This window comes from Megasphaera hexanoica, assembly GCF_043520715.1.
Classification (GTDB): Bacteria; Bacillota; Negativicutes; order Veillonellales; family Megasphaeraceae; genus Megasphaera; species Megasphaera hexanoica.
Genome location: NZ_CP171361.1, coordinates 115,344 through 173,014, shown reverse-complemented (window position 1 = coordinate 173,014; position 57,671 = coordinate 115,344). Strand labels below are relative to the sequence as shown.

The window sequence follows — 57,671 nt, the reverse complement described above, 5'->3', positions numbered from 1 at the left end:
AAACGTGTTACTATAGCGGAAAATGAAACAAACATAATGGAAAATGGCACAGGAGGTAATTAAAATGGGCTCTTTATTACGATATAAAATAGCTTCTGTGACGGGTACTATTGTTTTAGGGATTGGTTCTTTTATGACTTGTTTGTCCCTGGATCACACCGTAATTTTAATGGGAGATTTGTTTCTTGTACTAGGTATTTTGTTTATGGGATATGGTTATTCTAAATGGCAACCATAAATTTTATATGAATTCGTATGTTCCTGTCTGGTATTTTCCCCCGCCTGGAGCTTTCCCGCTTTTGGGCGAAATGGCAGCCATGACAGACATATCACTGAAAGTCTGAAGGGGCGGAAAGAGGACTGTTATGGATAGGACATGTAAATTGTGGATTAACAACAGAGAAATTGAGGTTGATCCGGAACGGAAGCTGATGGATATTCTGCGCAATGATTTGCGGCTGAAATCGGTAAAAGATGGCTGCAGTGAAGGTGCCTGCGGCACGTGTACCGTCGTCATCGACGGGAAAGCGACGAAAACCTGCGTACAGAAAGCAGGCCGGATGGCCGGCAAACGTATCCTGACGGTGGAAGGACTGTCACAGCGGGAAAAAGATGTATTCGTCTATGCCTTTGGAGAAGCTGGCGCCGTGCAGTGCGGCTTCTGTATCCCGGGCATGGTCATGTGCGGCAAAGCGCTCATCGATGCCAATCCCCGGCCGAACAGGATAGAGATAGCCGCGGCTATCCGCAATAATATCTGCCGCTGCACGGGTTATAAAAAAATCATCGACGCCATCGCTCTGGCTGCGGATATGCTGGATAAGGGAACTCCCGTACCGGCAGAAGACGAATATCCCCAAGTCGGTTCAGCCTGCCACCGCATCGATGTCAAGGGAAAAGTACTAGGAACGGGACAGTATGTAGACGATATAGACGAAGTCGATCTGCCGGGCATGTGTTATGGCAGTGCCGTACGCAGCCAGTATCCCCGGGCCGTCGTCAAAGCCATCCATACGGAAAAGGCAAAGGCCCTGCCCGGTGTCATCTGTGTCCTGACGGCCGATGATATTCCCGGTTCTGTCAAAGTCGGACACCTGAAGACCGACTGGGATACTCTTATCGGCGTCGGAAAGACGACCCATTTCCTCGGTGATGCCATTGCCCTGGTGGCGGCGGAAACACCGGATATCCTGGCTGAAGCCAAAAAGCTCGTAGAGGTAGAATATGAAGAGTTACAGCCCGTTACATCGGCAGCTGAAGCACTGGCAGAGGGAGCTCCGCTGGTCCATCCGTCCCACGGGTCCAATATCCTCGTCCACGAACATCTGGTGCGCGGCGATGCCGACGCGGTCATTGCGGCCTCTAAGTATAAAGTGACCCGCCATTATGAAACGCCCTGGACGGAACATGCTTTCCTGGAACCGGAATGTGCCGTAGCCATGCCCTTTGACGATGGCGTCTATATCTATTCGACCGATCAGAGCCCCTATGACACGCGGCGGGAAACGGCGCTCCTCCTGGGACTTCCCCAGGAAAAAGTCATCGTTGAGAACAAGCTCGTCGGCGGTGGCTTCGGCGGGAAGGAAGATGTGACGGTCCAGCATCTGGCAGCGCTCATTGCCTACAAGACGAAGCGGATTGTCAAATGCAAACTGACCCGGCAGGAAAGCATCCTCATCCATCCCAAACGCCATCAATTCAGCATGGACCTGACAACAGCCTGTGATGAACAGGGCAGACTGACGGCCATGAAACTGGTAGCCGTGACCGACAATGGTGCCTATGCTTCTCTGGGTGGTCCGGTATTGCAGCGGGCCTGCACCCATGCGGCCGGCCCGTATAACTACCAGATTATCGATATCGACGGGACCGCCGTATATACCAATAACCCGCCGGCAGGAGCGTTCCGCGGTTTTGGTGTGACCCAGACGATTTTTGCAACGGAACGTAATCTCGACCTTTTGGCGGAAATGGTAGGAATTGATCCCTGGGAAATCCGCTACCGCAATGCCATCCGTCCCGGCCAGGTGCTGCCGAACGGGCAGATTGCCGATCCGGCGACGGGACTGGCAGAGACACTGGAAGCCGTAAAGGACACGTATTATCACAGCGGTCCCTATGTGGGCATAGCCTGTGCCCTCAAAAACGCCGGCGTCGGCGTAGGATTGCCCGATTATGGCCGCTGCCGTCTCGTCGTGGAAGGTGGTAAGATCCATATACATGCCGGTGCTTCCTGTATTGGACAGGGTGTCGGTACGGTCCTGACACAGATCGTGTCCCAGGCGGCCGGCGCTCCGGTCAGCCACATTTGCTGGCATAATCCCAGCACGGCAACGGCACCTGATGCGGGAACGACTTCCGGATCGCGGCAGACGACTCTCACGGGAGAAGCGGGCCGCCGGGCTGCCAAGGCCTTGCGCCGGGCTTTGTTTGCCCGAAAAGGGCTGACCTATGCAGCAAGCCGTACGCCCAGTGCCTATCTGGAAGATGTCATGGTCGAAGAAGAATCGCCGGAAACAGCAGCTGTACGCTTTACGGCAGAAGACCTGGCATTATTGGACGGGACGGAATACTATGGCGAATACTATGGTAAAACCGACGCCATGGGGACGTCCGGCAAGGAACATCCCGTATCCCACGTCGCCTACGGTTATGCGACTCACGTATGTATCCTCAATGAAGATGGCACGATTAAAAAGATGGTAGCCTGTCATGACGTAGGAAAAGTAGTCAATCCCCGGAGTCTGGAAGGGCAGATTGAAGGCGGTACCGTCATGGGCTGTGGCTATGCCCTGACAGAGCAGTATCCTCTTGATCACGGCAGGCCGACGGCTAAGTACGGGACACTGGGATTATTCCGTGCCGACAAGGCACCTGTCGTAGAAGCGATTCCCCTGGAAAAGAAAGGGGTAGACGTATCGTACGGTGCTATCGGCGTCGGTGAAATCACATCTATCCCGACGGCACCAGCTGTAGCAGGGGCGTACTACCGCTGGAATGGTGAGTTTCAGACGGAACTTCCCCTGAAAGGCACGCCCTATGCCAGAAAACAGGCAAAAAAATAAACCGGCCGTACTTTTCAGATGGGATGCTATCGCTTATAATAAAAAAATAAAAAGAAACCGGCAGTTCCAGCAAGCCGGTTTTCTTTCTCCCTGCGTTATTCGCACATAAACATATCGCCTGAAAGGAGCAGACCGTCATGAACAGAGATCAGGATAAGAGACTGCGGTGCAAGGTCACGGTCCGCATGATGACCGATGAAAAAGCCTTTGGTCCCGGTGTAGCCGAATTGCTTTCCGGTGTGCGGCGCACCGGGTCGCTGCAGGGGGCTGCCCAGGCCATGCACATGTCTTACAGCAAAGCCTGGACGGTCGTGCGGGCGGCCGAAGAAATCTGGGGATTTCCTCTGACGGAACGACAGGCCGGCGGCAGCCATGGAGGGCACAGCCGTCTGACGAAGGCTGCGGAAATTCTTCTCCAGCGGTATGAAAAATTGGAGGAGAAAGTAAACGAAACGGCGAGACAGGAGTTTGAGCGTTCATTTAATCCCGGTGAAATTACCCGGTTAAAGGAGTTAGGTCATGAAACAACATAATTGTATTATCGTCCGTGGGGGAGGGGATCTGGCCACTGGTGTCATACAAGCGTTATGGCGGGCCGGTTTCCCCGTAGTATCCCTGGAAGTGGCCGCGCCGTCAGCCATCCGTCGTCAGGTAGCCTTGTCAGAGGCCGTGTATGATGGCCGCTGTACGGTAGAAGATATGACGGCTGTCCGCTGCCATACCTATGAAGACGTGCAGCAGGCCTGGGAAAAAAATCAGATTCCCCTTATGATTGATCCGGAAGGAAAGGCGATTGCCGATCTTAAGCCGGCTGTCGTCGTCGATGCAATCCTCGCTAAAAAGAACCTGGGCACGACGCGGGACATGGCACCCTGTGTCATCGGACTCGGTCCGGGATTTACGGCTGGGTGCGATGTGGACTACATCATTGAAACGAAGCGGGGTCATAATCTGGGGCGGATCATCACCGATGGAACGGCTGCTGCCAATACGGGAATTCCCGGCATCATTGCCGGATATGGGAAAGAACGGGTAATGCACAGCCCGGCCGCAGGATATGTGTATGGACTGGTGCGGATTGGCGATATGGTGGAACAGGGCGATCCCGTAGCCATCATCACCGGGACCCCACAGGATACCGTTTCTATCTGTACGGAAGGGACGCTCATCCGGGCCAGCCTGACCGGTCTGGTACGGGGGCTGATCCGGGACGGGTATCCCGTTACGCCAGGGTTTAAGACTGCCGATATCGATCCCCGGAAGGAAGAACTGAAAAACTGCTTCACCATTTCAGATAAAGCCCGGTGCCTGGGCGGTGCCGTACTGACGGCTGTCCTGATGGATCAGAAGAAAAAAGGAGTGCAGAAACGATGAAAAAAATGCGTACCGTCGATGCCGTTGGGCAGGTGCTCTGTCATGATATTACACAGATCATCCGTGGCGTGAGCAAGGGTCCCGTATTCCGCAAGGGGCATATTATCCAGCCGGAAGACATTCCCGTTCTGCTGTCGGTGGGAAAAGAACAGATTTATATCTGGGAAAATAATGAACATATGCTTCATGAAAATGATGCGGCAATCATCCTGCGGGATATCTGTCAGGGCCGTCATATTGCGGCTGGAGAACCTAAGGAAGGCAAAATAGAACTGACGGCGGACTGTGACGGTCTGTTTCTCGTCGATACGCAGGGCCTGTACCGGGTCAATGCCCTGGGTCAGATGATGATTGCCACCCGGCATGGCGGATTTGCCGTCAGAAAAGGAGACCGTCTGGCCGGGACGCGGATCATTCCGCTGGTCATTGAAAAAGAAAAGATGGAGGCGGCAAAACAGGCAGCCGGCTCCCAACCACTGATGCAGGTCGTCCCCTTCCGGAACATCCGCTATGGCGTCGTGACGACAGGAAGTGAAGTGTTCCACGGCCGTATCAAAGATACGTTTACCGATGTCATCGTTTCCAAAATGGCAGAATTCGGGGCGGTGATGGCAGCCCACGACATTCTCGATGACGATCCGGCGGCTATTACCCGGGCTATCAACGGCATGCTGGAACAGCACCTGGACATGGTTCTCTGCACGGGTGGGATGAGTGTCGATCCTGATGATCAGACGCCGCTGGCCATCAAAAACACGGGAGCCCGCATCGTATCTTACGGGGCGCCGGTCCTGCCAGGAGCGATGTTCCTCCTGTCCTATATGACCGACGGCCGGCCTGTCGTGGGATTGCCGGGATGTGTCATGTATGCCCGGCGGACTATTTTTGACCTCGTCCTGCCATCCCTTATTGCCGGCGTCCCCATTACGGCAGACCGGCTGGCATCTCTGGGAGAAGGCGGATACTGCCTGAACTGCCCGGTCTGTACCTTCCCGAACTGTGGATTTGGCAAATAGGAGGAAAGAATGGAACAGTTTTCTCATATTGATGAAGCAGGGAATGCCCGCATGGTAGACGTGGGCCAGAAGGAGATAACGGCACGGGAAGCCGTAGCCGTTGGGCGGATTTATATGAGCGATACCTGCTTTTCCATGGTACAGGCCGGTACTATGAAAAAAGGCGATGTACTTACGGTGGCCCAGATTGCCGGCATCATGGGTGCAAAAAGAACGAGTGATCTCGTTCCCCTGTGCCATATCCTGGCACTGACCAAGTGTGCCGTAACCTTTTCTCCCGTACCGGAAGACCGTGCCATCGAGGCCCGCTGTCTGGTACGCTGCCAGGGCCGGACAGGTGTCGAAATGGAAGCGCTTACAGGTGTTTCTATTGCCCTGCTTACCGTGTATGACATGTGCAAAGCCGTCGATAAAAATATGCACATCGAACAGGTTCATCTGGTAGAGAAGAAAGGTGGCAAAAGCGGCCATTTTATCTATGGGAAAGGAGACGACCCACATGCGTGATACCTGGGGCCGTACTATCGATTATCTGCGTATTTCCCTGACGGACCGCTGCAATCTGCGCTGCCGCTATTGCATGCCCTCTGACGTGCCGTCTGTCGGGCACGATGAAATCCTGCGTTATGAAGAAATATTGGAAATTTGTAACGCTGCTGTTTCACTGGGCATCAATCGTTTTAAAGTGACCGGCGGCGAACCGCTCGTGCGAAAGGGAGCCCTTTCCTTTATATCAAAACTCACGGCGCTGCCGGGCGTCTGTGATGTGACACTGACCACTAATGGTCAGCTCCTGAATAAGGCCCTTCCTGTTCTCTGTCAGGCCGGAGTGAGCAGTATCAATATCAGTCTGGATACGCTTTCGGCCAGCCAGTATGCGAACCTGACCGGCGGCGGGAAGCTCGATGTGGTTCTATCCGCTCTCCGGCAGGCACTGACACGGCCAGTCAGAATTAAGGTGAATGCGGTGTTATTGGAGGAAACGGTGTCCCAGATCCTGCCTCTGGCGGAACTGGCCCGTGACTGGCCGCTGGACGTACGGTTCATTGAGCTCATGCCAATCGGCTGTGGCCGGCAGATGAAGGGGGTCCCTGTTGGCGAAGCTTTTTCCCGGCTGAAACAGGTCTGGCCCGATCTGTCCCCCTGCCGCCACCATGGCAACGGGCCGGCCGTCTATTATGGCAGTACTTCTCTTACGGGACATATCGGCTTTATCGGAGCCAATACGCACCAGTTCTGTCATAGCTGCAACAGGCTGCGTCTGACCAGTACGGGCGTATTGAAACCTTGTCTGTGCTATGAACAGGGCATATCTGTCAGAGACATTATCCGGAGCGGACTTCCCGACCGGCAGGAGCGGTTGCGGCAGGCCGTGACCAGAGCCATAATGGCAAAACCGGAACAGCACCAGTTTTCCGATGCCAGCCGGATTACAGAACATAAAACGATGAATCAGATTGGAGGATAAGATGGGACGCATAGAAGCCATATGTATCAGTACAGTACGGGGAACGCAGAAACAGCCCGTAGAGTCGGCAGAATTGGTCGCTGACTGGGGAATCCGGGGAGATGCCCATGCCGGCCATTGGCACCGTCAGGTCAGCCTGCTTTCGGCAGACCGGATCGACGCATTCCGTGCCCGTGGGGCCGATGTGCAGAGCGGGGCCTTCGGGGAAAATCTCGTCGTCCGCGGCTTTGACTTTTCCGCTCTTCCCGTAGGGACGCTGTTTACAAGCGGCGATGTCCTGCTTGAGCTGACACAGGTGGGCAAGGAATGCCATCAGCACTGTGCGATTTATCAGGCCGTAGGTGATTGTATCATGCCCCGGGAGGGCGTGTTTGCCCGGGTCGTCCGTGGAGGCATCCTGCGGACCGGTGACGAGCTGGTCATAGCAGAGCGCCGGGAGCGGCGTCCCTATCAGGCGGCGGTCATTACCCTGTCCGATAAAGGGAGTCGGGGAAAACGCCAGGATACGAGCGGGCCGGCCATTGTGGCCAGATTGAAGGAATCAGGATATGATGTCGTGGAAACGCTGCTTCTTCCCGATGAAGCAGCACCCCTCAGGCAGCAGCTTTGCCGGCTGGCAGACCAGCGCCAGGTAGATCTCATTCTGACGACGGGCGGTACGGGATTTTCCCTCCGCGATGTCACGCCGGAAGCGACGGCAGCCGTCGCCGACCGCATGGTGCCGGGGATTGCCGAAGCTATGCGGGCGGCCTCACTGAAGATTACGCCACGGGCCATGCTGTCCCGGGCAGTCAGCGTTATCCGCAAACGGACGTTGATCATCAACCTGCCGGGTAGTGAAAAAGCCTGTCAGGAATGTATGGATGTCTTTCTGGATACGATTCCCCACGGCCTCAATCTGCTGCGCGGCGAAGGCGGGGATTGTGCCCGGACATGACCCTGTGATTACCGATGAAAAAGGAGATAAGACACCGTATGTGGAAAAAAATAATGGCAGCGATTATGGCAGGAACGTTGGTATTTGCCCTGGCCGGATGCGGAACCGGGCAGAAAGAAACGGCGTCGGGAGAAAAGGATAAGGTTCATCTTACGGTGTTTGCCGCGGCGAGCATGACGGAAACGATGAATCAGATTGCCCAAGAGTACGAACAGGAACATCCCGATGTGGACATTTCCTTTAATTTTGATTCATCAGGTACCCTGAAGACGCAGATTCAGAATGGGGCAGACTGCGATTTGTTCATCTCGGCTGCCCAGAAGCAGATGAACCAGCTCGATGGTTCCCGGGATAAAAAAGCCAATCCCGATGGGCTCGATTACGTCAAGAGCGACAGCCGGGTCGATCTTCTGGAAAACAAAGTTGTCCTGGTTACGCCCGAAGGGAACCCTGGTGGCGTTCAGAACTTCCATGACATGGCGGCTAAATTGAAAGAAGGCTCTATCCGTCTGGTCATGGGCAACAGTGATGTGCCCGTCGGCCAGTATACGCAAAAGATTCTGACATTCTATGGCCTCGATGAAACGGTCATTGCCCGTGCCGGCCACATCACGTATGGTTCCAATGTCAAGGAAGTGACGACCCAGGTCAGGGAAGGCAGTGCCGACTGTGGCGTCATTTATGCGACCGATGCTTTTAGTGCCCGCCTGAAACCGGTCGATGAAGCGACGAAAGACATGTGCGGACAGGTCATTTATCCGGCAGCAGTTATGAAACACAGCCAGCATCAACAGGAAGCCCGGGCCTTCCTGGACTATCTGAAAGGGGATGGGGCCATGCGGATTTTTAAGAGCGTCGGCTTTAGTCCCGTCTCGTAAGGAAGCGGTATGATGGACTGGTATCCTCTGTGGAACAGCCTGCGCATTGCCGGCATTTCCTGCATCCTCGTCTTTTTCAGCGGCATCTGCCTGGCCTATTACGTTGCCCGCCTGCCCCGCATATTAAAAGGAATCCTCGATGTCGTCCTCACGCTGCCACTGGTCCTGCCGCCGACGGTCTGCGGCTGGCTGCTCCTCCTCGTCTTCGGCCTGAAGCATCCTGTCGGCATGTTTCTCAACGATGTGGGTATCCGCTTTGTCATGACCTGGTACGGCGGTGTCCTCGCTTCGTCAGTAGTGGCCTTTCCCCTCATGTACCGCACGGCCCGCGGGGCCTTTGAAAGTTTTGATGAGACACTGGCCTGGAGCGGCCGGACACTGGGCCTGTCCGATACGTATATTTTCTGGCACATCCGTATGCCCTGCTGCCGTCAGGGTATCATCGCCGGGACGGTGCTGGCCTTTGCCAGGGCACTGGGAGAATATGGGGCAACGACCATGCTCATCGGATACATCCCTCACAATACAGCGACGATTTCTACGACGGTCTATCAGCTCTGGCGTACCAATGATGAATACCACGCATTTATCTGGGTCCTCATCAATATCGCTATCAGTGCGGTCGTGCTGCTCACTATCAACGTATATGAAAAAAGAGGCCGTGAAAGGAGACGCCTTCTATGAGCCTGTCTGTCCATATAGAAAAGAAGCTGGGCGCCTTTACCCTGTCTGTCCATTTTGAAACAAGGGGCGGTGTCCTCGGCATCCTCGGCGCTTCCGGAAGCGGCAAGAGCAAGACCCTGCAGTGCATTGCCGGTATCGAAAGACCCGATGCCGGGCGGATCGTGCTCAACGGCCGCGTCCTGTTCGATTCCCGTTCTCGCACGGATATGCGCGTTCAGGACCGTCATGTAGGCTATCTGTTCCAGAATTACGCCCTGTTTCCCCATATGACGGTAGAGGAAAATATCTATAGTGGTATCCGCTATCTCAAGGATAAACGGGAGCGACAGCGGCGGGTCGATGATATGATCGGACGGATGCACCTGACCGGCCTTTCGGACCGTAAGCCGGGACAGCTTTCGGGAGGGCAGCAGCAGCGGACGGCCCTGGCGCGCTGCCTCATCAATGAACCGGATATCCTCCTTCTCGATGAACCGTTCAGCGCCCTCGATACATGGCTCAGGGAGCAGCTGCTGGCCGAATTGAAGCAGCTGCTGACGTACTATGACAAAGATGTCCTGATCGTCACCCATAACCGGGACGAAGCCTATCAGTTATGCCGGCATATAATCGTTCTGGAAGATGGCCGCGTCGATTCGTCCGGGAAGGTACAGGACATCTTTTCCGCGCCGCCTACCAGGGCGGCGGCTATCCTGACGGGGTGCCGGAATATTGCGCCGGCCCGCCTTCTGGAAAATGAAGTAGTCGTGCCGGACTGGAATCTCCGTTTTCACCCGGAACGCCCTGTCCCGCCGGGCCTGTGTGCCGTAGCCATAGGAGAACGGTCGTTTGTGCCGGGCCGGGAAGAAAACGGTCAGACTGTTACGGTAGAGACGATTCTGGAACGGCCCTTTTCCTGGCTGGTACAATTCCGCTACCGGAATCAGAAAGAGAATACGCCGTCTCTCTGGTGGCAGGTAGATAAAACAAGTCATGAACCGCCACAGGTATTGTCTCTGGGCGTATCTTCCCGTGATATACTGCTTCTGCATACATAAAGAAAGGAACCCTGTATACGATGAAATCTCTTTTTTCCAAACTATTCGAAGAACTTTCTTCCGGGCGCAGTGCCGTATTACTGACAATTATTGATACGGTGGGTTCGACTCCCCGCGGCGCTGGCAGCCACCAGCTGATCCTGGAAGACGGATCGGCGCCGGGAACGGTCGGCGGGGGCTATCAGGAACACCTGGCCTGTGAAGCAGGCAGGAAGGCTCTGAAAGAAAAAAAGTCATTCATACTGCCACTGGTCCTGCACAAGGATCCTGTAGCAGATATCGGGGCCGTATGCGGCGGCGAACTGCGCGTATTCTGCCAGTATTTTGATCCGGCTGTCCCGTCCCTGATGCCCCTGCTGGCCCGGGCGGTGCAGTGCCTGTCCGGTCAGCATGCCTGCCGGCTCTTCTTGGATCTGACTGATCCGGCGCATTGGGGCATGGCCCTTTTGACAGATGATGGACCGGTATATTGTGGTCATGACCGCTATTTGCAGCAATTTCATGAAGAACCGGGTCAGGAAAGGTCTGTACCGGGCATAGTATCCCTTCCAGGCCATCTCTTGTATAAAGAAATACTGGCTTATCCCCGGCGGGTCATCGTTTTCGGGGGCGGTCATGTAGCCAAAGCACTGGTTCCACTCTTGACAGGGCTGGGATTTTCCTGTACTGTTGTCGAAGACCGGGGCGAATTTGTATCTGCCAGCCGTTTTCCTGATGCGGCCGTGCGGATTACAGCCGATTTCCATCACCTGGCAGACTATGTCCCGGTATCAGGCGACGATTATGTCTGCATTATGACCCGTGGCCATCTGGGGGACTATGACGCACAAAAATATGCCCTTTCCTGTCATCCCGGTTACATCGGGGTCATCGGCAGCCGGGCAAAGTTAGCTTTCGTCCGTTCCAAACTATTAGCTGACGGATTTCCTGCAGATACCATCGACGCCTGCCACGCGCCTATAGGCCTGCCCATTTCGGCGGCGACACCGGAAGAAATCGCCGTCAGTATCGCTGCCGAACTCATTGCTGTCCGGGCCCGCCGTGAAGGCCGTGAAAAAGAGGATGCCAAAGTCTGGAGAGCGTATAGGAATGAACATTGTCGTATATAAAAAAGATTCGGATGAACATGTATCCACCCTGTGGGAGGGCATAGGCCGTATCCTGCCGGAACTGGCACGGACTGATGTCCCGGTCGTACTGGCCGTTACCGGTGCCGGCGGCAAAACGACCTGTATTGCCGCTCTGGCACGAGAATTGATGGACAGAGGCAAACGCGTCCTCGTCGTGACGACGACCCATATGTATCAGCCCGAACAGTATGGCGTGCTGACCGATGATGCCGCCGCAATCGTCCGGCAGATGCGGGAAACGGGTATTGCCGTGGCGGGGCTTCCCTGTGATGGCGGCAAGATTTCGTATATCGGTGATGCGGCCTATCATACAGCGGCGCGCCATGCCGATGTCGTCCTCGTCGAAGCCGATGGATCGCGGCGCCTTCCTTTTAAAGTGCCGGGGGCGAACGAGCCGGTCCTTCCCGCCCGGTGTGACGCCGTACTGTCCATTGCCGGCCTGTCGGCACTGGGACGGTCCTTGCAGGCTGTCTGCTTCCGCTGGAATGAGGCGGCTGATGCGGCACGGCGGTTTGGACGGACCTTTCCGCAGGAAGCGGCTGACGGGACCGTACCGCTGTCTATCAGCTTGTTTGCCCGGCTCTGGCAGAACTGCTGCCTTTCCGGCATGGCATGGGATATCCCGGTCCTTCCCGTACTGAATCAGGCCGACACGCCACAGCATCGCATCGCTGCCAGCCTGATTTTCCAGGAAATGGATCTTCCTGCAGGGCTCATCACGTCCTTTGCCGGAAAGGAAGGGATTCCGTGCATATAAGCCTGGTATATATGGCTTCCGGGCAGGGGCGCCGGTTTGGAAGAAATAAACTGCTTACTCCTTTTGCCGGAAGACCTCTGTATCAGTATGGGTTTCTCCAGCTCCGGGAGGGGATGGAATCTGTGCGGCAGGAGAACATAGGGTGTGATATCGTTGTCGTTTCACCCTATGAAGAATTGCGCCACTGGTGTCGGGTACGGGGAGCACAGGTGTATCCCAACGATGCCAGTCAAGAGGGCATAGCCGCCTCGATCCGCATTGGTACCGCCACTCGTGACAGCGATGCCTATGGTTTTTTTGTGGCTGACCGGCCTCTGCTGCAGGCACAGACCATAGCCAGTTTTTTGACGGGATATGTCCGTTCAGGACAGCCGGTTGGCGCCATGCGGGCCTCGGGTATTATAGGAAATCCGGCCGTTTTCAGAAGTACGTTCCGGCAGGAACTTATGTCCCTCCGCGGTGACTGCGGCGCCGGCGTTCTATTGAAAAAATACGGGAAGCAATGCTGGGTATATGATGCATCAGAAACGGAGCTCTCCGATATCGATACAGTGGCAGATGCCCGGGTTTTGTTGCCCCTCATGAATAAAAAATAAAATATCTATTATATATGTGCAGAGTATGTTGTTGGAAACAGCATACTCTATATTTTTTTATTTCCGTAAAAATGGGACTTTTTATGTGAAAAAAAGAATATAGTTGTATGCAGGATACACGGAAGATGTTGCATTTTTAGTCTTGACATTCAGAGAATTTCATGTAGAATAAATGCATGGTTCGTAATAACGACCAAGTTAGTATATACGAAAAAGCTACTGTGCAGAAGGGATTGGGATATACATGAAAAAAGCAGAATATTTAACGCCTGTCGTCACTATTTTTGACCGCGTGGGCAATATAGACCAGAAAGGCAATGAAATGGTCTATGATTTCCTCATCAAAGGCGGTGTAGACGGCATCGTCGTTATGGGCAGCACGGGTGAATTTTTTGCCATGTCTATGGAACAGAAGAAACGCCTTATCGACATTGCCGTGCCCTATATCAAAGGGAAAGTAAAATGCATGATCGGTACGGGCTGCATGAGCGTCCGCGATACGGTAGAACTTTCCAACTATGCCTGCGATGCCGGCGCTGACGCCGTCATGATTGTCTGCCCCTATTATTTCCCGCTCAGCGCAGAAGATATTGAAGCCTATTATGATACAGTTCTTCCCCAGGTCCGGGGCAAGGTCTTCATTTACAACTATCCCGGCGCAACGGGCGATGACGTGACACCGGAAATCACTCTTAATCTGCTCCGCAAACATAAAAACCTCGTCGGCTATAAAGATACGATTGAACTCTTTTCCCATACGCGTAAACTGATTGAAGTCACGAAAGATGAATTCCCTGACTTCATCGTTTACTCCGGCTATGATGAAAACCTCGTCCACATCATGCTCAGCGGCGGCAACGGCTGTATCGGCGGCCTGTCCAACTTTGCTCCGAAACTCTGCTCCGAATGGTGCCGGGCCATTAATGAAAAGAACTGGGAATACATGTTTGACTGTCAGGAAAAAGTCAATGGACTGATGTACATCTATTCGTCCAAGACGCCGTTCCCGCAGGTTGCCAAGAAGGCTCTCAACCTCCAGGGGGTTCCCGTCAGCGAATACTGCATGCATTTCTCCAAGAGACCGCCGACGGTGAAAAAACTCCAGGCCTTCATCGATGGCATCGATCTGGAAAACCTCATGAAACGCAACAACAAACAGGCTATCAAGAAAGAAACAAAATAATATAAGGTACGCTCCTGCCGTCTGATTCATAGCAGCAATGAATCAGACGGCTTTTTCATGCAAAATATGCATAATTGAAGCGGAATACACCTATAATTGCAAGCTCTGATTCATTGACAGAGGCGGATTTTTACGTTACTATGAACGTACATTCACCAGGTTTTAATTTGGTTTTTGTCAATCTAAACTGGTATACTACAGTTCCAGGTTGGTTTTTATATTTAAAGAATTATCTAGTGGATGTTTTGTAAGAAAAGGAGAGATTTAAATGTCAGTAAAAGAATTGTATGCTAACGATGCATCAGACTTAATTCTCCGTTCGCGCACACATGCAGATGGCCCAGATGGCGTATTGCCTTTGACTCCGGAAACACTGCGTAATTCCCCGAGCGGCAATATTTTTGGCATGACCATTGATGCCGGCATGGGCTGGGACCCCAAGACACTGGCCAATGGCGATGTTATGATGATCAGCACCTATGGCGGTCTCAAAAAAGACGATGGCACGACCGTTGCCGTCGGTCTCCATCCCGGTCACTTCGAACTGGACGGCCTCTTAAAAGAAGCGGCTAATACATTAAAAGATATGGGCTATGTACCGACGGCTGCCTTTGTCACCGACCCCTGCGATGGCCGTACACAGGGCACGACGGGCATGTTCGATTCCCTGCCGTACCGTAATGACGCTTCTATGGTCATGCGCCGCCTCATCCGGTCCCTCCCGACCCGCAAAGCCGTCATCGGTGTCGCTTCCTGCGATAAAGGCCTGCCGGCCATGATGATGGCCCTGGCCAACATGCATGACCTGCCGACGATCCTGATCCCCGGCGGCGCTACCCTTATGCCAAATGACGGGGAAGACCTCGGTACCGTACAGACTATCAGCGTACGCTATGCCAATAAAGAACTGTCCTTCGACCGTGCCTGCCGTCTGGGCTGCATCGCCTGTGCCAGTGGTGGCGGCGGCTGTCAGTTCCTCGGTACAGCCGGCACGAGCCAGGTCGTAGCCGAAGGCCTTGGTTTCTGCCTGCCTCACGCTGCCCTGTCCCCGTCGGGCGAACCCATCTGGTACGACATGGCGAAAAAATCGGCCGTTGCCGCTATGGATCTTTATAAAGCCGGCATTACGACGAAAGATATCATTACCGATAAAGCCATCGAAAACGCCATGGTTATCCATGCCGCTTTCGGTGGTTCGACCAACCTCCTGCTCCATCTCCCGGCTATTGCTTTCATGGCTGGCTGCCACGTACCGACCGTTCATGACTGGGCACGAATCAACAAAGAAGTTCCCCGTCTGGTCAGCGTTCTGCCTATGGGCCCGATCAACTATCCGACCGTTGACGTATTCATGGCTGGCGGTGTTCCGGAAGTCATGCTCCACCTGCGCAAGATGGGCCTGCTCCACGAAGATGTCATGACCGTTACGGGCAGCACCCTCGGTGAAAACCTCGACTGGTGGGAACAGTCCCAGCGCCGTGTATCCTGCCAGAAGCGCCTGAAAGAACTGGATAACCTCAACGTTGACGACGTTATCTTCAGCCCGGAACAGGCAAAAGCCAAAGGTATCGGTTCGACCATTACCTTCCCGACCGGCAATATCGCTCCCGAAGGCTCGGTCGTCAAATCGACAGCTATCGATCCGTCCGTCATCGACGACGATCACGTATACCGTCATACCGCTCCGGTCAAATGCTATCCGTCTGAAAAAGCTGCCATTACAGCTCTTAAGAACGGCGGCGTAGAAGCTGGCGACATCATGGTAGTCATGGCTGGCGGCCCGATGGGTACCGGCATGGAAGAAACATATCAGCTGACTTCCGCACTGAAACACCTGTCCTTCGGCAAACACGTAGCCCTCATCACCGATGCCCGTTTCTCCGGCGTATCGACAGGTGCATGCTTCGGTCACGTAGGTCCGGAAGCACTGGCTGGTGGTCCTATCGGCAAACTCCGTGACGGTGATGTCGTAGAAATCATCGTCGATACGGTAAACCTCAAAGGCAGCCTGAACTTCATCGGCACGAAAGACCACAAGCTGACCTATGAAGAAGGCGCCAAAGTACTGGCTGAACGGGAAACGAACCCGGCCATCCACGAAGACGACGATCTGCCTGATGATACCCGTCTCTGGGCAGCCCTGCAGGATGTCAGCGGCGGCACATGGAAAGGTACTGTCTACGATGTCGATAAGATCATTGAAACACTGAAAGCCGGTAAAGAAGCACTGGCCAAGAAAAATAAATAAGCCACAGGCACAGCCTGACGTATAAAGAAAAGGCGCTGCATGAAGCATTTCCGCTAGCATGCAGCGCCTTTTTCGTACCGTGGATGCCGGCTGACTGCCGCTTTTACGACACCGGCTTATGACAACAGGCCCTATCGGTGCAGGATGTGGCTGCTGTGCTTCCTGACGATGATGACGACGCCGGCGAGGATGAGAATCATGCCCAGGGCGATGTTCCAGGTGAGCATTTCTCCCAGGAAGAGGATGCCGCTCAGTACACCGATAGCCGGGACGACGAGGATGGCCGTGCCGGCTTTGGACGCTTCCATATGCTGCAGGATGTAGTTCCAGAGGAAGAATCCGGCGGCACCGGCCAGAAGTACGTTATATAAGAGTGCCGATACACTGGTCAGGTTCCAGATGACGGTGGTCTGACCGCTCCCGGTTGCCCAGAAGACGAGTACTATGCCGCCCAGGGCCATCTGCCAGGCCGTGCAGGTTATCATATCGCAGCCGCCGAGTTTCAGCTTGAGGATAACGCCCGATACAGCCCATCCCAGAGCACCGCCGAGGACGATGAGCATGGCGCCGATGTGATTGTCGAAATGGATATTCATGAGCAGGCAGAGCCCGGCCATGGAGAGGAAAATGCCAAAGCATTTGCGCTTCGTCAGGCGTTCATTCAGAAAGAAATGGGCCAGGATGGCCATGAATACGGGCATGGTGTAATTGAGTACGGCCACGAGCCCCGCCGAAAGAGTGACGATGCCAATCTGCATAGCCGCATTATTCAGGACAATCTGGGAAACTCCCGTGAGAAATATCCAGGGCCAGTATTTTCGCTCTGGCCAGAACGTGTGGCGGAACGCGCAGACCAGAAGCAGCACGGCAGCTGCCATCAGGGCCCGGCAGGCAACGAACAGGACGGGCGGGAAATAGGCCGTCGATACTTTCATGACGACCCAGTTGTAGCCCCAGATTATATATAGGAGAATCAATGCTTTAATCATACGTACCGGCTCCTTTGTTAGGATGCATTCATTATAACACGAACGGGACAGGGGCTGTAAGAAAATCCTTTCATACCGTTTTAGCGGCGTACCATAATGTAGTATAATATATATGTTAGTCCGAAGAGGAGGATGATATAAATGAAATGTGTCGTATTACTCAGTGGCGGCGTAGACTCGACGACGTGTCTGGCTATGGCCGTAGAAAAATATAAAAAAGAAAATGTACTGGCCCTGACGGCGTATTATGGACAGCGCCATGAAAAGGAACTACAGGCGGCCCGCAAAGTGGCAGCCTATTATGGCGTACAGCAGGAAGAAATCAATCTGGCCCAGGCTTTCGTGCACAGTGACTGCCCGCTCCTGGAACGCAATAACGATAAGGAGATTGCCCATATGTCCTATGCCGAACAGCTGGCCCAGGCTGGCGGGGAAGGTACGGTAGAAACATACGTCCCCTTCCGCAACGGCCTGTTCCTTTCCTTTGCCGCCGCCGTTGCGGTCAGTGTCCATGCCGAAGTCATCTACTACGGCGCCCATGCCGACGATGCTGCCGGCCGGGCCTATCCGGACTGCACTCCGGAATTTGAACAGGCCATGAATACGGCAATTTATGAAGGGTCCGGCCACACCTGCCATCTGGAAGCGCCGCTCCTTGCGTGGAATAAGGCCGGCGTCGTCAAAGAAGGACTGCGCCTCGGAGCTCCCTACGAACTGACCTGGAGCTGCTATGAAGGGGGAGATATGCCCTGCGGCGTCTGCGGGACCTGCCGTGACCGGGCGGCTGCCTTTGCGGCCAATGGTGTACCCGACCCGGCACTGAAGAAATAATCCGGCATACGACGAAAGGAGACGTGCGACGTGATAGCAAAGAAAACAGCCGCCTTATGCGCCGCTCTGGCCCTGACGGCCGTACTGGGAATCTTTTCTTCCCCGGCGGTTGTCCTGGCAGCCAGTGAAAAAGACGATTTTTATCAGGCGGTCAATGAAAAGACGCTGAGAGAAAAACAGATCAAGCCGACGGAAGCCTCGTGGTCCTGGTTCCACGAACGGAATCTGGAAAATAAGGAATTCCTGACTAAGGAAATAGAAGATATTGCCAGCCATCAGGGAACCTATGCCAAGGGTACGCCGGAACAGAAAATCGCCGACCTGTACCAGTGCATTACCGACCAGGAAACGCGCAATGCCACAGCCCGGCAGCACATCCGGGATATATTGGCTCCTGTCAAAGCAGCTAAGACACCACAGGAACTGACGGAGGCAGTAGGAGAACTCCATCAGAAATATGGCATCAACGTGCTCATGAGCATGGACGAACAGCGCCTGCCCGACAGCCGGCGCTATGTGGCCCGCTTTGAACCCAATAATCCTTTCCTGTCGCGCTACGACCTGGAAAAGGAGCCCCAGCCGGGTGCATGGAAACGTCATACGGAATATATATCCCGGCTGCTCCAGGAAGATGGGTCGGCCAAAGACAAAGCCGATACGATGGCAGAAGCTATCCTGGCCTATGAAAAGTCCCTGGCACCGCATATGCTGACCAGCGAGGAAAAAAATGATATTATGGTGATGAACCAGATGGTAACGCGCAAGGAATTCCTGGAAATGACGCCTCACCTGGATGGGAAACGCCTGCTGAAAGACTGGGGCCTTTCCCGGGAAAAAGTCTTTTTCCTTTCCAATCCGGATTATCTCTGTCAGATTGATGCAGCCTATACAGAAGAGAACCTGGAACTGATGCGGAATTATTTCATTGCCCGCACTTACGACATGCTGGCGCCTTTTGCCGACATCCCCCTGCGCGACATAACGAAAGCCTATTATAACCAGCGCTATGGCATCAAACAGAACCGGACGGAACGGGAACGTGCTTCTTATCTGCTGCAGGACATGCTGCCCTACGAATTAGGACAGATTTACCTGAAAAAACGCTGCACCCCTCATATGGTGCAGGACGTGCGGGCCATGATCGATGAAGTGCGGAAGGTCTATCGCTCCCGTCTGGCAGCCAATACCTGGATGAGTCCCCGTACGAGAGCACAGGCCATAGCAAAGCTCGATGCCCTGCGCGTCTTCGTCGGAGGTCCGGCAGCCGATGACAAACCGACCATTGAAGATATGCACGTCGTCATCCCCGAATCTGGAGGAGGTGACCTGCTCAGCAATATCTTGGCCAGCAATGCCTGGGCCGCCCGGGAGGAAGAGAAACTGATAGGTACGGATTTCAACCCCGATAAGTGGTACGCCTTCGATCCGCAGGATGTCAATGCAGCGTATATTTCTGACAATAACAGCATCACCATCCCCGCAGGGATCCTCCAGCCCCCATTCTACGATGACCGTGCTTCGCGGGGGGCGAATCTGGGAGGTATTGGCGTCGTCATCGGCCATGAAATATCCCATGCTTTTGACCCCAATGGCAGTCATACCGATAAAGACGGGAATGTCCGTGATTGGTGGACGAAAGCCGACTATGACGCCTTCCAGAAGCGGGCTGCCGCCTTTGCCCCTTATTACAGCCGCTATGAGCTGGCATCGGGGCAGTATGAAAACGGCAAGCTCGTCATGAATGAGGCCATCGCCGATTGCGGCGGCCTTTCAGCCGCGACGGAAATTGCCGCAGGCGACAAGACGGTCCTCCAGGACCTGTATCGTAATTTCGCGTCTATTTTCGCCTCCAAGTATACAGATCAGCTTCTCCATCAGCTGCTTATGCTCGATCCCCATCCGGAAGGGCGGGCCCGGGTCAATGGTGCCCTGTCGTCTACGGACGGGTTTTACGGTGCCTATGGCATTACTGACGGAGACGGCATGTATATTGCCGAAAAAGACCGGGTAAAACTTTGGTAAAATACCCTGTCCACATAGATAATGCAGGGGAAAGACATCGTTTTCCCTTGCATTATCGCAGGTGATACGATACAATCACAGGAGAAGAGCATGCCATAGATTTTATGGTATGTTCCCCAAGTGGGACAAATTTTGTACCACTGGGAACAAAAATGCAACAGCACTTACGCAGACACAGTATGGAGTTTATACAAGGAGGTATTTTATGCGAACCTACATTGCACTCATCGCTCATGATGCCAAGAAAGATGCCATTGTCAAACTGGCAACACAGTTTAAAAACGTATTATCCCGGTATCCCCTCGTAGGAACCGGTGAAACGGGACGGCGCATTGAAAACGAAACGGGACTTACAGTGAAACAGATGCAGCCCGGCCCGATGGGCGGCGACCAGCAGATCGGTGGCATGATCGCTTCCGATGAAGTACTCGGCGTCGTCTTTCTGCGCGATCCCCTGACAGCCCAGCCTCATGAACCGGATGTGTCGGCGTTCCTGCGCCTCTGCGATGTCCATTCTGTGCCTGTTGCTACCAATGTGACCAGTGCCCGTATCCTGCTTTCGGCACTGGATGAAAAGCCTGATTTGTTTAACCTGTAAAAGGAGCATAACTGATGAAACGAACAAAAATCGTATGTACCCTGGGTCCCAGTTCAAATACGCCGGACATCCTGGAAGGCATGGTCCGTGCCGGCATGAATGTAGCCCGGTTCAATTTCTCTCATGGCAGCCATGAAGAACATAAAAAACGCATTGAAATGGTCCGTGCCGTTTCCCGGAAATTAGGCACGCCCATTGCCCTTCTGCTCGATACAAAAGGTCCGGAAATCCGTCTGGGCAAGTTTAAAAATGGCTCTATCATGATGGAAGCCGGTCATGACTTTACCCTGACGGCCCGTGACGTAGAAGGTGATGAAACTATCGCCTCTATGAACTATAAAGAATTGCCCCAGGATGTCAAACCCGGTGACCATATCCTCCTGTCGGACGGCCTGGTCAATCTGGAAGTCACGTCCGTTGAAGGCGAAGACATCCACACGAAAATCCTCAACAGCGGCAAGATGAGTGACCGCAAGCGCGTTGCCGTACCGGGGATTCCCATCAATCTGCCGGCCGTATCGGAAAGTGATGCAGCCGATATCGAATTTGGCATCCACATGAATATGGACTGGATTGCCGCTTCTTTCATCCAGCGTGGCAAAGACGTGCTGACCATTCGTAAGATTCTGGAAAATCACGACAGCCATATGAAGATTATTTCCAAAATCGAATGCAAGGCTGCGGTCAACAATATCGATGAAATCATCAGCATGAGCGATGGCATCATGGTAGCCCGCGGCGATCTGGGTGTGGAAGTACCAGCGGAAGAAGTGCCGACGCTGCAGAAACTCCTGATCCGCAAATGCCAGGCGGCCGGCAAACCGGTCATTACGGCAACGCAGATGTTGGAATCCATGTGCAACAATCCCCGTCCGACCCGGGCCGAAACGAGTGACGTAGCCAATGCCATCCTCGACGGGACCGATGCAGTCATGCTCAGCGGTGAAACGGCAGGCGGCCTGTATCCCGTAGAAGCCGTCCAGACCATGGCCCGGGTGGCAGTCTTCACGGAAAGTCAGTTCCCACCGCAGGCTCATCAGGAAGGAAATAAAGCCCCGGCGACGACGACCGAATCCATCGGCAAGGCGACGGTTAAAATTGCCGAAGACCTTCATGCGGCGGCCATCATCGCCTCGACCGAACGGGGCGGCACGGCCCAGATGGTAGCCAAGTACCGTCCGGCATGCCCAATTATTGCCGTCTCCCCGCATGAAAATATTGTCCGCCGCCTGCAGATGAACTGGGGTGTCCAGGCTATCCTGGGGAAAGAAAGCAATACGACCGATGAAGTCGTCGATAACGCCATTTACGCCGCTCTTGATGCCGGCCTCATCAATGCCGGCGACCTCGTCGTCCTCACAGCAGGTGTTCCTGTGGCCAAAGCCGGATCGACCAACATGGTGCGCGTCCAGGTCGTAGGAGATGTCCTTCTCCGCGGTACCGGCATCGGCCGCAATTCGGCTATAGGCCCCGTATGCGTAGCCGGGAGTCTCGATGATTTGAAGGCTCATTTCACCGACGGCGCTATCCTGGTCATGCGTTCGGCCAGTGCGGAATACGTAGACTATATGAAACGGGCCAGCGCTATCGTATCGGAAGAAGCGGGCCTTACGAGTGAATCGGCTATCGTAGCCATCACCTTCGGCATCCCCACCATTGTCGGGGCAGAACATGCTGCCGATGTCCTGGAAAATGGAGAAGTCGTGACCGTCGATGCCAGCCGCGGTACGATTTTCCGTGGCAAAGCCAATGCCCGGTAATGTGAACTGATAATACAGACAGAGGATATTCCATTACGCCCCAAATGCGTAATGGGATATCCTCTGTTTTAAGATGGGCATTTTAAAGGGACTGCCGTAGCAGAATCTTTTTTTGATTCTGCTGCAGCAGTCCCTTTTTGTATACAATCTGCGTGGCAGACCGGTCAGGATATAGTTAGTACGGCGAATGACTCCGATGTGTCATAGCAGAGGGATTCGGTAAAAAGCCGGTTTGTCTGCCGCAGGGATTATCGGGCTTTGAGAGCCTGGATTTCCGCTTTCAGGGCTTCGACTTCGGCCCTGAGTTCTTCTACGTCGCTGGAAGTCTGGGATGGAGATTGGGAAGCACCGGGGCCGACGCGGAAGGTAACGCCGAAATTGCCGGCGGCCTTGCGGTCATTGCCGAAGGTACTGGAGGCACCGAGAGAGAACATGACGTCGCGGTTTACATGATAGAAACCACCGAGAGCGACAGCCTGCTTGCCATCATAGGTACCGGCCGCAGCGCTGATCTGGAAACGGGAACCGCTGCCATCGTAATCGATGGGATGAAGACCGGCCAGAGCGGCAGATAAGGCGCCGACACTGTCGATTTCCTGACCGAGGCTGCGTACGTGCGTATTCAGTGACGTAATGGCGTTGCTGTTTTGCTGGATAGCACTGGTATTTTCCTGGATGGCAGTGCTGTTCTGCTGAATTGATGCCGTATTAGTATTGATACCTTCCGTGAGGTCAGCCGAACCATTGGAAAGGTTCGCCGAGCCAATTTTTTTCTCATTGGCGGTTACGGCTGCATTGCTCTTTTCTGTGGCTTTGGCAAGCTGGCCGACCGTGGCGGCATCGCTGTCGTTGACACCGTCGGCAACGTGGATGATGCGTCGTTCGGCATTGCCGGTGCCGAGGGATACAACGCCGTTCTTGTCCGTAGATTTCAAATCAGAGTTATATACGGTACTGCCAGCACCGATGGCAACGGAGTTATTAGCCCCATCACCGACGTTTGCTCCTGTACCGATGGCCGTTGACTTAGTAGCTTTAGCGTGACTGCCTTCGCCGAATGCAGCAGCATCTTCAGCTTCGGCAGAACTCTGTTCACCCATAGCCGTTCCCTTAGCGCCTGTTACCTTGCTACTGTAGCCGACGGCCGTGCCCTGCATAGCGGAGACGCTGGCTGCCGTACCGATAGCCGTCGCATTGGCAGAATTGAAGTCATTCTTGCTGGATGAGACATCGACAGAAGCCCCGGCACCGACAGCAACGCTGTTCTGGCCCCGTACGGAAGCCGGCGTACTCATGGAACCGACCTGCCCACCGCCCATAGCGACGGAATTCGTATCGCCAGCTGCTCCTTCTTTCCATCCGTCAGCGTCTGCATAAACATGACCCGGCGTGATACCAGATGCCGTGAGTCCCCGTGTGTCGCCTTTTACAGAAATATTGACTTCACTAGCTGTGACAGGACCGGCGGCCAGGGCCGTGAATGGTGCGGCAGCTGTACAGAGTGCGGTGACAGCCATGAGTACGGCTGCGTGGTTTTTCCAGGTTCGTGGATGATGTATTTTCATGTTGAACATGCCTCCTGTAAGGTAACGACAGTTACCAAAATTGATTTCTGTCATAACCTTACCTCTGGGTTGTAAACAAACCGTTACGCACGGGTAATAAAACAGTAAAATGTAATTTGTCTTTTAATACGATACAAAAGCAGTAGGGCGAAGGCCGTGTAAAAGTTTGGGATGGAAAGAGAAAAATATGGGTAAGCACTCTGTAAAAAGACTAGATAAGTGGCGTATTTATGCGGATTATAGGTGTTTTGACAAGGAGGAAACATTTCCTCTATACTAGCGGTGCAGGCGGATATCCGTCTGCGCGGGACTGCTGTGAGAGCGCGAAATGTAGATTCAGAGAGGAAACGAGGAAAACTCGCCTGAGTCATGCGTGCCTCTCCCGGGCAATGATCCTGCCTGTTGTTTTTGGGAAAGAGAGGAATCTATCATGATGAAATCTAAAATTGCCGCTGCCTTTGCAGCCGTTCTAACACTGGGCGCAGCCAGCGCCTTTGCCGCCAATCCCTTTGTCGATGTACCGACTGATAGTTGGGCTTATAAGTCGGTTGTCGAACTGGCCGATGCCGGCGTTATCCAGGGTGTCGATGGCTCGTATTTCCAGGGGGAACGCAATATTACCCGGTACGAAGCAGCTGAAATGACTGCCAAAGCTATGGCTCACATGGACAAAGCCTCGGTCGAACAGCGTGCCCTCATCAATAAACTGGCTGACGAATATGCCGATGAACTCAACAGCCTCGGCGTCCGCGTTTCCAATTTGGAAAAGAAAGTGGGCAACGTCAAACTGACTGGTGATGCCCGTGTCCGTTACCGTTATCAGCAGGGCAGTAAGGAAAATGATGATTCCTGGGATTATCGTGTACGACTCCGCGCAACGGCCAAAGTCAATGACAAAACGACGGTCAAATACGGCCTCAGCACGGACTCCATTGCTTTCTCGGATAATGAAACGGCCAGCAGTGACAATGGTGACGTTTATACCGACCGGGCAGAAGTAGAAACGAAACTGGGGAATTTCAAAATCAACGCCGGCCGTACGGATAAATATGTCATGGGTAATGCTTATGGCCTCAACTACGGCGATGTCTTCGACCGTGCTCAGTTACAATACAAGAACGACAATTTTGCCGTCACTGCCGGCTATGGTAAATTTAAAATCAACGGCTCGGATAAGACCTTTGCTGGTGATGATGATAAGGGAATCGATGGCGTAAAGACCGGCTATGGCGAAATCGAAGGCTTCTTCGGCAATGGTTCCAAAGTCGGCGTATACTACAACGACTTTAGCCGTGCCGGTGGTAAAAATAGAGGTGATTCCTTCATGGGCGATGACCTCTGGGGCGCTTACGTATCCTACAATTTCGGAAGTAAATGGAATCTCCTCGTCAACTATGAAAAGGTCAACCTGACAAACGGATACAAGACCATCAATAATGACGACAATGGCAACCTCTGGATTGCCCAGCTGACCTATGGTAAAGCCATCAAATCCCAGCCGGGGACCTGGAGTGCCTGGGTAGAATACCTCAACGTTGAAGACGGTGCGTACCTCGGCGGCTCGACGAACAGCTGGCGCTTTGATAAAAAAGCTTTGGGAAACATCGAATCGTGGGGTGTCGGCGGCAGCTATGTCGTAGCCAAAAATGCCCAGTTCAACGTATATCAGACCTTCGCTTCCAAGTGGAAAGACAACAAGAAGAATGCTGCCGATCCGGAAGAACAGACACGGGCCGAATTCGTATTCGCCTTCTGATGCCAGGCCTGCGGTAAACTGAAATTTTCAAACACAAAAAGGACTGCCTGGGGGGCAGTCCTTTTCGTATATAGGAGAGGTGGATTGTTTCGGGTAGGGGAGATTATCCTAAGATTTTCTTCAAATCTTCTTCCGGCGTGCTGGTCGGAGAAATCTGGAAATTTTCTACGAGGTAGTTGAGGACATTCTTGGAGACGAATGCCGGCAGTGTCGGTCCGAGGTAGATGTTCTTGATGCCCAGGGAGAGAAGCGTCAGAAGGATGCAGACGGCTTTCTGTTCGTACCAGGAGAGGACCATGGACAAAGGCAGGTCATTGACGCCGCAATCGAAGGCTTTTGCCAAAGCGACAGCTACCTGGATAGCGCTGTAAGCGTCATTGCACTGGCCCATATCCATGATGCGCGGCAAGCCGCCGATGGTGCCGAGGTCGAGGTCATTGAAGCGGTATTTGCCGCAGGCCAGGGTGAGGACGACCGTATCAGCCGGGGTCTGTTTGACGAATTCCGTGTAGTAGTTACGGCCGGGGCGGGCACCGTCGCAGCCGCCGACGAGGAAGAAGTGTTTGATAGCGCCAGCTTTGACAGCGTCGATGACTTTATCGGCTACGGAGAGGACTGTTCCATGACCGAAACCAGTCGTTACAGTGCTGCCACCATTAATGCCGGTGAAGTGCTGGTCTTCGCTGTAGCCGCCGAGTGCCAGAGCTTTTTCGATGACCGGCGTGAAGTCTTTGTCTTCGCCGATGTGAGTTACGCCGTCAAAGGAAACGACTTCTGTCGTGAAGACGCGGTCGATGTAGGATTTGCGGGGCGGCATGAGGCAGTTTGTCGTGAACAGGAATGCGCCGGGAACGCCGTCGAATTCTTTCTGCTGATTCTGCCAGGCCGTACCGAAGTTGCCTTTGAGGTGTTTGTATTTTTTTAGTTCCGGATATGCATGGGCCGGGAGCATTTCACCGTGAGTGTAAATGTTGATGCCTTTGCCTTCGGTCTGTTTGAGGAGGAGTTCCAGGTCTTTCAGGTCGTGGCCGGTGACGACGATGAACGGGCCTTTTTCTACGGTCAGGGGAACTGTTGTCGGAACCGGTGTGCCATAAGTCGTCGTGTTGGCTTCGTCGAGGAGGGCCATGCAGGTCAGGTTGACTTTACCTGTTTCCATGACAATCGGAAGGAGTTCGTCCATGCCCCAGTCTTCGCCGATGGCCGACAAGCCTTTGACGAAGAAGGAATCGACTTCTTCACTCGATTTGCCGAGCATGAGAGCGTGGTAAGCATAAGCAGCCATGCCGCGCATGCCGAACAGGATGAGGGATTTGAGGGAACGGATATCTTCATCGGCGTTCCACATCTGGTTCATGTCGTAGTCAGCTGCGGGAGTAGACGAAAGGGCAGCGGCTTCCGCATGGATTTTATCAATCATGGCCTGGGTCGTCGTCGTGTTGAAGTTGACGTTAGTGATCGTCGTGAACAGGCCTTCGAGAATGGCACGGTACGTCTTGGCTGTAGGAGCGGCAGTCTGACAGGTACGTGCCAGACCGACGAGAGCGCCCGTCAGAGCATCCTGCAGACCCGCTTCGGCAGCGGATTTACCACAGACACCAGCACAACCGGTACATCCCGTACCCCGCGCCGTTTGTTCACATTGAAAGCAAAACATCTGATTTTCCATTATCATTACCTCCTGAGTATCTATTCAAATACAATACTAAATTAAAATCTTGATTGCGGCAGTTCCTGACTGCTCTTATAGTATAAGTGAAAAAACAAAAAAATGTCGTTGTATATGCAACGGAACGGGAAAAAAATATTTTTTATACTAAAACTGCGGGAACATGTGGAATGATTGGCCGGTATTCCGGAAAAAATATGATATCCTATATTATATAGAATATAGAATGCACAGGAGGAACCCATCATGACAAGAACCGTGAGTGAAGAAAAAAAGGCTCTCAGACGGCAGGTAAAAGAACGGGTGGTACAACTACCAAAAGACTATTGCCAGAAATCTGATGCCGCTATCCGCCAGTATGTACTGTCTCTGCCGGAATACGGACAGGCCCGGCGCATTTTCTGTTATGCCGGTACGCCATCAGAAATCCAGACACTGCCGCTGATTGCGCAGATGCTCTCCGACGGAAAAGAAGTCGGCGTACCCTATTGTATTTCCTTGGGAAAGATGGAAGTCCGGCAGATCCGCTCTCTGTCCGACCTGAAGCCCGGGCGCTATGGCATACTGGCACCGGATACGACCTGTCCTGTCATGGCCGCCCATACAATCGACCTGGGCCTTATCCCCTGCTGCACATGCAATGAAAAAGGCCAGCGTCTGGGCTATGGCGGAGGTTTCTATGATATCTATCTTCATGACAGCCATTTCGCCCGGGCTGTCTTATGCCGTCATCAGGTAATGACCGGTCAGATTCCCATGGAGGATCACGATGAACGGATGGACTTGGTCATTTCAGAAAAAGGTGTTATCCGGATTTCCCGGCAGGAATGATGCCGTTTGTACTAGTTTTCCATCATAGCTAATATAAGATAATTATTATTAGCAAAAATGAACTATTGATGATATAGTATAGGTATCAGTACACGTTGGTGCTGGTGAAAAAACATCTGACTACACGGGGAGGGATTTCCTATGAACTATCAAGTATTGCTGTCACCGGGAACCATTGGTCCACTGCGTCTCAAAAACCGGGCCGTCATGGTCCCCATGGCAACCGATCTGGCTGACCGCCATGGCGTCGTCACCGACCGGCAGATCCGCTATTATCAGGAACGGGCCAAAGGCGGCGTGGGGATGATCATCGAAGAGTATACGGGGGTCGATGATATAGACAGTATCCCATCGATTCATAACCTGAGAATAGCCCGGGAGTATCATGTCCCGGAAATGGAAAAACTGACCGATGCCGTCCATATGTATGACTGTAAAATCGCAGCCCAGCTCCATCACGCTGGTGCTACGTCCAATCCGGCACTGACGGGCCGGCCCAATCTGGCTCCCAGTGCCGTACCGATTGCGCCGGGGAAACCCGTACCGCAGGAGATGACCAAAGATGATATCCACCGGATCCAGCAGAAATTCATTGATGCGGCAGTGCGCTGCAAAAAAGCAGGCTATGATGCGGTCGAACTCCACGGGGCACACGGCTACCTCATCGCCCAGTTTTTCAGCAAGTACTATAACCGCCGCCACGACGAATACGGCGGTACGGTGGAAAACCGCTGTCGGTTCATCAGCGAAATCATCCAGGGCATCCGGCAGAAACTGGGCCGCTTTCCCATTATGGTGCGCATGTGTGGCGATGAAATGACGCCCGTAGAAGGGTTCCTTACACTGGAAGACGGGCTGGAAATTGCCCGCTATCTGGAATCTTGCGGTATCGATGCCATCAATATCAGTAATGGCAGTGCCCGCAATGCCGATGCCAATTGTGAACCCTATTCGTACCGTCCGGGCTGGAAAAAGCATGTGGCAAAGGCATATAAAGAAGCGCTCCACATCCCGGTCATCGCGACGAATACTATTAAAAACCCAGAATTTGCCGAAGAACTCCTCGAAGAAGGCGTTTGTGATTTTGTCGGACTGGGCCGGTCCCAGCTGGCCGATCCGTATTTTGTCGAAAAGGCCCGCACAGGCCGCAGTGATGAAATCCGGCAGTGTATCGGCTGTCTCTATTGCCGGGAACGGGTCTTGGGAAATGGCATGCCTATCCGCTGTGCCATCAATGCCCGTACGGCCCGGGAAATCGAATTTGACGATCTGCAGAAAAATGGCGATGGAAGGACCGTCGTCGTCATAGGCGGCGGCCCGGCCGGGATGGAAGCCGCCCGCGTGCTGGCTCTGCGTCAATTCCACGTAGTCCTGTTGGAACGGGAAGCGTCTCTGGGCGGCATGCTTAACGTTGCCGACAAACCACCGCTAAAAGAACAGATTACCAGACTGGTGCATACCATGACGTGCCAGCTGCAGTGCCTGAACGTAGACATCCGCTGCCGGGCTGCGGGAACGGTGGAGGAAACGGCCTCCTTCCATCCGGCAGCCGTCGTCGTCTCCTGCGGGGCCAGACCGCGGATCCTGCCCCTGCCGGGATTCGACCTTCCCCATGTCGTCACGGCAGAAGCCGTATTACAGGGAAAAGCTGCCGTACAGGGCCGGTCTGTCATTATCGGATCGGGCCTTACGGGACTGGAAACGGCCGCCGTGCTTTTGAAGGACCACCATCCGGTCAGTCTGGTTGAAATGATGCCTGTCATCGGCGGCGCTATTTTCCCGGCCGTCCTGAATGATGAAATGAGCCGAATTACACCGTACCATCCGGATATTTACACGGGTCACAGCATCCGTTCTGTTCAGGAACATACGGTGACATTGGAACGGCTGAGCGATCATGAGCAGGTCATCCTTCCGGCCGATACGGTCATTTTGTCTATGGGGCTTGTACCGCGGCAGGATACGGTCGATGCCTTCCGGACAGCGTTTGATACAGTACGCGTCATCGGCGATGCGGCCGGCGGGGGACGGATTGCCACGGCGGTTCAGCAGGGCTATGAGGCCGGGTTCACGCTCCTTCGCAACGAAAACATGTAAGATGAAATAAAATATGTAAAACAGAACAAAAATATTATTATTTAAAATAATACGATAAAAATAATTAAAAATATACAATAAAGATATTGACATGATAAAAAATAAATGGTATAGTATGACCATCTCATTCATCGTTTTGATGGCGGGATGAAAACTTATATGCCGGGCAATGAGGCCTTCTGCAATGTAAAACTGCAGGAGGCCTTTTTTGTACCGTAAAAGGGGGAATATGTATGTTTATCATCGAGAGTATCATAAGTGGCATGATGGCCATTGCTGATGTCATCTGGGGCTGGCCTATCCTGATACTGACATCATTCGTTGCGGTTTACATGACGGTCCGGCTCCGGTTCTTCCAGTTCCGCCATTTCGGGCTCATCATGAAAGAAACCTTCGGTAAAGTCTTTGATAAAGGCTCTGGCGAAGGCAATATCAATCCCTTCAAGGCAGCCTGCACGGCCCTGGCGTCTACCCTGGGCGTAGGCAATATTGCCGGCGTATCCGTCGCTATCGCTACCGGCGGTCCCGGTGCGGTATTCTGGATGTGGTTCATCGCCATGCTGGGCCTCATCGTCAAATTCTCGGAAGTCACCCTGGCCGTGGCTTACCGGGAAAAAGACCCCGATACGGGCGAATGGCACGGCGGATTTCCCTGGTTTGTCAAAAACGGTCTGGGAAAGAAATGGAAATGGCTGTCCCTCATCTGGACGATTACTCTGGGCCTGGGCATGATGGTCGGACCGGCTGTACAGTCTAACGCTATTGCCCAGTCGCTGAGCGGTTCCTTCGGTATCTCGCCTTTATATATCGGTATTGCCGTCGCCGTTCTCATGGGACTGGTCCTGGTCGGCGGTCTGAAGAGCCTTTCTAATTTTGCCAATGCCGTCGTTCCCTTTATGGCTGTTATCTATATCGCCGTTTCTGTCGTCGTCATGATTGCCAATGCGCCGGCTATCCCGGCAGCCTTTGCTATGATTTTCCACGATGCCTTTACCGGTACGGCTGCATCGGGAGGCTTCCTCGGCTCATCGGTCATGCTGGGGATCCGCTGGGGCCTGGCACGGGGCATTTTCTCCAACGAAGCGGGTACGGGCACGGCACCGCTGGTCCATTCGTCGGCATCGGTCAATCACCCGGTCAAACAGGGCCTGTGGGGTGTTTTTGAAGTGTTCTTCGATACGATCGTCGTCTGCACCATGACGGCTATGGTCGTCATGACCTCCGGCGTCTGGGACAGCGGCGTTACCGGGGCGGCTCTTACGGCAGCGGCCTTTGGGGAAGGCTTTGGCGGCAACGTGGCAGCAGCCGGTATGTTCATTGCCGTCGTCATCGCTTTCTTCGGGTTTACAACGGCCGTGGTCAATGCCTATTATGGCGGTATCTGCCTCAATGCCCTGGGCTTTAAAGGCGCGCCGGTCAAGGTGTTTTATGTACTGGCCAGTGTTTTCGGCATCGTCGGTGCCATCGGGGCGCTCAACACAGTATGGGCTACCTTCGATTTCTTCTTCGGCGTCTGTGTCCTTTGCAATCTGGTCATCATCTTCGTCATGCGTGATAAAATCGTCCTCCTCGTACGGGATTATGAAGAACGTCTGCTCACCCAGTCCTGGGATGCTACGGCTGCTGATGCGGTCGAACGCCTGGGCCTTATGGAAAAACCGGAAGATGCATCGTCTCTGCGGGAAGGCGTCAAAATTTCATAACCTTTCTCCCTGCTGGATATCCCCATATTCCCAGAAAAAAACTGTAGTGCCCTCTATGAGAGCCTGCAGTTTTTTTCTGTGCTGCTGGCAAAAGAGCAGATAAAAATTCTTTTGTCATTTGTGTTTGTGTAGTATACTTATGTATGTAAAAGAGAGAAAAGGGGATGTTTGATATGACACAATTTTCAAAACGCTGGTCGGATCCGGCCCTGGTGGCGACCTGTGATGTCATGGACCGCTTATTCCAGCCTATGACGGCGGCAGACGGTATTGCATTCAGCATTGGTTCGCCTGCTGTAGAAGCACTTCCTGTCGATGCGCTGCGGGAGATTTCCCAGGATGTGTTCCGCCGGGATGGCCGCGGCATCGAAGCACTGGCCTATGGCACTAAAATGGGAATCCGCGACCTGCGGGAAATCATTGCCAGTGAGCTTCTGGCACCGAAGGGCGTGCATACTTCGGCTGATAATATTCTCATCACTGCCGGCGGGTTGGAAACGATGAAGCTCCTGTGCGATATATTCCTCGATCCAGGCGATGTCATTCTTGTCGAATCGCCGACGTTCGTGCACTGCGTCATGATATTCCAGATTTTCAACGCCGTCTGCATTCCCTGCCAGATGGACAATGACGGTCTTATCATGGAAGACGTAGAAGCTAAAATCCAGAAATATCATCCCAAGATGATCTATACCGTGCCGACCTTCCAGAATCCGACCGGTGTGACTCTGTCCCAGGACCGCCGGCAGAAACTGGCAGAACTGGCGGCCAAATACGATGTCATCGTCATCGAAGACGATCCCTACCGGGACATCCGTTTCCAGGGGAAAGACCTGCTGCCCATCAAGACCTTTGATGAAGCCGGCAAAGTCGTCCTGGCCAACAGCTTTTCCAAAATTTTTTCACCGGGCAGCCGTCTCGGCTACGTCGTAGCGCCCGATGATATCATGGATAAAATCGCCTATGCCAAGGTGGCGACCAATTCCCATTCCAGTAAGATTTCCGAAGTCCTGGCAGCGGAATTCTTCAAGCGCGGCTATTTCCCCGATCACCTGAAAAGAATCTGCGCCATTTACCGCGAACGGTGCGCAGCCATGATGGAAGCCCTGGATGCGTATTTCCCGGAAGGGACGAAACATACGTATCCCGATGGCGGTCTCTTTACCTGGGCCGAGCTTCCCGGCGACATCGATACGACGGAACTCTTAAAAGAAACGATGGACAAACTCCATATTTCCTTCGTCGCCGGCCGGGGCTTTTACGTCGAAGGCGGCGATGCCGGCAAGAACTGCATGCGCATCAGTTTCGGTGCCGTACCGCCGGATAAAATCTACACGGGCATCAAGCGGTTGGGCGATTATATCAAGACAAAATTATAACAAAATTAAAAAGTTAAACAACGAGCTGTAAGATTTAACGTTTAACTCATATAACATTTAAATAAACACCGAAAATTGTAATGTGATAAGACATATGTTACAGAGATAAAAAGAAAAAAGAGAGAGCATTTGTTACAATAGGTTTAGCCAAAAACCAAAAAAGTAACAAGGAGGCTCCCTCTATGACTCATAGTATAACCGAAGAAATGAGATTTCGCCAGAGGTTATGTGAATATGCCAAGAAATACGGCGTTACCAAGGCGGCGAGGAAATACCAGACAAACAGGCAGTTCACCTATCGGCAGTTGAGCCGGTATGACGGAACGGTTCAAAGCCTGGCCCTGCGGTCGAGACGTCCACACAACAGTCCCAAGGCTCACACCGAAAAAGAACTGGATTTAATTAAACGGATGTTGAAAAGGAATGGAATCTACGGCTATGCAGAAGTCTATGTGCGATGCCGGAATCGAGGGTATACACGAAGTTTTGGCAGCATGTGCCGCCAGATACGCAAGAACGGATACAGACGACCGAGGATAAGGCGCAAGAGTTATGCCCGGTATGAGCGTCTGGACGGAAAATACCCTGGAGACAAAGTGCAGATCGATCTCAAGTACATTCCGAACGAGTGCATCAAATTTCCCCGCTATGGATACAGATACTACCAGATAACGGCGATAGACGAGTACAGCAGGAAACGGGTTCTTTCGGTCGTGAAGGAAAAGAGCACCTATGAGACGGTGAAGTTTCTGCACGTGCTGGAAGGACGGATGGGATTTAAAATCAAGACGATCCAGGTAGACAATGGCACGGAATTCGTCAACGACCATGAACAGACAGAACGGGAGAGCCCGTTCGAAAAGGCAGTCAGGGAACAGGGGATGAAGCTGTGGAGGACGCGGCCCTACTCGCCATGGCAGAACGGCAAGGTAGAGAGAAGCCACCGGGAAGACGGGAAGATTCTGTACGGCCGCAGGGTCTTCACAAGCGAGAAAGAGCTCAAGGAGCAAGTGGCAAAGCACGAAAAGCGCTATAACAGCACGGCCAAGACATCCCTTGCATTCAAAAGCCCGAACCAAGTTGTAACAGAGTATTTCTCACATTCTGGTGTGTAACATATGTCTTGACAATCAAGAATAACATTTAAATAAACACCGAAAATGCTCTTGACAGGGGCCTGTCTATTGCGTACAATATGCCCATACCTCGCAACCATAGCGAAGTGGAATAAATAGTCATGCATAATGAAAATCTGATGACGGGAGAAAGTAGTGTGTCTGGTCCCATGACAGAGAGCCGGCGGGTGGTGTGAGCCGGTATGAGCCGGCAGACGAAGGTCCTCCCCGAAGAGCGGTGCTGAATCAGATTAGGCGCCTACGGCTGTTCCCCGTTACAGGAAACGCGTATGTTGGTACGTTGTAGAGAGCCCGGATGCAGTAATGCTCCGGGAATCAGGGTGGTATCGCGGATTATACTCCGTCCCTTGCAGAAGGGGCGGAGTTTTTTTGTTACCCTTTTGGCAGCTCTACATTCCAACAAGATTATTTTTTTATGGTAAAGGAGAGATGTAGAATGGCAAAAGTATTTTATGATCAGGATGTCAATTGGGAAGCTATGGAAGGAAAGAAAGTCGCTATCATCGGCTACGGCAGCCAGGGCCACGCCCATGCGCTCAACCTCCGCGACAGCGGGATTGATGTCACCATCGGCCTCTATAAAGGAAGTAAATCGGCAGAAAAAGCCCGCAAAGCCGGTCTTACCGTCCAGACCGTCGCCGAAGCCGTCGCCGGTGCGGACATCACCATGGTCCTTATTCCCGATGAAAAACAGGCCGACGTATATAAAACCGAAATCCGGGATAACCTCAGACCAGGCAGTGCCCTGGCCTTTGCCCACGGCTTCAATATCCACTTCAAGCAGATCATCCCGCCGGACGACGTCGATGTCTTCATGGTAGCCCCCAAAGGCCCGGGTCATATCGTACGCCGCCAGTTCGTCGAAGGCAGCGGCGTCCCCGACGTTTTTGCCGTCGAACAGGACGCTTCCGGTCAGGCTTTTGACATCGCCCTGGCCTATGCCCGCGGCATCGGCGGCACCCGGGCCGGCGTCATCCAGACGACGTTCCAGGAAGAAACGGAAACGGACCTCTTCGGCGAACAGGCCGTCCTCTGCGGGGGTATCTGCCAGCTCATCACCAACGGATTCGAAACGCTGTGCGAAGCAGGCTATCAGCCGGAAATCGCCTATTTTGAAACGTTTCACGAAATGAAGATGATCGTAGACCTCATGTACGAAGGCGGCATGGCCAAGATGCGCTATTCCATCAGCGATACGGCAGAATACGGCGATTACACGGCTGGTCCGCGGGTCATCAGCGACGCATCGAAACAGGCAATGAAAGACGTACTGCACGATATCCAGGACGGGACCTTTGCCAAAGACTGGCTCCTGGAAAACAAGGCTGCCGGCCGGGCCCATTTCCTGGCGATGCGCCGCCAGCACGCCGAACATCCTATTGAAGAAGTCGGTGCCAAACTGCGCAAGATGATGTCCTGGCTCCACAACAACGACCAGAATGACTAATTAAAATCCGTTTATCGCAGGCCGTTCGTCGTTCATCGAAAGGCGGTGGATGGCTGCTTCGCTGAACGATACTAAGAGGTGATGATGATGAAAATGACAGGCGCACAGGCTGTGTTAGCCTGCTTGAAGAAAGAGGGTGTCCCCGTCGTATTCGGCTATCCCGGCGGAGCTATCCTTCCCCTGTATGATGCCATGTACCAGGACGGGTTCCGCCATATCCTGACCAGTCACGAACAAGGAGCTGTCCATGCTGCCGACGGCTATGCCCGGGTGACAGGCCGGCCCGGTGTCTGCATCGCTACGTCCGGGCCGGGTATCTGCAACATGGTCACGGGTATTGCGACGGCCAATATGGATTCCATTCCGATGGTCATCATCAGCGGACAGGTATCGGCCAGTCTCATTGGCCGCGATGCCTTTCAGGAGGCCGATATATCGGGCATTACGTCACCCATTACCAAACACAATTACCTCGTCAAGGACGGCCGGCAGATTCCCCGCGTCCTGAAAGAAGCTTTTTATATAGCTTCTACAGGCCGGCCGGGTCCGGTTCTGGTCGACATTACTAAAGATGCCCTGGAGGAAGAAATCGATTTCATCTATCCTGAACGGGTGTCGCTGCCAGGGTACCGGCTGGAACCGGCCGGACAGGCTTATGACATCGACCGGGCTGTCAGCGCTATCCAGCAGAGTAAACGGCCCCTGCTGCTCATCGGCGGCGGTGTCATTTTGTCGGGGACGACCGATGCGCTGCGGCAGTTCATCGGGGAAACGCAGATACCGGTCGTGACAACCCTCATGGGAAAGGGTGCTGTGCCGGACAGCTATGACCTTCATCTCGGCATGGGCGGCATGCATGGATCGTATGCATCCAACATGGCCATCACCGGATGCGACCTGCTTATCGCCATGGGTGTGCGCTTTGACGAACGGTTGACCAGCCGGGCTGATACCTTTGCTCCGGGAGCACAAATCATCCAGTTCGACATCGACGACGTGGAAATCGGCAAAATCATCGACGTCGATCTGGCCGTAAAAGGGGACCTGCGCTGGTCTTTGCCTCTTGTGGCAGAAAAGATCAGGGAGTCGTCCTTTGATTATCAGGCCGCCTATGCTCCCTGGCGGGATCACGTCCGGTCGATGAAACAGGCTCATCCCTTTGCCGTGGCGCCGAGACCGGACTATATTTCTCCCCAGGCTATCTTTGAAACCGTCCGGGCACTGACACGGCCGGAGGATACGATTGCCGTTACCGACGTGGGGCAGCATCAGATGTGGGCAGCCCAGTTTTTTGATACGGAGCAGCCCCGCCATTTCCTTTCGTCAGGCGGACTGGGTACGATGGGATACGGACTGCCGGCGGCCATGGGAGCCAAAGTCGCCTGTCCGGACAAGACGGTCCTCGTCTTTTCCGGCGATGGGAGCATCCTCATGAACTGCCAGGAACTGGCTACCTTGTCCCAGTATGGCATTGCCGTCAAAGTCATCGTGCTCCACAATGATACCCTGGGCATGATCGTCCAGCTCCAGGATTTCTTTTACGACAAGCATTATACACAGTGCACGCTGAACAGCCGCAAGAATCTGTCCATGCTGGCCGAATCGATGGGCGTCCGGGGCTATCACATCGAACGGGAAGATGACCTCTTTCCCGTGCTCCGGGAGGCCCTTGCCTATGAAGGGACGGCTCTCATCGACATTGCGATATCCAAAGAGGAACGGGTCTATCCGACCGTTCCCGGCGGCAAAGCGCTCTGTGACATGATACTGGGAGGTGAAGCAGGGTGAGGACACAGCATCTTGCTATACTATGCGATAATAAACCGGGCGTCCTGACCCATATTGCCGGACTGATCAGCCGCAAGGCCATCAATATCGAATCCCTGACGGCGGGGTACACGGAAGAACGGGATGTGACCCGCTTCAATATCGTCATCAGCATCGAAGACGATAAAGAATTGAAGCAGACCATGAGCCAGCTGGCAAAACTCATCGACATCATCAAAATCGTCAACCTCGATGAGGAACCCTTTATCAGCTATGAACTGGCGATGATCAAAGTGCGCTACGATTCTCCCAAGACGAGGGAAGAACTGTCGGGACTGGCCGATTTGTTTCACGCCAAAGTCGTCGATGTCAACCTGAATTCCCTCATTCTCCGCGTGACCGGCCGGGAAGATCACGTCGATGCCCTCATCAAGGTGCTTTCGCCGTACAATGTACTGGAAATTGTGCGCACCGGGACGATTTCCCTGTCCCGGGGGCTCGTGCCGGTCAAGGAGATGTAGGGCGCAGGATATCTTCATCGCGCAGACCGGTTGCATCGTATAGAGACAGACGGAGCTGCCACCTATGAGAGACTATTCATGGGTGGCAGCTCCGTTTATTTTTATCCTGTTTTTCCGTATCAGCGGTACATGTCGGGACGGCGCAGCTTGAGGAAGGGCCGTTCTTCCTTGGCCTTACGGGCCAGACTCAGGTCGAGATCGCAGGCGATGAGCCGTTCCTGGTCGTCCCCTTTTGCCAGCAGATTGCCCCAGGGATCGATGATGAGGGACTGGCCGGCAAAGTCCATGTCCCCTTCTTTGCCGACGCGGTTGCACATGGCGACGAAGGTCTGGTTCTGATAGGCCTGGACGCGCATTTCCCATTCAAACATTTCCAGCGGTTCGGCTTTCGTATTGGCTGTCGGCACGATGACCAGATCGGCGCCCTGGGCGGCACAGGAGCGGATGCTTTCCGGCAGATGGCGGTCAAAGCAGATGACGATGCCGATTTTGCCGAAATCCGTCGTAAAGACCTGGAACCCTTCTTCTGACGGCGTGTAATAATCACATTCATAGAACTGGGGCGCCTGGAAAATGTGGACCATCTTGGAAATGCCGGCGATGCGGCCCTGACGGTCGAGGAACAGGTTGGCATCATAGGGCTTTCCCTGTTGTTTCAAGTAGAAATTGGGCGAAATATACATGTCGTGTTCCCGGCATTTTTCCTGGATAGCCTGCACTTTCTGATCCGTATCTTCCATTAGATACCCGGTGGCATCCTGGTTTTCATACTGGGCAAAAAATGGAGAGAACTGTACTTCCGGAAAAAACAGCAGATTGCAGCCCGCCGCCTTATCGCAGAAATCCAGTGTTTTTGTGAAATTTTCTTCCATATCCTTCGACATGGACATCTGAGCCATTCCTAATCGCATGACCTTCATCCCCCTCTGATATACAATAACTGAATCTAATTCTAGTATACCATAGAACAGAAGGGAAACATATACTTTTTAAAGGGCAGGATGGTTTGCAGTTTGCAGAATATATAGTATATAATAGAAGAAAAAATAAAAGAAACATTTCAGGAGGATCAGTATTATGGCAGATAAAAAAATGTATGCATTGTTTAAGACCAACCGCGGGGAATTCACCGTAGAATTATTTCCCGACAAGGCCCCGATTACAGTCGCCAATTTCAAGAAGCTGGCCGACAGCAAGTTCTATGACGGCACCATATTCCATCGCATCATCGCCGATTTCATGATCCAGGGCGGCGATCCCCAGGGAACGGGATTTGGCGGTTCCGATGAAATGATTCCCGATGAATTCGGCCCGGGCCTCGACTTCAGCGAACCGGGTGTCCTGGCCATGGCCAATGCCGGCCCCAATACGGGCAGTTCCCAGTTCTTTGTGACCGTCGTTCCGACACCGTGGCTCCAGAATCATCACTCCATTTTTGGCAAAGTAGTAGAAAACTACGATGTCGTAGAAGCCATCAGCAAGACGGCGACCGATTTCCGGGATAAACCCTTGGAAGACGTCGTCCTCGACACCATTGAAATCGTTGAAAAATAATCAGACAGACCGGGCCTATTATACCTATGTCGTACGCTGTGCTGACGGGTCGTACTATACAGGATGGACCTGTGACATCCAGCGCCGGGTCGCCGCCCACAACAGCCGGGGCGGGGCAAAATACACCCGCAGCCGCCGGCCGGTGACCCTCGTCTGGAGCCAGGCCTTTGCATCGCAGCATGCGGCCATGCACTGGGAATGGGAAATCAAACAATGGCCACGCGCGAAGAAAATAGACCTGATTCAGACGCAGCAGAGACTGCCGGAAGAAGAATAGGGGATGGATTCGTGTGAAACGATGGAAAAAATGGATAACCACACTGGTACTGGGGACGTCACTGGTGACGCTGCCCGTTGGGATGGCGGCAGCTGCGTCTGCCGTGGAAACGGTACTCTATGGCGCCGCCGCAGCGGCCCTCATCAAGCAGCAGCTCGTCAAGATGGATACGCAGATGCAGCCGCAGATGCTGGCCCAGACCCAGGCCAAGACCGGTGTGGCAGATAATTATGAATATGAGCAGCGGCTGGACCGGATTGCCGACAACCTCGTCCGGACGGGGATGATCAAACGCAATTACGATGTCTATGCCAATCCCAGCAAGGATCTGAACGCCTTTGAAACGGTGGGCGGCGTCATTTCTGTCAATCAGGGCATGATGGATACGCTCAACGATGATGAACTGGCTTTCACCCTGTGCCATGAAATGCAGCACGGCGAACGCCATCACGCCATCAACGGCGTCATGAAGAGCATCGGCGTTTCCGTTGCCGTAGACCTTGCCTTTGGCGGCCATGCGGAAATGCTCGACGTACTCCTCGGCGGCATTGTGATCAATTACATCGACAATGAAATGGTAACCATGAATCAGGAAAAAGAAGCCGATGCCTATGGCTTTGAGGTCATGAAGAATACGCCCTACAACGTCGGCGGTGCCCCGTCGTCGATGCAGTTTGTCTATGAAAAATACGGCGACCTCTATCAGGAAGGGTTCAAACGGGTCATCAGCCCCAATAACCACCCACAGATGACGAAGCGCATTGAAAAGCTGGGCCGCCGCATGACGCGCTGGTCGGGCAATCACGTCCAGGTAGGGGGAGACATGGTCTACGTCAATGCCCAGCCCGTGGTCAGTCCCGCTCCGTACGGTGACTATTCGCGGCGCCGCCGTGCTTTCCTCGTTGCCGGGAACCTGTCACGCGTGACCCACACCATCTATGGGGAAGCGCAGGATGACAAGAAAATCCGGACGACTCCCGTTGCCTCTGGCAAGGTCAAAGGCATGGACCTGACAGGCAACGACTGGCAGATCCTCCAGAATGGCAACGAAATTTCCGTCCAGGGACAGCACATCATGGATTGTGCTCCCGGCGATGACGGCGCGGCCATTGTCCATAACCTGAATCAGGCGCTGCGGGCCAAACCGGCCATGCTTTCCGACAAAGAAATCCAGAAACTGGACAAGAAATGGAAGAGCCAGTACGGTTACAAAGCGCCGGCTAAAAAGGATAAGGCCAGGACAGAGAAAACAGAAGGACATAGCTGATTTATCCGATAGGGGTGAATTTTTTCAGGGACGCCGTATCATTGCGGCGCCTCTTTTTCTCCCTGTCCGGCCGTGTGTTGTAAGATAGATAGAAATGGTATATAATAAGTAATGATTAGCGATATCATTAAAAGGAGGCGGGATGATGCGTCATAAAAGTATGCTGATTTTACTATTACTCTTATCGTTTACCCTGGGCTACGGCGTCCTGGCTACGACAGCCCGGCAGAATGCGCATCACGGGCTCATCGTGTCGCCGCCTCTGGAAAAAGCACAGAAAATATACGGTTCGTCCGGAGACCGGACCGATAGGGAAAAACCGGTTCTCCTGCGCCATTATTCGGAAGGAGCGCCGGCTCCGGTCCACCCAATCCTGCGCTGGACCCGTGTAGATGGAGCTGTCATGTACGATGTGCAGGTCCTGCGGCAGATGGAACCGGATGAAAAAACGGGAGACATCGCCTACGAACCGGTCATGCCGGAACAGCGGGCCTATACCAACGGCATCGAACTGGCCCTGCCGGATGATTTCCAGGATGACTGTTTCTACTATCGCGTCTATGGGCTGGATATGGAGGGACGCCGGGTCAGTGACTATTCATCAATTGAAAAAGTTCCCCTGGACCGGATGGCTCCCTTTGTAGAAAAGCCGGAGCTGTTGTCTGCGTATAATACGGGAAAGGGGTCAGTCCTGCTTTATCCCGTCTACGACTGGTTCCCCGTACCCGGAGCCAGCCAGTATGAAGTGGAAGTACTGGATTCAGCGCCGGAAAATCCCGGAGGCATAGAACCGTCACAGCACCGCATCGACGTGTACCGGACCGATTCGGCTCAGAAATACGATCCCCGGCCGCGCTATGGGAATCATCCCTTTTACTGGCGGGTCCGGGCCCTCGATGAGCAGGGGGGCCCCATCGGCGTCTGGTCCGATGCCCAGCCGTTTTTGACCGATCCGGATACGCCCTATACGGTGGCCGTCCTGGGCGACAGCATCAGCCACGGTGGTGGCAGCGTCTCCTATTCGCCGGCTGACTGGGATTTCAGCTATCTGTCGTACCTCGATTTTCCTGCGGTCAACCTGGCCCAGAGCGGCGATACGAGTACCATGACCAAAGACCGGTTCGACGCCGATGTCCTGCCATTCAGGCCGAAATATCTCCTGATCCTCATGGGATCGAACAGCCTGCGCAACGGCCTGGGGGCGGATGTCGTCATTTCCGATATGGAAGAGGTGCGAAAAAAATCCCTGGAACACGGTATCCGTCCGGTATTCCTGACCGTGCCGCCTGTCAATCCCGACAATATCAAACGGACTTTTGACGATGAAACGGCGCCGGACTGGCAGTGGCAGATCGGCCGCGTCAACCGTTATATCCGTTCCCAGGTCCATATCGACATTACGCCGGGCATGTACGATAGCCAGGGGATGCTCCGGACGGAACTGGCCTTCGACGGCCTCCACCTGGATCCGGCAGGAAAGAAGCTCATGGCACAGGCAATCAACGCGGCCTGGCCGGACATCGAAAATCTGCCGGACAGTGCCTGGGATGAATGAGGGGAACGATTTGTGATGCTTCCCGTGCTTATGGTATAATACGGAATGTGAGCTGAAAGAGTGATTCTGACAGCAAACATGATATCTATATGTCGTTCTTCACTGTAAAGGTGTCTGCACAGCAAAGGCGGAGTACATGTATGACAAGGGACCTCTGTGCTTTCGGCATGGAGGTTTTTTTCAGGTAATGCCATGAAACGAATACTAACGAAGATATTGACAATCTGCGCTCTGCCCCTGCTTCTGATAGCCTGCTGGCAGCTGGGAAGCATGGGGCACTGGTGGGGCTCATATATCGTCCCGCCGCCGGAACGGGTCTGGTCCAGCTGGCTGCAGCTGGCCGCGTCGGGGCAGCTGGCCCGCCATATCGGGGCGAGCCTGATGCGGGTCATGACGGGCTTTGCCATCGCAGCGGCCCTGGCCCTTCCCAGCGGAATCTGGCTGGGCCTGCATCCGGCGGCCCTCCGTGTCTGCCATTCCCTCCTGGAATTTCTGCGGAACGTGCCGCCCCTGGCCCTGCTGCCCATGCTCATCCTCTGGTTCGGCATTGGCGAGGCCAGTAAAATCATCATCGTCGTCCTGGCGACCTTTTTCCCCATATTCCTCAATACCCTCGACGGCATGTCCCACCCCGATGAACAGCTGCTGGAAATGGGCCGCGTCTATGGCCTGTCTTCCCGGGCTGTTTTCTGGCATATCCGCCTGCCTCAGGCCTTGCCTGCCATGTACACGGGACTGCGCATCGGCCTGGGCTACAGCTGGCGCTCCCTCATCGGGGCGGAAATGATTGCCGCCGCGGCAGGCCTGGGATATCTCATCCTCGATGGGGAAGAAATGGCCCGGCCTGATATCGTCGTGGCCGGCATCCTGACCCTGGGCGTCCTGGGAATCGCCGCTGATGCCCTCATGAGAGCCATAGGCCAGCGCTATCTCTGGACAGAAAGGAAGGAGCATCATGAGTGATATCCGCATGGAAGACCTGTCCCGCTTCTATACCCTGCCTGACGGCAAACGGGTAGCTGCCCTGAAAGGGTGCAGTCTGTCCATCCGGGACGGCTCGTTTACGGTCATCGTCGGAAAGAGCGGCTGCGGCAAGACGACACTCCTGCGCCTTCTGGCCGGACTGGAACGGCCGGACGAAGGGACCCTCGATTTTGGCGGCTCCCGCCCGCGGACCGGTGTCATGTTCCAGACGCCGCGCCTGCTCCCCTGGCTGACCGTAGAAGACAATGTGTGCATCTGGCGGCATGGCATGGGCGGATCGGCCGAGCTGGCCGGCCAGTATCTGAAGGCCTTCGGCCTCGATTCCTTCCGCAAAGCCTACCCGGATCAACTGTCCGGCGGCATGGCCCAGCGGGCTGCCCTGGTGCGTACCCTGTCGTGTCAGCCCCGGTTGCTCCTCATGGATGAACCCTTCGCGGCCCTGGACTATTTTACCCGGGAAAAACTGCAGGACGAGCTCATGGCCCAGTATGTGCGGCAGCCCATGACTATCGTATTCATCACTCATGACCTCGATGAAGCGGTGCGGCTGGGGCAGGACATCCTGGTCATGCACAAAGGCTGCTGTGGCGGACGCGTCACCAACGAAGAACCCTATCCCCGGCCATCTGTTGCCGGACGGATGGCACTGAAAACCGATATATTGCATATTCTTGAAGAAGAAAAGGAGACTCCCCTATGAAACGAAGCGTACAACTCGTACTGGCAGGCCTGGCTATTGTCGTAGCCATGGCAGGCCTTGCCGGCTGCGGCCAGGAAAAATCGGCCAATGCGGCAAAGAAACCGGAAACAATCAACATGACCTATGTCAAATCGCCCCTCAATATCCCGTCTATCATAGAAAAGAAAGATCAGGTATTTGAAAAAGCATTCAAGGACGACGGCATTACCATTACCTATTCCGACCTCGATGCCGGCCCGAAACAGACGGAAGCCCTGGCTGCCGGCAAAATCGACGTCTGCCATGCTCTGGGCGGAACCAGTGCCATCCTGGCCAGGGCCAACGGCATCGACCTGACGGTCGTCGGCGTCTACAGCCGGGCACCGGAAGCCTTTATGATCATGACCAAAGACCCGTCCATCCAGTCGGTCAAAGACCTGAAAGGCAAAAAAATTGCCGGCCCGAAGGGTACTATCCTGCACCAGCTCCTCCTGGCGGCCCTAGCTAAAGAAGGAATGAGCGCCGATGACGTCCAGTTCGTATCCATGGGCATCCCCCAGGCAGCGGCAGCCCTCAGCGGCGGCAGTGCCGATGCAGCCTTGCTGGCAGGTCCGGCGACACTGAAAATGAAAAACGACGGCGCCCGCATCCTGACGACGGGCAAAGGCCTCCTCGATGCCACCATCGTCATTGCCATGCGCAGCGACTTTATCAAACAGTACCCCGAAGTGGCAAAGAAATTCATGCAGACCCATGAAAAAGTCGTCAAAGACTACCTGGCAGATCCGCAGAAATACTACGGCACAGCCGCCGCAGAAACGGGCCTCACGGAAGACCAGGTACAGGCTATGGCTGGCTGGTACGATTTCAACCCGGCCATCACCGATGCTGACATAGAAGACCTTACGAAGACCCAGGACTTCCTCGTCGAAACAGGCATGCTGGAAAAAGACCGCAAGATAGATATCAAAGCTCTCTGCCAGTCTGTTCAGTAAAGAAAATTTATCTACAGCCTCGTTCATCAACTACGATAAAGTTGATGAACGAGGCTGCTTATATTATGTAAAAAAAAGTAGTGTAAATAAAATGAATAAACCGAATTATTGATAGCATTTCTGGAGCACAATTACGTCCAATCCGGCGCTGACGGGCCGTCCCAATCTGGCTCCCAGTGCTGTGCCGATTGCGCCGGGAAAACCGCTGTCGGTTTATCAGCGAAATCATCCAGGGTATCCGGCAGAAACTGGGCCGCTTTCCCATTATGGTGCGCATGTGTGGTGATGAAATGACGCCCGTAGAAGGGTTCCTCACACTGGAAGACGGGCTGGAAATTGCCCGTTACCTGGAATCCTGCGGTATCGATGCCATCAATATCAACAATGGCAGTGCCCGCAATGCCGATGCCAATTGTGAAACTTATTCGTACCGTCCGGGCTGGAAAAAGCATGTGGCAAAGGCGTATAAAGAAGCGCTCCACATCCCGGTCATCGCGACGAACACTATCAAGAATCCGGCATTTGCCGAAGAACTCCTCGAAGAAGGCGTTTGTGATTTTGTCGGACTGGGCCGGTCCCAGCTGGCCGATCCGGATTTTATCGAAAAGGCCCGCACAGGCCGCAGTGATAAAATCCGGCAGTGCATCGGCTGTCTTTATTGCCAGGAACGGGTCCTGGGAAACATCCGGCAGCCGTCGTCGTTTCCTGTGGGGCCAGATCACGGATCCTGCCTCTGCCGGGATTCGACCTTCCCCATGTCGTTACGGCAGAAGCCGTATTACAGGGAAAGGCTGCCGTACAAGGATAATCTGTTATTATCGGATCAGGCCTTACGTGACTGGAAACGGCAGCTGTGCTTTTGAAGGACCATCACCCGGTCAGTCTGGTTGAAATGATGCCTGTCATCGGCGGAGCTATTTTCCCGGCTGTCCTGAATGATGAAATGAGCCGCATTACGCAGTATCATCCGGATATTTACACGGGTCACAGCATTCGTTCAGTTCAGGAACATACGGTGACATTGGAACGGCTGAGCGATCATGAGCAGGTAATCCTCCCAGCCGATACGGTCATCTTGTCTATGGGTCTTGCACCGAGGCAGGATACGGTCGATGCCTTCCGGACAGCGTTTGATATAGTACGAGTCATCGGCGATGCAGCCGGCGGGGGACGGATTGCCACGGCGGTTCAGCAGGGTTACGAGACAGGGTTCACGCTTCTTCGCAAAGAAAACACGTAAAACGAACACATTATTATTTAAATAATTAAATGAAAATAATTAAAAATATATGATGAATATATTGACAAACAGAAAAATAGATAGTATAGTATGACCATCTCATTCATCATGTTGATGGCGGGATGAAAACTTATATGCTGGGCAACGAGGCCTTCTGCAGGGTAAACTCTGCAGGAGGCCTTTTTTGTACCGCAAAAGGGGGAATATGTATGTTTATCATCGAGAGTATCATAAGCGGCATGATGGCCATTGCCGATGTCATCTGGGGCTGGCCTATCCTGATACTGACATCATTCGTAGCGGTTTACATGACGGTCCGGCTCCGGTTTTTCCAGTTCCGCCATTTCGGGCTCATCATGAAAGAAAATTTCGGCAAAGTCTTTGATAAAAGCTCCGGAGAAGGCAATATCAATCCCTTCAAGGCAGCCTGCACGGCTCTGGATGTGGTTCATCGCCATGCTGGGCCTCATCGTCAAGTTCTCAGAAGTGACGCTGGCCGTAGCCTATCGTGAAAAAATCCCGATACGGGTGAATGGCACGGCGGATTTCCCTGGTTTATCAAAAACGGTCTGGAAAAGAAATGGAAATGGCTGTCCCTCATCTGGACGATTACTCTGGGCCTGGGCATGATGGTCGGACCGGCTGTACAGTCTAATGCCATTGGTCCAGTCATTGTATTATTGTATTCTTAATTAATAATGTATACGACAAATATTTAATTATATTAATTAAAATTAATTGACATTTTATCAATGATGTGTATAATAAAAAGTATAAAATGTAATTAAATAATATTAAACAATATTTAATTACATGCGCGCGCGAAGATCGGAAATAATATGAATTTTACAACTAAATAAAGGAGGGAAAGATTATGGATGGTAATGCGCTTATTATTGTTTCGTGTATCATCATTGCTATTTTAATTTTGATTTTCCTCACTATAAAAGTGAAACTTCATCCTTTTTTTGCGTTAACTATTGCTGCTATTAGTTTTGGGCTTATGATTGGTGCCAATATTAATGACATAATGACTAATTACGCTACAGGGTTAGGTGGTACTATAGCCGGGATAGGTGTTGTCATTGCTATTGGCACAGTTATGGGTGGATTACTTGAAAAGAGCGGGGCAGCTGAAACGATGGCCCATACTATTCTCAAGATTACAGGGAAGAAACATGCTTCTTTAGGATTGGCAATAACAGGTTACTTTGTATCTATTCCTGTGTTTTGTGATTCGGCGTTTGTCCTTTTAGCACCTCTTGCCAAACGGATGTCGAGAGATACGGGAGTTAGTATGACCACTATGGCAGTGGCGTTAGCTATGGGGTTACATGCAACTCATATGCTGGTTCCGCCTACACCGGGACCGCTGGCAGTGGCTGGTATATTGGGAGCTGATTTAGGAATGGTCATTGTTTTAGGTATGATTGTTTCGATACCAGTTGTGCTAGTAGCCCATTTTGCAGGTAAAATTTTAGGTGAAAAGTATAAATTCAAGCCTGATGAATTGGAAGAGATTGTATCTCCAGAAGCAGGGCATAAAAGACCTGGTGCGTTTGCATCATTTGCTCCCATCATTTTACCAATTATTCTTATGTTATTGCGGACTGTAGCTTCTTTAAATTCAAAACCGTTTGGAGACGGTTTATTGTATAATATATTCTTTTCTTTGGGAAATACAGTTGTAGCTTTGATGATTGGGCTACTTATTGCTTTTCTGTCTTACATGACAGTACGTCCCCATGACCGTACTGTATGGACTTTTGATGGCGAATTTGGAGAAGCATTAAAGACGGCTGGGCAAATCGTACTTATTGTTGGCGCTGGTGGTGCGTTTGCCACTGTTTTAAAGATGTCGGATATTCAAGGAATAGTAACGACTTATTTCTCAGGTGTATCATTAGGAATCTTGGTACCATTTGCCATTGGAGCCATTTTCCGTACAGCCATTGGATCTGGTACTGTTGGAATGATTACTGCAGCTTCTATGTTGTTGCCACTTGTAGATGTATTAGGGTTTAATACTCCTATTGGATTAGTTATTGCTATGTTAGCCTGTGCATCCGGCGGATTTATGATTTTTCATGGGAATGATGACTTCTTCTGGGTTGTAACGACAACATCGGGTATGAAACCGGAAATTGCTTATCGTGTATTTCCGTTTATTAGCGTCTTGCAGGCTTTTACATCATTGCTTTGCGTATATATTTTGTGGCTCATATTCCTATGATTAAAGAGAAAAGAGGTAGTTAATATGAAGATTACGGAATTACAAACTCCGGCGATTCTGGTTAACATGGATTACATGGAACATAATTTAACAAAATATTGTAATTTGGCTAAAAAGCATAAAAAACAAATATGGCCCATGATAAAAACTCACAAGAGTACTGAATTAGCTAAATTACAACAGGAATACGGATGCACCGGATTTCTGTGTGGAAATTTGGATGAAGCAGAAGCAATGATAAAAGCAGGCATGAAAAATGTTATGTATGCTTATCCAGTAGCAACAGATGTGTCTATTGCTCGTGTGTTGACTCTAACGAAATTATGTAATACTTTTTATATTCGTATTGATGGAGTCGATGCAGCTAAATTAATAAACGATAGTGCTTCAATATCAGGTGTTGTCGTCAAATATACGATAATAGTTGATAGTGGGTTGCATAGGTTTGGCGTTGCTCCCGATAAAGTCGTTGAGTTAGCGGATGCATTAAAAGAGTTTAAAAATCTGGAATTTTGTGGGATTTCTTCTCATCCAGGGCATGTTTATGGGGCTTGTACACATGAAGATATCTCAAACTATGTAAAAGATGAAGTAGAGGCTATTGATGTGGCAGCGAGAAGACTTCGTAATGCAGGATATACGTTAAAAATTATTTCCAGTGGTTCTACTCCAACATTTGAAGGGGCGATTTCTGATTCGAATATTACTATTTATCATCCAGGAAATTATATTTTTAATGATACGATTCAATTGTCAACACGTACAGCTACTGAAGCAGAATGTGCTTTATATGTCTTAGCGTCTGTAGTATCTCATCCATCAGATGATTTATTTATTTGCGATGCAGGAACAAAATGTTTTGGCCTGGATCAAGGTGCTCATGGAAATACATCGATTAAAGGATATGGTACAGTTAAAGGACATCCAGAGTTAACTGTAACGGGATTATCTGAAGAAGTAGGAAAATTGCATGTAAATGGAACGACTGATTTAAAGGTAGGAGATAAAATTTGTATTATCCCGAATCATTCTTGTTCTAGTGCAAATCTAACAAGTTATCTTATTGGAGTTAGAAAAGATACTGTGGATCATCCTATTAAGGTAGATATTCGCGGAAACTCTACTTTAAAAAATATTCAATAAATTAGTTTAAAAGGTTGTGGCACAAATGAAGTGATATGTTCCCCCTTATGAGAGACAGTAAAAAATAAAACTGTCATCATAGGGGGAATTTTCATGTCACAAAAACATAAAATTACAGCAGAAAAGAAAATCAAGCTTGTCCATGTGTACCTGTCAGGAAAGATTACTCAACGATATACCGGAGAAACGGTGGAGTTAGTCCTACAACCATACAAGTATGGATAAAGCGATATGAAGCAGAAGAGGCTGAAGCATTTTATCCCAGTAGGATTCTGTTATGCATAAAATGTACTTGAGTGCCATCCCGGACCTTTATGATAGGCGAATCGTATCTTTTGCCATTAGTGACCGTAACGACAACCCCTGGGTATTCAAGACCTTTGACAAAGCGATAAAAGACAATCCAGATGCCCATCCGCTGTTTCACAGCGACAAAGGCGTGCAATATACAAACAGGAATTTTCACCACCCGTTGGAAAAACAGGAAATGACCCAAAGCATGTCCCGTGTAGCTCATTGCAACGGGCTTATGGAAGGTTTCTGGGACATTCTTAACGGGAGATGTACTATGGCAGGCGTTTTACCAGCAAGTGCGAACTGATGCGTTCCATAGAAGCATATATTTATTATTACAATCACAAACGTGTGCAACGTAATCTTGGCATCCTAACACCGATAGAGAAACATACCTTGTATTTAGCCGCGTAAAAAGGCCGGCAGACGAATCTGCCGGCTAAAGAAATCTTATATTTTTTATTGTCCTCTTGACGGGGAGAAGTTCAAAGCTTTTCTGCCACAACCTTTTTAAAAACTAGGAGGAGATACGGCGAATATAACAATAGCGGAATCGGATTCAGGATTATACCAACTATGTTTTGTATTGCTTTTTATGCGGATGCTATCTCCTTCATATAATGTAATTTTATTATTTCCAACTGTAATGACTACTGTACCTTTTTCTACTAGAGCAATTTCTTCTCCTTTATGTCCCATTGGTTCCCGGCAGGAGAACGTGTTGGGTGGAAGATTAAGTTGCATTAATTCCACCGTGCCACTCATATCTGGAGTCAACATTTCATAATCGATGCCATTTTCAATAATATGTTTTCGATTAGTCTTTCTTACTACATCATCATTCACATCAGTGTCTTCTAAAAAGAATCGGAACATAGGTTCATCTAGTGCAGTAGAAAGAAGGCGAATTGTATTTAAAGAAGGATTTGCCTGGCCTCGTTCAATTTGGCTTAACATAGAAGGTGTTATTTTTGCTTCTTCTGCTAATTCTTTAACAGTTAGCTGTTTGCTTAAACGGCAAGATCGTATTTTTTCCCCGATTTTTAATGCATAATTCATACTTTCACCTCATTAATAAGTGTACCTTGTATATAATGTGTCCGTCAAGCATTATTAAACGACTAGATAATTATGAATCGTATGATACCGGTTATGTATAACAAATACACAATTTCCATACTATGTATCTGTTCTTTTTCTGCAGTATAAACCGAGTCTTTCATATACCATGAGGGACTGTAACAAAATGGGTTAAAAGATTATTTTGTTACAGTCCCTTCATATTGATAAAAAACAATACGTTTTTATACTGAACGAAGGTGTTGCCAAGTAAGGCGATTAATTATGCCCCAGAAATGGGGTGGAGCCCGTGGATAATCTGAATGTTGCCATTTTGCTTTTGATTTTCCTGATTGTGGTTTTGAACAAACAATAATCGCCCCGGCTTCCAACTGTAGGCGATTATTTCAACTTACCTTTGGGGCTGACCGATTGGCAGCACCTTTTCTACGTTTATTATACGAAAAGCAAACCGGTTTATCAATGTCTTCGTCAGGGTGATGGGTCGTCCTTTCTTCATCGTGCAGTCATTTCATTTCTATGGTATAATGCATACATAGCATGCACGTTATGAACATAATTCAGAGGGATGCGCTGAGGTGGTGCATCTGTGATGGGAGTGTATCCATGGAAAAGAAAAAGATGGCGAAATTGGCTGGCGGCGTTGTCGTAGGGGCCGCAAAGGGCAGTGTGGGTATGGTACGGAATGTCCGCGGGCTGACCTACCGGCAGCGGGATTTTGATATGCTCATCGCCAGGCTGCGCGAACAATCTCTGGAGTATCAGGATATCCAGCATCTCATGGCGAAAAGCCAGTTGAAAGGGGAAACGAAGCGGGATATGATCCTCGATTCCATTGGACTGAGTCTGCCGAATTTCTGGCAGCGCCTGCTGGGCTGGAAGATTCCCGATGACCTGCAGCAGGCCTATGAGCTGGCCTATCCCGATAAGGCTGCCGATATGGATTTCCGCAGTGCTATAGAGAGCATGGATGAAAATCAGCTTGAAGGATTTGTAAACGGTCTGAAGGGAAAATTATTTGAAATACGCTATACGGACTATTTGAACGATGGCCACCTGCCGGCAGGATGCCATGCCGAAATGGCCCAGTCGGCGACACAGCCCGGCTGGGATATAGCGATTTATAATAGTGATGGCAGCATCAATGACGTACTGCAGCTCAAAGCGACGGAATCGGCCCAGTATATAGAGAATGCTTTTGAACGTTATCCTCACATCGATATTGTCTCTACGGATGAAGTCTACAGTCAGGTAACGATGGGAGATATGTCGGCCCACCTGATCGACAGCGGTATTTCCAATGAAGAGCTGTCCCAGTATGTGCTGGAACACGTCGATGCGGCAGAGGCCGTGCAGAGCGACAGCCTGTTCCCGTCGGTCATCCCGTATATCCTCATTGCCTATTCCGTATCCCGGAAAGTGGAATTATCCGACTACCGGAAAGGAAATGAATTTGGCCGTCGGTCCGTCCTTTCCTACGTGTGCCATGCCCTTGGCGTAACGGCAGCGGTCTTTACCCATACGTGGTGGCTGGCTCCCGTCACGTCGGTATCATTGCGCCTGGCCAATCATTACGGAGAAAAGAGGTCCCTGGCGTACCAGTCGCTGAAACGGGCGGTCAACACGAATGAGACAGTACTCAAAAGGTACAGGGATTACAAAAAGCGGATATTGATAGAGTGGTAATTAGGACCCACGGCCGGGGACTTGTTTCCTGACGTGCCGCGGCGTCTGGCTTATTTACTATGCATCGCCGGCGGGACCATCATCTGCGTCGTCGTCGTCAGTCAGCGTAGCCCCGCTACGCCTCCCTCCATCCTCCTTGCATCTGACGGCCCCGCCGACGATGCCTGACGTAAAATGCCAGCCGTCGTGGCACTAGAGCTGATAATTTTAGTATAAAAAGCTGGTTTGACGAACTGGTTTCTTCATCAAACATCAAACTCCAAACTCCAAACTATCCCTTTCCGTCCCCGGTCATGGGTCCTTTGTTGCTAAGTTTATATAGAAAAGCCGGTTCGACGAACTGTGTAATATGGCGTCCCTGTGAGGGGAAGCTGTCAGCTTTGCTGACTGAAGGGTCCTTTTATCATCTGAGTTCCAGTATCTGAGTCCGAAAACTATCCCTTTCCCACTAACCACTAACCACCAGCTCTTCCCCCACACATGGAAAATGGGCTGTCCCTTGAAGTTTCTTTCCTGGGGCAGCCCATTTTCTGGGAGTAGAGTATATGAGGTGGTTTTTACTTCTGTTTGATGAAGTCCGGTGTGGTCAGGTAGCGGTCGCCGTTATCGGGCAGGAAGGCTACGACGGTCTTGCCGGCGTTTTCCGGGCGGTTGGCAATCTGAGTAGCTGCATAGAGGGCGGCACCGCCGGAGATACCGATGAGCAGGCCTTCTTCCTGGGAGAAGGCCTGTGCTGTATCATAAGCCTGGTCGGTCGTGACGGTAAAGACTTCGTTGTAAATCTTGGTGTCCAGTGTTTCCGGTACGAAGTTGGCGCCGATGCCCTGGAGTTTGTGCGGGCCGGCATGGCCTTCGGACAGGAGCGGGGAATCAGCCGGTTCGACGGCTACAATCTGGACGGATGGTTTCTTTTCTTTGAGGTACTGGCCTACGCCGGTAAGGGTACCGCCTGTGCCGACGCCGGCGATGAAGATATCGACCTGGCCGTCTGTGTCTTCATAGATTTCCGGGCCCGTCGTTTCTTTGTGGGCTTTCGGGTTTACCGGATTGGTAAACTGGCCGGGGATAAAGGAGTTGGGGATTTCTTTTGCCAGTTCGTTGGCTTTGTCGACCGTGCCCTGCATCCCTTTTTTGCCTTCCGTGAGGACTATTTCACCGCCGTAGGCTGCAATGAGGTTGCGCCGTTCGACGGACATGGTTTCCGGCATAGTGAAGATGGCGCGGTAGCCTTTGGCGGCGGCGACGGCTGCCAGGCCGATGCCTGTGTTGCCGCTGGTCGGTTCGATGATGACCGAACCTTCTTTGAGGATGCCTTTCTGTTCGGCATCTTCAATCATAGCTTTGGCGATACGGTCTTTGGCAGATCCGGCAGGGTTGAACATGTCCAGTTTGACCAGGACTTTTCCTTTGACGCCGGCTTTTTTATTGAAACGCTGTGGTTCTAAGAGCGGTGTATGACCTACTAATTCCAAAGAGCTTTTATAAATTTTTCCCATAATGACATCCCTCCACAAATTGGATAAAAATAGTATACATTGAGCGCGCGGCTGTATATGCGGATACCGTTTCCCCCGATGATGCAAAAATCCGCCGTCTCGTTCAGAGGCGGCGGACCGTGGTTCCACTCTGGTTGCAGTATAACTGCCACTCGGTACCGGTAACGGCGGCTGCCGGAACGGGATACTCATGGTTCCCCCGTTCTGCTCGCAAAGGCATTCGCTGCAATACGTGCCGGGCAGGCTTTCAGCCTATGGCCTGCGTTCTCTGACGACCGTTGTTACAGGTACTTGTTTTGCTCATCGCTATCTCAATGTTTACGATTATAGTACACTTTCCATTTTGATTTGTCAATAGGAAAAACAGAAAAAATACTAAAAAGGTAACTTTTTCTTTATGAACAGGTTTTTTGTGTATCCGTTCAACTGTATATATAAGTTACTATAGATGTGTGGTATAATAGGACTAATACCAAGGGAGGAAATATTATATGCTTGTCCAATTTTCCGTACGGGGCTGCCTGTCTTTTTCAGACACGGTGACACTGCGCCTCGTGCCTTCCGACCATGCGCGTATCAAAGGCACCCGGTATGAACCTTGTTTTCGTGCCCTGCCCGATTATAAAATCATGCGCTCTCTGCTGGTGTTCGGTCCCAGCGGCGCCGGCAAGACGAATCTGCTCATTGCCCTGCAGTTTTTGCTCGACAGCATCCTGACGGGGTGGACGCCAGCACTTTTGCCTTCGGGAAGCGGTCCCGTGTCTTTTTCCATCGTCCTGTACGATGAAGTCCATGACCATTCTTATGAATACAGTCTGTCCTATACGGCAGATGGCATCGGGGAGGAACGCCTTTCCATCGGCGGCACCTTGCAGTATGCCTACAGCAGGGGAGTCCTCGAGTGGCACGGGCCGGGAAATGCGCCCCGTGTGAGCGGCGGTGAAGATATCCTGTCCCAGACGGCGCCTTTTTTGCCGGAAAGTGAAGGCCTGCGGCAGGCCGCGGCGGCAATCCACATTGTGCGGGAGCGGGATATGGCGGTCTGGCAGCAGATGCCCATGCGCCTGTCCGAAGTAGAACAGACGTACTGGCAGGCAGAAGAAGGAGCCATCCTGTCCCTGCTGCAGCTCATCGACTCGTCTATCTGCCGCATTTCCTATACGGACAGCGGAGGTCTGTGCGAAGTCCTGCTGTGGCGCCGGGGTGAATCCCGTCCCTGCCGGCTTTCCGACGAAGCGGCGGGCGTGCGCAAGATGGCGGCTCTGGCAGCCGGCCTGGCACAGATGCGGCAGGGCAGTACGGTCATCATCGACGACCTGGATTCCTACTGGATGACGCCGGTCGTACAGCACCTCATCCGTGATTTCGTCCATCAGGAAGACAACCGGGGCCAGCTGCTGGGCGTGACCCATGACCTGCTGCTCCTGGATAATGACCTGTTCCATCCGGAACAGCTGTGGATAGCCCGGCGCGGCCTTCAGGGCAGAACGCAGATCTGGCCCATCAGCGCCTATCACCTGCGCTGTGAACGGCGCAGGCTGTATGATGCATACATTAAAGGAGAATTCAATACATACCCGTTTGAGGAGGCGGTACGATGAGTATACAGATGACCTATCTGGCTCACAGCGGGTTCGCTGTAGAGACAGCGACGAAAGTACTCGTATTTGATTATTATCAGGATGAACAGCGCGTCGTGCGCCGCTATGCCGACGGTGACAAGCCGTTGTGGTTTTTTGTCAGTCACTGGCACGGCGACCATTTCAACCGCCATATCATCGACTTTTCCCATAAAGCCCAGGCCTATATCGTCAACAAGGACGTGCCGTTCCGGCAGGCCCCGCAGGACAAACTGTATTCCATGGAAGTCTATGATACGCGCCGCATCGACGATGCCATCGTGACCCAGTTCGGCTCGACCGATGAAGGCGGTTCCTTCCTGGTCCGGACAGACGGGCTGAGCCTGTTTCATGCCGGTGACCTGAACTGGTGGCACTGGAATGGCGACACCGATGAGAATAATGAAAACGCCAGACGCCTGTTTGACGCTGAAATGAAGAAATTGGACGGCCTTACGGTCGATGTGGCCTTTTTCCCCGTCGATGCCCGCCTCGAAGGAGCCCGGGAATGGGGTGTACGGGAATTTTTAAAGCATGTGACAGTCAAGCTCTGTCTGGTCCCCATGCACTATTTCGGTACACCGTGGCAGCCGTCGGAGGCATTCCGCAAGGCTTATCCGGATCAGTCCCTGTGGATTCCTGTCCATAGCGGAGATACGAAACTGCTTTGGTGACACGGCATAACTATACGACCGGCACGAGCCGGAGGAGGAACGATAATGACCCAATTTGAGACAATGACAGGGCAGACGCGGAGTCATATAGCCAATTATATACTGATTATCGCGGCACTGCTCCTGCTTTTTTCCTATCCTTTCCGGGACCTGTTCTGGGGAGGACTCATCATGCACCTGTCCGGCGCGGCCCTCATCGGGGGACTGGCCGACTGGTATGCCGTGACGGCGTTGTTCCGCCGGCCCCTGGGAATTTCCTTTAAAACGGCACTGATTCCTAGCAGCAAGGAACGGATTGCCGAAACGGCCCGGCACATGATTGAAAGTGAAATCCTGACCGTCCCCAACATGTATCATGTACTGAAGCATCATCCCGTCCTGGAAGCGGGCCTTTCGTACCTTCATACGGAAAAGGGATTCCAGTCGGCAGAACGCGTCCTGGGGCACGTCC

At 52.3% G+C, this 57,671-nt stretch carries 56 protein-coding genes and 1 other annotated feature (2 of these 57 cut by a window edge); of the genes, 50 read left to right on the top strand and 6 right to left on the bottom strand.

The genetic code is table 11. The annotated features are described in order from the left end of the window. From ACGTIC_RS00845 to ACGTIC_RS00765, 17 genes are all read left to right on the top strand, one after another. Nucleotides 1–63, top strand: the final stretch of a protein-coding gene (locus tag ACGTIC_RS00845) for a cytosine permease (RefSeq protein WP_113856456.1). 1,251 nt of this gene lie to the left of the window's left edge; 63 of the gene's 1,314 nt are visible here — the last part of the coding sequence; its start codon lies off the left edge, out of view; it ends in the stop codon at nt 61–63. A 1-nt stretch (nt 64) separates the two neighbouring features. Next, the gene (locus ACGTIC_RS00840) at nt 65–238 is read left to right on the top strand and encodes a hypothetical protein (RefSeq protein ID WP_170087070.1); all 174 of its coding nucleotides are present in this window, start codon (nt 65–67) and stop codon (nt 236–238) included. Nucleotides 239–365: 127 nt separating this feature from the next. Continuing rightward, nucleotides 366–3,065, top strand: coding sequence for a selenium-dependent xanthine dehydrogenase (gene xdh, locus ACGTIC_RS00835; RefSeq protein WP_059076428.1), 2,700 nt, complete (start codon nt 366–368; stop codon nt 3,063–3,065). 137 nt (nt 3,066–3,202) lie between these two features. After that, complete coding sequence (locus ACGTIC_RS00830) at nt 3,203–3,598, top strand: winged helix-turn-helix domain-containing protein (RefSeq protein WP_113856455.1); 396 nt, start codon at nt 3,203–3,205, stop codon at nt 3,596–3,598. Next, nucleotides 3,585–4,439: a selenium-dependent molybdenum cofactor biosynthesis protein YqeB gene (gene yqeB, locus ACGTIC_RS00825; RefSeq protein ID WP_113856454.1), complete on the top strand. Its 855-nt coding sequence runs from the start codon at nt 3,585–3,587 to the stop codon at nt 4,437–4,439. The genes ACGTIC_RS00830 and yqeB overlap by 14 nt, the downstream gene beginning before the upstream one ends. Beyond that, the gene (locus ACGTIC_RS00820) at nt 4,436–5,455 is read left to right on the top strand and encodes a molybdopterin-binding protein (protein ID WP_059076431.1); all 1,020 of its coding nucleotides are present in this window, start codon (nt 4,436–4,438) and stop codon (nt 5,453–5,455) included. Before yqeB ends, ACGTIC_RS00820 begins: the two co-directional genes overlap by 4 nt. 9 nt (nt 5,456–5,464) lie before the next feature. Beyond that, a complete protein-coding gene (gene moaC / locus ACGTIC_RS00815) occupies nt 5,465–5,962 on the top strand; it encodes a cyclic pyranopterin monophosphate synthase MoaC (protein ID WP_113856453.1) in 498 nt (165 codons plus the stop codon). Further along, complete coding sequence (gene moaA / locus ACGTIC_RS00810; protein ID WP_059076433.1) at nt 5,955–6,923, top strand: GTP 3',8-cyclase MoaA; 969 nt, start codon at nt 5,955–5,957, stop codon at nt 6,921–6,923. Before moaC ends, moaA begins: the two co-directional genes overlap by 8 nt. A gap of 1 nt (nt 6,924) precedes the next feature. Continuing rightward, nucleotides 6,925–7,860, top strand: a complete 936-nt coding sequence (locus ACGTIC_RS00805; RefSeq protein WP_113856452.1) for an MOSC domain-containing protein — start codon at nt 6,925–6,927, stop codon at nt 7,858–7,860. A gap of 38 nt (nt 7,861–7,898) precedes the next feature. Beyond that, the gene (gene modA / locus ACGTIC_RS00800) at nt 7,899–8,738 is read left to right on the top strand and encodes a molybdate ABC transporter substrate-binding protein (RefSeq protein WP_113856451.1); all 840 of its coding nucleotides are present in this window, start codon (nt 7,899–7,901) and stop codon (nt 8,736–8,738) included. 9 nt (nt 8,739–8,747) lie between these two features. Beyond that, the gene (modB, locus tag ACGTIC_RS00795) at nt 8,748–9,422 is read left to right on the top strand and encodes a molybdate ABC transporter permease subunit (protein WP_236699659.1); all 675 of its coding nucleotides are present in this window, start codon (nt 8,748–8,750) and stop codon (nt 9,420–9,422) included. After that, nucleotides 9,419–10,459: a sulfate/molybdate ABC transporter ATP-binding protein gene (locus tag ACGTIC_RS00790; RefSeq protein ID WP_113856450.1), complete on the top strand. Its 1,041-nt coding sequence runs from the start codon at nt 9,419–9,421 to the stop codon at nt 10,457–10,459. The genes modB and ACGTIC_RS00790 overlap by 4 nt, the downstream gene beginning before the upstream one ends. A 20-nt stretch (nt 10,460–10,479) precedes the next feature. Further along, entirely contained in the window at nt 10,480–11,568 is a 1,089-nt protein-coding gene (locus ACGTIC_RS00785) for an XdhC family protein (protein WP_075581661.1), read from the top strand. After that, complete coding sequence (yqeC, locus tag ACGTIC_RS00780) at nt 11,549–12,346, top strand: selenium cofactor biosynthesis protein YqeC (protein ID WP_162816304.1); 798 nt, start codon at nt 11,549–11,551, stop codon at nt 12,344–12,346. The genes ACGTIC_RS00785 and yqeC overlap by 20 nt, the downstream gene beginning before the upstream one ends. An 11-nt stretch (nt 12,347–12,357) precedes the next feature. Beyond that, nucleotides 12,358–12,942, top strand: a complete 585-nt coding sequence (locus ACGTIC_RS00775) for a nucleotidyltransferase family protein (protein WP_257536682.1) — start codon at nt 12,358–12,360, stop codon at nt 12,940–12,942. 244 nt (nt 12,943–13,186) lie between these two features. Further along, on the top strand, nt 13,187–14,125 hold the full coding sequence (locus ACGTIC_RS00770; RefSeq protein WP_059076441.1) for a dihydrodipicolinate synthase family protein: 939 nt from the start codon (nt 13,187–13,189) through the stop codon (nt 14,123–14,125). A gap of 268 nt (nt 14,126–14,393) precedes the next feature. Continuing rightward, a complete protein-coding gene (locus ACGTIC_RS00765) occupies nt 14,394–16,373 on the top strand; it encodes a YjhG/YagF family D-xylonate dehydratase (RefSeq protein ID WP_059076442.1) in 1,980 nt (659 codons plus the stop codon). A gap of 131 nt (nt 16,374–16,504) precedes the next feature. Here the strand turns inward: ACGTIC_RS00765 and ACGTIC_RS00760 are convergent, their stop codons facing one another. Further along, a complete protein-coding gene (locus ACGTIC_RS00760) occupies nt 16,505–17,362 on the bottom strand; it encodes a DMT family transporter (RefSeq protein ID WP_113856447.1) in 858 nt (285 codons plus the stop codon). A 141-nt stretch (nt 17,363–17,503) separates the two neighbouring features. Between ACGTIC_RS00760 and queC the strand changes: the two genes are divergently transcribed. The 4 genes from queC (at nt 17,504) to pyk (ending at nt 22,573) form a co-directional block, all read left to right on the top strand. Further along, the gene (gene queC, locus ACGTIC_RS00755; RefSeq protein ID WP_059076444.1) at nt 17,504–18,193 is read left to right on the top strand and encodes a 7-cyano-7-deazaguanine synthase QueC; all 690 of its coding nucleotides are present in this window, start codon (nt 17,504–17,506) and stop codon (nt 18,191–18,193) included. A gap of 30 nt (nt 18,194–18,223) precedes the next feature. Then, nucleotides 18,224–20,215, top strand: a complete 1,992-nt coding sequence (locus ACGTIC_RS00750) for a M13 family metallopeptidase (RefSeq protein WP_113856446.1) — start codon at nt 18,224–18,226, stop codon at nt 20,213–20,215. Between the two features lie 205 nt (nt 20,216–20,420). Next, nucleotides 20,421–20,813, top strand: coding sequence for a methylglyoxal synthase (mgsA, locus tag ACGTIC_RS00745; RefSeq protein ID WP_059076445.1), 393 nt, complete (start codon nt 20,421–20,423; stop codon nt 20,811–20,813). Between the two features lie 14 nt (nt 20,814–20,827). Continuing rightward, nucleotides 20,828–22,573 carry a pyruvate kinase gene (gene pyk, locus ACGTIC_RS00740; protein WP_201784367.1) on the top strand — a complete coding sequence of 582 codons (1,746 nt, stop codon included), beginning with the start codon at nt 20,828–20,830 and terminating at the stop codon, nt 22,571–22,573. A 248-nt stretch (nt 22,574–22,821) separates the two neighbouring features. On the opposite strand, the gene ACGTIC_RS00735 is transcribed toward pyk, so the two are convergent. After that, nucleotides 22,822–24,138, bottom strand: a complete 1,317-nt coding sequence (locus ACGTIC_RS00735; RefSeq protein WP_162816302.1) for a YadA-like family protein — start codon at nt 24,136–24,138, stop codon at nt 22,822–22,824. A 433-nt stretch (nt 24,139–24,571) separates the two neighbouring features. Here ACGTIC_RS00735 and ACGTIC_RS00730 point away from each other — a divergent pair, with 433 nt between their 5' ends. After that, entirely contained in the window at nt 24,572–25,894 is a 1,323-nt protein-coding gene (locus ACGTIC_RS00730; RefSeq protein ID WP_113856444.1) for an S-layer homology domain-containing protein, read from the top strand. 103 nt (nt 25,895–25,997) lie between these two features. On the opposite strand, the gene hcp is transcribed toward ACGTIC_RS00730, so the two are convergent. Beyond that, the gene (hcp, locus tag ACGTIC_RS00725) at nt 25,998–27,569 is read right to left on the bottom strand and encodes a hydroxylamine reductase (RefSeq protein WP_113856443.1); all 1,572 of its coding nucleotides are present in this window, start codon (nt 27,567–27,569) and stop codon (nt 25,998–26,000) included. Between the two features lie 240 nt (nt 27,570–27,809). Here hcp and ACGTIC_RS00720 point away from each other — a divergent pair, with 240 nt between their 5' ends. From ACGTIC_RS00720 to ilvN, 8 genes are all read left to right on the top strand, one after another. Further along, a complete protein-coding gene (locus ACGTIC_RS00720; protein WP_113856442.1) occupies nt 27,810–28,394 on the top strand; it encodes a 5-formyltetrahydrofolate cyclo-ligase in 585 nt (194 codons plus the stop codon). 141 nt (nt 28,395–28,535) lie between these two features. Continuing rightward, nucleotides 28,536–30,491 (top strand): FAD-dependent oxidoreductase, encoded by a 1,956-nt coding sequence (locus ACGTIC_RS00715; protein ID WP_075581652.1) that lies wholly within the window; start codon nt 28,536–28,538, stop codon nt 30,489–30,491. Between the two features lie 233 nt (nt 30,492–30,724). Beyond that, the gene (locus ACGTIC_RS00710) at nt 30,725–32,194 is read left to right on the top strand and encodes a sodium:alanine symporter family protein (RefSeq protein ID WP_113856441.1); all 1,470 of its coding nucleotides are present in this window, start codon (nt 30,725–30,727) and stop codon (nt 32,192–32,194) included. 173 nt (nt 32,195–32,367) lie between these two features. Further along, entirely contained in the window at nt 32,368–33,573 is a 1,206-nt protein-coding gene (locus tag ACGTIC_RS00705; RefSeq protein ID WP_059076606.1) for a PLP-dependent aminotransferase family protein, read from the top strand. A gap of 182 nt (nt 33,574–33,755) precedes the next feature. After that, nucleotides 33,756–34,688 carry a DDE-type integrase/transposase/recombinase gene (locus ACGTIC_RS00700; protein ID WP_394522823.1) on the top strand — a complete coding sequence of 311 codons (933 nt, stop codon included), beginning with the start codon at nt 33,756–33,758 and terminating at the stop codon, nt 34,686–34,688. Nucleotides 34,689–34,819: 131 nt separating this feature from the next. Continuing rightward, nucleotides 34,820–35,060: a binding site (T-box leader), on the top strand. Nucleotides 35,061–35,145: 85 nt separating this feature from the next. Continuing rightward, a complete protein-coding gene (gene ilvC / locus ACGTIC_RS00695) occupies nt 35,146–36,156 on the top strand; it encodes a ketol-acid reductoisomerase (RefSeq protein ID WP_113856440.1) in 1,011 nt (336 codons plus the stop codon). Between the two features lie 87 nt (nt 36,157–36,243). After that, a complete protein-coding gene (gene ilvB, locus ACGTIC_RS00690) occupies nt 36,244–37,944 on the top strand; it encodes a biosynthetic-type acetolactate synthase large subunit (RefSeq protein ID WP_113856439.1) in 1,701 nt (566 codons plus the stop codon). Continuing rightward, entirely contained in the window at nt 37,941–38,444 is a 504-nt protein-coding gene (gene ilvN, locus ACGTIC_RS00685) for an acetolactate synthase small subunit (RefSeq protein ID WP_059076454.1), read from the top strand. The genes ilvB and ilvN overlap by 4 nt, the downstream gene beginning before the upstream one ends. Before the next feature lie 119 nt (nt 38,445–38,563). Here ilvN and ACGTIC_RS00680 read toward each other — a convergent pair whose 3' ends face one another. Beyond that, nucleotides 38,564–39,355, bottom strand: a complete 792-nt coding sequence (locus tag ACGTIC_RS00680; protein ID WP_075581648.1) for a carbon-nitrogen hydrolase family protein — start codon at nt 39,353–39,355, stop codon at nt 38,564–38,566. 166 nt (nt 39,356–39,521) lie between these two features. Here ACGTIC_RS00680 and ACGTIC_RS00675 point away from each other — a divergent pair, with 166 nt between their 5' ends. The 15 genes from ACGTIC_RS00675 (at nt 39,522) to ACGTIC_RS00605 (ending at nt 51,079) form a co-directional block, all read left to right on the top strand. Then, nucleotides 39,522–39,998 carry a peptidylprolyl isomerase gene (locus tag ACGTIC_RS00675; protein WP_059076456.1) on the top strand — a complete coding sequence of 159 codons (477 nt, stop codon included), beginning with the start codon at nt 39,522–39,524 and terminating at the stop codon, nt 39,996–39,998. Continuing rightward, nucleotides 39,988–40,275: a GIY-YIG nuclease family protein gene (locus ACGTIC_RS00670; protein WP_059076457.1), complete on the top strand. Its 288-nt coding sequence runs from the start codon at nt 39,988–39,990 to the stop codon at nt 40,273–40,275. Before ACGTIC_RS00675 ends, ACGTIC_RS00670 begins: the two co-directional genes overlap by 11 nt. A gap of 13 nt (nt 40,276–40,288) precedes the next feature. Next, the gene (locus tag ACGTIC_RS00665; RefSeq protein WP_075581647.1) at nt 40,289–41,542 is read left to right on the top strand and encodes a M48 family metallopeptidase; all 1,254 of its coding nucleotides are present in this window, start codon (nt 40,289–40,291) and stop codon (nt 41,540–41,542) included. A gap of 142 nt (nt 41,543–41,684) precedes the next feature. Continuing rightward, a complete protein-coding gene (locus ACGTIC_RS00660) occupies nt 41,685–43,097 on the top strand; it encodes a GDSL-type esterase/lipase family protein (protein ID WP_257536579.1) in 1,413 nt (470 codons plus the stop codon). Nucleotides 43,098–43,289: 192 nt separating this feature from the next. After that, a complete protein-coding gene (locus tag ACGTIC_RS00655; protein ID WP_113856438.1) occupies nt 43,290–44,060 on the top strand; it encodes an ABC transporter permease in 771 nt (256 codons plus the stop codon). Next, nucleotides 44,053–44,781: an ABC transporter ATP-binding protein gene (locus ACGTIC_RS00650; protein WP_113856437.1), complete on the top strand. Its 729-nt coding sequence runs from the start codon at nt 44,053–44,055 to the stop codon at nt 44,779–44,781. The genes ACGTIC_RS00655 and ACGTIC_RS00650 overlap by 8 nt, the downstream gene beginning before the upstream one ends. Next, on the top strand, nt 44,778–45,755 hold the full coding sequence (locus tag ACGTIC_RS00645; RefSeq protein WP_059076460.1) for an ABC transporter substrate-binding protein: 978 nt from the start codon (nt 44,778–44,780) through the stop codon (nt 45,753–45,755). The genes ACGTIC_RS00650 and ACGTIC_RS00645 overlap by 4 nt, the downstream gene beginning before the upstream one ends. A gap of 176 nt (nt 45,756–45,931) precedes the next feature. Next, nucleotides 45,932–46,618 carry a hypothetical protein gene (locus ACGTIC_RS00640; protein ID WP_162816301.1) on the top strand — a complete coding sequence of 229 codons (687 nt, stop codon included), beginning with the start codon at nt 45,932–45,934 and terminating at the stop codon, nt 46,616–46,618. Further along, a complete protein-coding gene (locus ACGTIC_RS00635; RefSeq protein ID WP_162816300.1) occupies nt 46,615–46,995 on the top strand; it encodes a hypothetical protein in 381 nt (126 codons plus the stop codon). Before ACGTIC_RS00640 ends, ACGTIC_RS00635 begins: the two co-directional genes overlap by 4 nt. 209 nt (nt 46,996–47,204) lie before the next feature. Next, nucleotides 47,205–47,507, top strand: a complete 303-nt coding sequence (locus ACGTIC_RS00630; protein ID WP_162816179.1) for a sodium:alanine symporter family protein — start codon at nt 47,205–47,207, stop codon at nt 47,505–47,507. Next, nucleotides 47,437–47,625: a hypothetical protein gene (locus ACGTIC_RS00625; protein ID WP_113856434.1), complete on the top strand. Its 189-nt coding sequence runs from the start codon at nt 47,437–47,439 to the stop codon at nt 47,623–47,625. Before ACGTIC_RS00630 ends, ACGTIC_RS00625 begins: the two co-directional genes overlap by 71 nt. 244 nt (nt 47,626–47,869) lie before the next feature. After that, nucleotides 47,870–49,228 (top strand): GntP family permease, encoded by a 1,359-nt coding sequence (locus tag ACGTIC_RS00620; protein ID WP_113856433.1) that lies wholly within the window; start codon nt 47,870–47,872, stop codon nt 49,226–49,228. 24 nt (nt 49,229–49,252) lie between these two features. Beyond that, nucleotides 49,253–50,371, top strand: coding sequence for an alanine racemase (locus ACGTIC_RS00615; RefSeq protein ID WP_113856432.1), 1,119 nt, complete (start codon nt 49,253–49,255; stop codon nt 50,369–50,371). A 277-nt stretch (nt 50,372–50,648) separates the two neighbouring features. Beyond that, nucleotides 50,649–50,972: a DDE-type integrase/transposase/recombinase gene (locus ACGTIC_RS00610; protein ID WP_113856431.1), complete on the top strand. Its 324-nt coding sequence runs from the start codon at nt 50,649–50,651 to the stop codon at nt 50,970–50,972. Beyond that, nucleotides 50,933–51,079 carry an IS3 family transposase gene (locus ACGTIC_RS00605; protein ID WP_113856430.1) on the top strand — a complete coding sequence of 49 codons (147 nt, stop codon included), beginning with the start codon at nt 50,933–50,935 and terminating at the stop codon, nt 51,077–51,079. Before ACGTIC_RS00610 ends, ACGTIC_RS00605 begins: the two co-directional genes overlap by 40 nt. 96 nt (nt 51,080–51,175) lie before the next feature. Here ACGTIC_RS00605 and ACGTIC_RS00600 read toward each other — a convergent pair whose 3' ends face one another. Next, on the bottom strand, nt 51,176–51,724 hold the full coding sequence (locus ACGTIC_RS00600; protein WP_113856429.1) for a helix-turn-helix domain-containing protein: 549 nt from the start codon (nt 51,722–51,724) through the stop codon (nt 51,176–51,178). A gap of 627 nt (nt 51,725–52,351) precedes the next feature. Here ACGTIC_RS00600 and ACGTIC_RS00595 point away from each other — a divergent pair. After that, nucleotides 52,352–53,431, top strand: a complete 1,080-nt coding sequence (locus tag ACGTIC_RS00595; protein WP_075581643.1) for a hypothetical protein — start codon at nt 52,352–52,354, stop codon at nt 53,429–53,431. 21 nt (nt 53,432–53,452) lie between these two features. After that, entirely contained in the window at nt 53,453–53,599 is a 147-nt protein-coding gene (locus ACGTIC_RS00590) for a hypothetical protein (protein ID WP_162816298.1), read from the top strand. 389 nt (nt 53,600–53,988) lie between these two features. On the opposite strand, the gene cysK is transcribed toward ACGTIC_RS00590, so the two are convergent. Then, on the bottom strand, nt 53,989–54,927 hold the full coding sequence (cysK, locus tag ACGTIC_RS00585) for a cysteine synthase A (RefSeq protein ID WP_059076462.1): 939 nt from the start codon (nt 54,925–54,927) through the stop codon (nt 53,989–53,991). A 491-nt stretch (nt 54,928–55,418) separates the two neighbouring features. On the opposite strand from cysK, the gene ACGTIC_RS00580 reads away from it, so the two are divergent. The 3 genes in view from ACGTIC_RS00580 to ACGTIC_RS00570 are tightly spaced (at most 45 nt apart) and all read left to right on the top strand, a layout consistent with a single transcriptional unit that may run on beyond the window. Further along, nucleotides 55,419–56,528, top strand: a complete 1,110-nt coding sequence (locus ACGTIC_RS00580; RefSeq protein WP_075581642.1) for an ATP/GTP-binding protein — start codon at nt 55,419–55,421, stop codon at nt 56,526–56,528. Next, nucleotides 56,525–57,220, top strand: a complete 696-nt coding sequence (locus tag ACGTIC_RS00575) for an MBL fold metallo-hydrolase (RefSeq protein WP_059076464.1) — start codon at nt 56,525–56,527, stop codon at nt 57,218–57,220. Before ACGTIC_RS00580 ends, ACGTIC_RS00575 begins: the two co-directional genes overlap by 4 nt. Before the next feature lie 45 nt (nt 57,221–57,265). Then, nucleotides 57,266–57,671: the 5' end (the start) of a DUF445 domain-containing protein gene (locus ACGTIC_RS00570; RefSeq protein ID WP_113856428.1), read on the top strand. The gene runs 869 nt beyond the window's last position; the window shows 406 of its 1,275 coding nt (coding positions 1–406); it begins with the start codon at nt 57,266–57,268; the stop codon falls past the right edge of the window.

Coding starts and splice junctions, on each gene's coding strand:
- cysK (WP_059076462.1), bottom strand. CDS start 54,927: ATGGGAAAAATTTATAAAAGCTCTTTGGAATTAGTAGGTCATACACCG.
- pyk (WP_201784367.1), top strand. CDS start 20,828: ATGAAACGAACAAAAATCGTATGTACCCTGGGTCCCAGTTCAAATACG.
- ACGTIC_RS00785 (WP_075581661.1), top strand. CDS start 10,480: ATGAAATCTCTTTTTTCCAAACTATTCGAAGAACTTTCTTCCGGGCGC.
- ACGTIC_RS00705 (WP_059076606.1), top strand. CDS start 32,368: ATGACACAATTTTCAAAACGCTGGTCGGATCCGGCCCTGGTGGCGACC.
- ACGTIC_RS00765 (WP_059076442.1), top strand. CDS start 14,394: ATGTCAGTAAAAGAATTGTATGCTAACGATGCATCAGACTTAATTCTC.
- xdh (WP_059076428.1), top strand. CDS start 366: ATGGATAGGACATGTAAATTGTGGATTAACAACAGAGAAATTGAGGTT.
- mgsA (WP_059076445.1), top strand. CDS start 20,421: ATGCGAACCTACATTGCACTCATCGCTCATGATGCCAAGAAAGATGCC.
- hcp (WP_113856443.1), bottom strand. CDS start 27,569: ATGATAATGGAAAATCAGATGTTTTGCTTTCAATGTGAACAAACGGCG.
- moaC (WP_113856453.1), top strand. CDS start 5,465: ATGGAACAGTTTTCTCATATTGATGAAGCAGGGAATGCCCGCATGGTA.
- ACGTIC_RS00580 (WP_075581642.1), top strand. CDS start 55,419: ATGCTTGTCCAATTTTCCGTACGGGGCTGCCTGTCTTTTTCAGACACG.
- ACGTIC_RS00630 (WP_162816179.1), top strand. CDS start 47,205: ATGTTTATCATCGAGAGTATCATAAGCGGCATGATGGCCATTGCCGAT.
- ACGTIC_RS00645 (WP_059076460.1), top strand. CDS start 44,778: ATGAAACGAAGCGTACAACTCGTACTGGCAGGCCTGGCTATTGTCGTA.
- ACGTIC_RS00830 (WP_113856455.1), top strand. CDS start 3,203: ATGAACAGAGATCAGGATAAGAGACTGCGGTGCAAGGTCACGGTCCGC.
- ACGTIC_RS00710 (WP_113856441.1), top strand. CDS start 30,725: ATGTTTATCATCGAGAGTATCATAAGTGGCATGATGGCCATTGCTGAT.
- ACGTIC_RS00675 (WP_059076456.1), top strand. CDS start 39,522: ATGGCAGATAAAAAAATGTATGCATTGTTTAAGACCAACCGCGGGGAA.
- yqeC (WP_162816304.1), top strand. CDS start 11,549: ATGAACATTGTCGTATATAAAAAAGATTCGGATGAACATGTATCCACC.
- ACGTIC_RS00700 (WP_394522823.1), top strand. CDS start 33,756: ATGACTCATAGTATAACCGAAGAAATGAGATTTCGCCAGAGGTTATGT.
- ACGTIC_RS00660 (WP_257536579.1), top strand. CDS start 41,685: ATGATGCGTCATAAAAGTATGCTGATTTTACTATTACTCTTATCGTTT.
- ACGTIC_RS00595 (WP_075581643.1), top strand. CDS start 52,352: ATGGAAAAGAAAAAGATGGCGAAATTGGCTGGCGGCGTTGTCGTAGGG.
- ACGTIC_RS00625 (WP_113856434.1), top strand. CDS start 47,437: ATGTGGTTCATCGCCATGCTGGGCCTCATCGTCAAGTTCTCAGAAGTG.
- ACGTIC_RS00720 (WP_113856442.1), top strand. CDS start 27,810: ATGACAAGAACCGTGAGTGAAGAAAAAAAGGCTCTCAGACGGCAGGTA.
- yqeB (WP_113856454.1), top strand. CDS start 3,585: ATGAAACAACATAATTGTATTATCGTCCGTGGGGGAGGGGATCTGGCC.
- ACGTIC_RS00605 (WP_113856430.1), top strand. CDS start 50,933: ATGTACTATGGCAGGCGTTTTACCAGCAAGTGCGAACTGATGCGTTCC.
- ACGTIC_RS00575 (WP_059076464.1), top strand. CDS start 56,525: ATGAGTATACAGATGACCTATCTGGCTCACAGCGGGTTCGCTGTAGAG.
- moaA (WP_059076433.1), top strand. CDS start 5,955: ATGCGTGATACCTGGGGCCGTACTATCGATTATCTGCGTATTTCCCTG.
- ACGTIC_RS00600 (WP_113856429.1), bottom strand. CDS start 51,724: ATGAATTATGCATTAAAAATCGGGGAAAAAATACGATCTTGCCGTTTA.
- ACGTIC_RS00760 (WP_113856447.1), bottom strand. CDS start 17,362: ATGATTAAAGCATTGATTCTCCTATATATAATCTGGGGCTACAACTGG.
- ACGTIC_RS00770 (WP_059076441.1), top strand. CDS start 13,187: ATGAAAAAAGCAGAATATTTAACGCCTGTCGTCACTATTTTTGACCGC.
- ACGTIC_RS00650 (WP_113856437.1), top strand. CDS start 44,053: ATGAGTGATATCCGCATGGAAGACCTGTCCCGCTTCTATACCCTGCCT.
- ACGTIC_RS00620 (WP_113856433.1), top strand. CDS start 47,870: ATGGATGGTAATGCGCTTATTATTGTTTCGTGTATCATCATTGCTATT.
- ilvC (WP_113856440.1), top strand. CDS start 35,146: ATGGCAAAAGTATTTTATGATCAGGATGTCAATTGGGAAGCTATGGAA.
- ACGTIC_RS00615 (WP_113856432.1), top strand. CDS start 49,253: ATGAAGATTACGGAATTACAAACTCCGGCGATTCTGGTTAACATGGAT.
- ACGTIC_RS00610 (WP_113856431.1), top strand. CDS start 50,649: ATGCATAAAATGTACTTGAGTGCCATCCCGGACCTTTATGATAGGCGA.
- ilvB (WP_113856439.1), top strand. CDS start 36,244: ATGAAAATGACAGGCGCACAGGCTGTGTTAGCCTGCTTGAAGAAAGAG.
- modB (WP_236699659.1), top strand. CDS start 8,748: ATGATGGACTGGTATCCTCTGTGGAACAGCCTGCGCATTGCCGGCATT.
- ACGTIC_RS00790 (WP_113856450.1), top strand. CDS start 9,419: ATGAGCCTGTCTGTCCATATAGAAAAGAAGCTGGGCGCCTTTACCCTG.
- ACGTIC_RS00735 (WP_162816302.1), bottom strand. CDS start 24,138: ATGAAAATACATCATCCACGAACCTGGAAAAACCACGCAGCCGTACTC.
- ACGTIC_RS00715 (WP_075581652.1), top strand. CDS start 28,536: ATGAACTATCAAGTATTGCTGTCACCGGGAACCATTGGTCCACTGCGT.
- queC (WP_059076444.1), top strand. CDS start 17,504: ATGAAATGTGTCGTATTACTCAGTGGCGGCGTAGACTCGACGACGTGT.
- modA (WP_113856451.1), top strand. CDS start 7,899: ATGTGGAAAAAAATAATGGCAGCGATTATGGCAGGAACGTTGGTATTT.
- ACGTIC_RS00805 (WP_113856452.1), top strand. CDS start 6,925: ATGGGACGCATAGAAGCCATATGTATCAGTACAGTACGGGGAACGCAG.
- ACGTIC_RS00730 (WP_113856444.1), top strand. CDS start 24,572: ATGAAATCTAAAATTGCCGCTGCCTTTGCAGCCGTTCTAACACTGGGC.
- ACGTIC_RS00680 (WP_075581648.1), bottom strand. CDS start 39,355: ATGCGATTAGGAATGGCTCAGATGTCCATGTCGAAGGATATGGAAGAA.
- ACGTIC_RS00840 (WP_170087070.1), top strand. CDS start 65: ATGGGCTCTTTATTACGATATAAAATAGCTTCTGTGACGGGTACTATT.
- ACGTIC_RS00655 (WP_113856438.1), top strand. CDS start 43,290: ATGAAACGAATACTAACGAAGATATTGACAATCTGCGCTCTGCCCCTG.
- ACGTIC_RS00820 (WP_059076431.1), top strand. CDS start 4,436: ATGAAAAAAATGCGTACCGTCGATGCCGTTGGGCAGGTGCTCTGTCAT.
- ACGTIC_RS00775 (WP_257536682.1), top strand. CDS start 12,358: ATGGCTTCCGGGCAGGGGCGCCGGTTTGGAAGAAATAAACTGCTTACT.